The following is a 56,518-nucleotide window of genomic DNA, read 5'->3' as shown; positions in this document are numbered from 1 at the left end:
TTATCAAAATTTTATCGGCGGCAGTTGGGTCGAACCGGTTAAAGGGCAATATTTTGAAAACTTGAGTCCGGTTAACGGCAAGGTTTTCTGTCAAATTCCCCGTTCCGGCGCCGAAGATATTGAATTGGCCTTGGATGCGGCTCATGCCGCCAGCGCGGCCTGGGCAGAAACTTCGGTCACGGAGCGATCCAATATCTTGCTAAAAATAGCCGACCGCATCGAAGCGAATCTTGAAACACTGGCCGTTGCGGAAACCTGGGATAACGGCAAAGCGGTACGTGAAACGCTGGCTGCCGACATACCGTTATGCGTCGATCATTTTCGCTACTTTGCCGGATGCATTCGCGCCCAGGAAGGTTCAATCGGCGAAATCGATAAAAATACCGTTGCTTATCATTTCCACGAGCCGCTGGGCGTGGTCGGGCAGATTATTCCGTGGAATTTTCCGTTGCTGATGGCCTGCTGGAAATTAGCCCCGGCTTTGGCGGCGGGTAATTGCGTGGTCATGAAACCGGCCGAGCAAACCCCGGCGTCTATTTTAGTGTTGATGGAATTGATCGGCGATTTATTGCAGGCGGGTACGGTTAATATCGTCAACGGCTATGGCGCGGAAGCAGGGCAGGCCTTAGCGACCAGCACGCGGATTGCAAAAATAGCGTTTACCGGCTCAACGCCTGTCGGTTCGCATATTCTGAAATGCGCGGCAGAAAATATTATTCCTTCAACCGTCGAGTTGGGCGGCAAGTCTCCGAATATTTTCTTTGAAGATGTATTAAACCAAGAAGATGATTTTGTCAGCAAATGCGTAGAAGGTGCGGTGCTGGCCTTTTTCAACCAAGGCGAAGTTTGTACCTGTCCGTCGCGCTTATTGGTGCAGGAATCTATCTACGATGAATTTATCTCCAAAGTCATCGCGCGCGCGAAGCAGATTAAACGCGGCAATCCGTTGGATACCGAAACGATGGTCGGCGCGCAAGCCTCTAAACAACAATTCGACAAGATTTTGGGCTATCTGCAAATCGGTAAGGACGAGGGCGCGGAAGTATTAATCGGCGGCAAGGCTGAATCCTTAGGCGGCGGTTTCTCCGAAGGCTACTACATCGAACCGACCATCATGAAAGGCGGCAATAAAATGCGCATTTTCCAGGAAGAAATTTTCGGGCCTGTCATATCGGTTACCACGTTTAAGGACGAAGCCGAAGCGTTAGAGATTGCCAACGACACTCAGTTCGGCCTGGGAGCCGGCGTCTGGAGTCGCGACATGAACCGTGCTTACCGTATGGGACGCGGTATCCAGGCCGGCCGGGTATGGGTTAATTGCTATCATCATTATCCGGCTCATGCGGCTTTCGGCGGCTATAAAAAGTCGGGCGTAGGCCGCGAGACGCACAAGATGATGCTGGATCATTATCAGCAAACTAAAAATATGCTGGTCAGTTACGATATTAATCCGCTGGGCTTTTTCTAGGCCCGATTATCAGTTATACCGGCAACTACCGCATCGTAAGGCCATTGCGATAGTTGCCGGTTTCGGGGGCTATAAGCAGCCGGAACAAGCGCCCGGCGTCGCTTTGTAATTTCCTGTCGTTAAAAACCAGTCGCTGAGCGTGCCGTTGGACTGAATATTGGTGTGGTAGTGATAGACCGGAATGCTTGGGCTATCCGGCGTTGTTCCGGCATGGCCGCCATAAATATCCAGCGTCGGCGTACTCCCATCCTGGTCCTTGCGACCGTAAATGAAATAGCCGTCGCGTAAAACGCCAATCAGGTTGCTGTCGTTGTATGAGATTGAGTAGGGCTCGGTGTGATAGTGGTACTTTGAGCCTGCCGGATGTCCCTGGCACTGATCAAACGAATATGCCTCTTTGTAAATGTCGTCTCCCGGCGCGGCGCTGTTGTTAAATAACGAGACGCCGTTGATCGCAGCGCCTACGACGCCAAGAGGCATGCGACCGCTTTTGCCGCCCGGCGCGAGCGGAATCGTCATGCTGATGTTTTGGGCGCCGATAATGCCGGGATCCGGAAAAGAGGGCGAATAAGCCGTATAACAAGCATTGCCGGCGGTGAAGTAGTTACTTTTGTAATCCGGCTGGCTGTCAGTAGTCAGTATGACGTTGGAGCCGCTTTTGGTCAGCGTGACTCGACAAGAAAATTTGAGCCAAGCGCCGGTCAATCCTTGAGCGACCCGGCTGGCTTGGCAGGCACTGGTATCGCGGTTAATCAGCGCGCATCCGGAGGTAACTGTTGTCGTGGCTGCGGTATTGGCCGTTAGCGAGCATGAATTTAAAGTGGCTGCTGTTTTGACCGAGGCTTTTAGCACGTTATAGCGCAACGACTGATTACCAAATAATCCATTGGTATTCGTATCTACGCCAAAATACATATAGTAATCGCCTGTAGCCAGGTTTGACGTATTTAATACCTCAAAAGGATTAAGAGTAGTTAACGGGCCTTGATAGCTAACGGCTAATTTATTCTTGTCGGTTCCGACACTAATCCATCCTGTCGGATAGATCCATGAATACCAAGAGCCTGATGGGGTATTGGCTGCTATCCACCAAGTTGCGTTAGTGCCTGAAAGACTGCCGGGATCCAAGTCGACTATTACAGAAAGCGCATCGCTTGGTTTTAAAGTAACCTGGTCGGCCAAGCCGTTACCCTTAATATTAATTTTTGGGTCTGTTCCGCTGTTTACAATAGGGGAACACAGGTTCAGTAGAACAAAAGCCAAATTAACCGAGCGTCTCGCGCTTATCATTTTCGTATCTCCAATATAAAAGGGGTATTGAGTGAGCCGGCAATACTATCGCTCTTGCCGGGCTGATATTCATATTATTAGGGTAAATCTTATTAGATCCGGAAACTTGAATAATCATTTTGTGATCTCAAAATACTAACAAATACAATCGCGTTAACCTCGCGACTTGTTTTTTATAATTTTTAATTAAGACAACTTTGCTCTAATGATTACATCGGTTTTGTAATGAGGAGATTGCAATGTTAGACGAATTTAAATTTTCAATTACGTTGCTGCAATCCTATCTAAAATGGATTGTAAATATGTCGTCGGCAGGAGGAACAGCGTTGGTCCTGTTTCTTTTCTTTGTTTTGTGCGTGATTCTTGAGTCTTGCTTTCCCAGGGAAAAACCGCAGGCCGGGCAGTTGCGCCAGTCTTATCGGGCGAATATTGAATTGTTTGTTTTCAACAGTTTTGTTATATCTTTGCTGTCGATTCCATCGTTGTTGGTTCTGGCCGAACGATACTCCGGCAAGGGCTTGTTAAATTATGTTTCGGACCCGGCCTGGAAAGCGGTGCTTTCGTTCCTGGCGATGGATTTGCTGTTGTACGGCGTGCATAAAGCCAGCCACAGCTTCGATTGTTTATGGATGTTTCACAGAGTGCACCACAATGACCGTTATTTGAATGTTTCAACGGCGTTTCGGATACATTTTGTCGAGATTGTCATCATCAACCTGATGAAAGCGTTATTGATCGTTGCGTTAGGGATACAAAGCGCATTGGTGCTTGCGAATGAGACGGTTATCACGTTTTTTACGATGCTGCACCATACCAATATTTCATTCCGGGGTGAGCGGTTTTTGGGGCGGATCATTATTACGCCGTACCTGCACCGCGTTCATCATTCGGTTCAACGCAACGAGCACGATAATAATTACGGCTCGGTTTTGTCTGTATGGGATCGTTTATTCGGAACTTTGGCAGAGTTGAAACCTGCGCAAATAGGCGTCAAGGGCAGCTCGCCGCAAGACCTTGTTCATCTTATAAAGTATGGTTTTACCATGACGCCAGGTTCGCCTGTTAACCTTGATAAAATGATCGCCGAAGCCGCCTACTACAAAGCTGAAAAGCGCGGCTTTCGCCCAGGGAATGAGCTTAAAGATTGGCTGGAAGCAAAAAGAGAGATTATCGGATCGGTTTACGGCGATAAGCCGGGCAAAACAAGCTGGTAGAAACATGATTAGCTTTTGCCGGGGATAGTTTAAGAACGGGTTGGTCGGGGCATTTTTCCGGTCAACCCGTTTTTATTAACGGAGGTCTGACAGACCTCTTTTATCGAATCCGGCGTTATTGTTGGTACCTTTTCGTTAAAACAGCCACATCAAAAGACAAAGTCCAATCTGTATGCGTTTTTTTAGGTATCTTCCAGAATTAAATTATAATCAATAAAGTATTGCCGCGTTCCAGGTAAAAACACATATAGCCAATCAACACAAGGGGAAATCAATGGAAAGAAAAGAAGCGATGGACTTTATGATTAAGTTGCTCAAACTTATGCTGCATAAAGAAGGGTCCGATCTATTTATTACCGCTGGTTTTCCGCCTGCCATAAAAATCAAAGGCAAGATGACGACGGTTTCCCAGCAGCCGTTATCGGCTAACGATTCCAAGGCCCTGACGCAGTGCATCATGAATGATAAGCAGCTCAAGGAGTTTGAAGAAAGCCAGGAATGTAATTTTGCGATTGCGCCGGCCGGGCTATGCCGGTTCCGGGTCAATGCCTATGTTCAGCAAGGTTGTCAGGGCTTGGTTATCCGGGTTATCGCGTCGGAAATTCCCAACTTCGACAAACTGGGCCTGCCGCCTGTTTTAAAAGACGTGATGATGAACAAGAACGGCCTGGTCATCATGGTCGGCGGCACCGGTTCCGGTAAATCGACGTCGATGGCGGCAATGATCGACCATCGCAACGCAAACAGTTACGGTCATATTATTACGTTGGAAGATCCTATTGAATATGTGCATCCGCATAAAAACTGCATCATCATGCAACGCGAAGTCGGCGTCGATACGAAGAGCTGGGAAGCAGGGCTGCACAATACGTTACGGCAAGCCCCCGACGTTATCGTGCTCGGTGAAATCCGTAGCGAAGAAATTATGAATTACGGATTGGAATTTTCCCAAACCGGCCATTTGGCAATGGCCACCTTGCACGCGAACAATGCGAACCAGGCGATTGACCGGATTTTGGGTTTTTTTCCGATAGAGAAGCAAGCGAAGTTGATGCAGGATATTGCGGTCAATTTACGCGCGATTATTTCCCAGCGTTTGGTTAAGACCGTGGATGGCGGGCGTTGTGCGGCGATCGAGATTTTATTGAATACGCCGCTGATTTCCGACTATATCGCCAAAGGCGAGTATGCGAGCATCAAGCCGTTGATGGCCAAGTCCCGCGAGCTGGGCATGCAAACCTTTGACCAGGCCTTACTGGATCTTTATCAGGCCGGCAAAATAGATTATGAGGAAGCCTTGAGAAATGCCGACTCTCAAAATGAGTTGCGCTTGCAGATCAAATTGGCATCCGGCGAAGACCGGTCAATGGGCGGGCTTTCATTGCAATCTAAAGATGACGGCGGCGACGAAGAATAATAAAGCTATCCCGTGTAGACAGATTGATCACTCTCCATCTTACAAAAATCAGATACCGATATGACCCTGACACCTTATTTAAAATTAATGCTGGAAAAAAAAGCGGACAGCCTGTCATTGAAGGCCGGTTCCCCGGCACTCTTGGGATTAGCCGGTGAGGAATATCCCTTGGGAAAAAATGAGCTGACTTCAAATGTCATCAAAGAAATTACTTTCAGCCTGATTAACGATGCCCAGAAGCAGGAGTTAGTACAGAACAGGGCGTTAAAGTTCGATTGCTCGGCACCTGACGGCGAGAAATTCCTGGCTGACGTCAAGGTCGAAGACAACGGCTTGGTGCTGTTTATCGTTCCCGAATCGGTATTGGCAAAAAACAAAACAGCAGAGCAGCCGGCAGAAAGCTACCGGATTCTGGGTGAAGCGCCGGAAGACGATTTAAACATCCTGCCGTATTTGCACGAGATGATTAAACTGGATGCCTCGGACTTGTTCTTGACGGTCGGTTCGCCGGTGAAAGCCAAAATCTACGGTCGTGCGGTGCCGTTGGACGATTTCCTGTTGACGCCCGAGCTGACCCAATCAGGAGCTTTCGGGATTATGAATCAGCAACAAATCGACGAGTTTTTAGTTACCCGTGATTTGGATTTCGCGATCAGCTTGCCGGACGGCAGCGCGCGTTTCCGGGCCAACGCCTTCTACCAGCGCAAAACCGTCGGCTTGGTGCTGCGCTTGATTCCGTCGAAGATTCCGACCGGCCAGGAGTTGGGCACTCCGGACATTTTGATGGAACTGATCATGTCCAAGCGCGGCTTGCTGCTGATGGTCGGCGGCACCGGTTCCGGCAAATCGACGACCTTGGCGGCGATGATCAACCATCGCAACGCCAACTCAGCCGGCCATATCCTGACCATTGAAGATCCGGTCGAATTTTCGCATCCTAACCTGAAATCCATCGTCAACCAGCGCGAAGTCGGCGTCGATACCGACTCGTACGCCAGGGCGCTGAAAGCCAGCTTGCGGGAAGCGCCGGACGTGATTTTGATCGGCGAGATCCGCGACCGCGAAACCATGTCGGCCGCGCTGGAGCTGGCCAACACAGGCCACTTGTGCATTTCGACGATGCACTCGAACAACGCGAACCAGGCGATGGAGCGGGTCATCAATATGTATCCCCGGGAATATCATGCGCAACTGTTCATGGACTTGGCGGTCAACCTGAACGCGGTTATTTCCCAGCGCTTGATTCCCGACACATCGGGCAAGCGTTGCGCGGCTATCGAGGTAATGATCAACACGCCGCATATCGCGAACCTGATATTGAAAGGCGATCTGCACGAGATTAAGGACGCAATGAAATCCAGCGGCAGTAAAGGCATGAGAACGTTCGACGACGCGCTGTATCTTTTATACAAGGACGGCAGGATCAGCTTGGAAGAGGCGCTGAAGAATGCCGATTCCAGCAATGACTTGGAAGCTAGGATTAATTTTGGTTGAGATGGTTGTCCACGAAAAGCACGAAAAAGTTTTATAGCGCAATCCGTAAGGCTTTCGTTTACAGGTACTTTGTCTATCGTGTTATTCGCGGTGCCAATTATTCATTGCGTTTTTTCGTGTCTTTTGTGTTTTTCGTGGACAAATGTTTTTATCCGTGAACATCAGTCGAGCCCGTGTCATCCGAGTTCTATTTTTCTAGCCATTGCATTGGTAAGAAACCGGTATAATGCCCCGATTTTTTTCCAATTCTTGAGCAATATGAGTACACAAAGAAAAGCAGTAGCATTAATTTCCGGCGGACTGGATTCAATGCTGGCGGCTAAAACCATCATGGATCAGGGCATCCATGTCGAAGGCATCAACTTCTTCACCGGCTTTTGCGTTGAAGGCCATACCCACGCGATCAGGGCCAAAGACAAAGACAAACCGAAACGCAACAACTCATTGTGGGTCGCCGAGCAGCTGGGCATCAAGCTGCATATCGTCGACGTGATCGAAGAATATAAAGACGTGTTGATCAACCCGAAACACGGCTACGGCGCAAACATGAATCCTTGTCTCGATTGCAAGATTTTCATGGTCAACAAGGCCAAGCAATGGACCAAGGAAAACGGTTTCGACTTCATCATTACAGGCGAAGTGATCGGTCAACGGCCGATGTCGCAACGCAAAGCGACGATGCCGATCATCTCCCAGGAATCGGGCGCCGACGATTTGTTATTGCGGCCTTTATGCGCAAAAAGCTTGCCGCCGACACTGCCGGAGCGGGAAGGCTGGGTTGACCGGGAAAAGCTGCACGATTTTAGCGGACGCTCACGCAAGCCGCAGATGGAACTGGCCGAACAATACGGTTTTGTCGACTATGCGCAACCGGCCGGCGGCTGTTGTTTCCTGACCGACGCCAATTATTCGGCCAAGCTAGTCGATTTATGGAAAGCGCGCGACGGCAATAAGCAATACGATCTGGACGACGTGATGCTGTTGAAAGTCGGCAGGCACATCAGGCCGAGCCAAAACTTTAAAGTGATCGTCGCCAGGGAAGAAGGCGAAGGGCGCTTTATGCAAGGTTACAAAAAAGAGTTTATTACCCTGAATTGCGTCAGTCATGCCGGGCCGCTGGTTTTAGTGGACGGCTCGCCTTCCGCGGAAGACTTGTTCATGGCCGCAAGAATCACCGCGCGTTACGGACAAGGCCGCAATGCCGAGCAAGTCGATGTGAATATCGCCGGTAAAGACGGTTCCGAAAGAGTTATTCAGGTCAAGCCGTTCGGCGCCGACGAAATCCCGCAGGAATGGTATATATGAACAGAGAAACGTTGAATGCCCGCCGCTTGTTGTGTCCGCTGCCGGTTATCCGCACCCAGGACAAAGTCAAGCAGCTTAAAGCCGGCGACCGGTTGGAAGTGATTTGTACCGATCCGGGCGTGATGCAGGATATTCCGGCTTGGTGCCGTATCAATGGGCATACGGTGCTGGAAACTATTTCCGGCGATAATGAATACATTATTATTCTGGAAGTGGGCGGTAATGGCTGAAGTTTCAGCCGTTATTTCGTTTCCACGTAGCGCGTGGGAACGAGAAACTATACAGACAGCGGGCTAATCATGGCTGAAGTTTCGGATGCCGTAAAAATAGATAAATTAAAAGCCAGGGCCAGCTATGTCGGGGCGGCGGTTAATGTACTCCAGACGCTGATCAAAGTCGGTTTCGGCATCCTCGGTCAATCCGCGGCGTTGATCGCCGACGGTATTCATTCGCTATCGGATTTGCTCAGCGACCTGCTGGTCATTATCGCGGTTAAATTAGGCAGCCGCGAGGCCGATCATGATCATCCTTACGGTCATCGTCGCTTCGAAACCATTGCCACCGTTATTTTAGGCGGTAGCTTGATAGGCATCGGCGGCGCTATTGTCTGGTCGGTCATGGAGCGGATGGCGAACCCCGAGAGCCTGCCGGTGCCGAATCCGTTGTCGTTGAGCGTCGCCGCGCTGTCTATCCTGATTAACGAGTGGCTATACCACTATACCAAGCGCATCGCCAAAACGACCCGCTCCAAATTGCTGCTGGCCAATGCCTGGCATCAGCGTAGCGACGCGATTTCGTCGCTGGTCGTGTTGATCGGCATCGGTGCGGTGATGATGGGCTATCCGCTGGCCGACGGCATTGCGGCTGTTGTTGTCGCGTTGATGGTCGCCAAAATCGGTTTGAATTTGGTATTCGAAAGCATCAAGGAATTGGTCGATACCTCGTTGCCGCCGGCGCTGGTCGCCGAGATCAGGAATGCAATCCATGCGATAGACGGCGTCGAAGGCATCCATTTATTGCGCACCCGGCAGATGGGCGAGGACGCGCTGATCGATGCGCATATCGTCGTCGACCCGCGTATTACCGTGTCGGAAGGCCACATGATCGGCGATATTGTCAGGGACGATTTGATTAAGCGTTTCGACGATGTGATGGACGTGCTGGTGCATGTCGATCCCGAAGACGACGAAAGCCTGCAAGAGCAAATCAGGCCATTGTCTCGCGGCGACGTGAGACGGCTATTGGATCGTTATCTGCCGGATTTCAAGACCGTGATAGAGGATTTCAGGATTCATTATCTGGACGGCCAGATCGAAGTGGAAGTGATTTTACCTTTTGCGCTGAGCCAGCAGCCGCAACAGTTAGAAAAAATAACAAAACAATGCAAACGGATGCGTGTCGAGGTCAAAAAAATCGATAACGTGTTTGTGTTTTTTAAAGTTTAACAAGTGTTTTACAAATTCAGAATTCACCACGAAGACGCGAAGAAATAAAACTTCGTGCTCTCGGCAACTGCTCCTGCGTTGCTCTACCTCCTGCATCCGTGCAGTCGTTCGTGTCTTCGTGGTGAATCTTATAATCAAACAGGGCTTAATTTATGGCAGTAGGGCAGTGCAGTTTTCCAACCATGCATCCGGTAGCGGGCATTATGCTCGGCACCGCGAACGCAGGCATCAAGCAAACCGTCCGGGACGACATCCTGGTCATACAAATGGCCGAGCAGGCAACCTGCGCGGCGGTTTTTACGCAAAACGCTTTTTGCGCGGCGCCGGTGCATGTCGCCAAAGCCAATCTGGCCCGTTCGCCGCGCTGGTTGCTGATCAATTCCGGCAATGCCAATGCCGGCACCGGCGAACAAGGCATGAAGGACGCATTGGCGACCTGCGCCGATTTGGCCGCAGTCGTCGGCGGCGAAGCCCGGCAAGTGCTGCCTTTTTCGACCGGCGTCATCGGCCAGACGCTACCGGTCAATAAAATCAAAGCTTCGTTGCGTGAAGCGGTGTTCAACCTTGATGTCAATAACTGGGGCAAAGCGGCCCAGGCGATCATGACCACCGACACGTTCCCGAAAGGCGTGTCCAAAGTCATCGACATCGACGGCCAAACCATTACGATCAACGGCATTTCCAAAGGCGCGGGCATGATCCAGCCAAACATGGCGACGATGTTGGGTTTCATGGCGACCGACGCGAAAATCGACCAAGCGCTGTTGCAGGAATGTCTGGCGGCAGCTGTCGAGCAATCGTTCAATCGCATCACCGTCGACGGCGATACCTCGACCAACGACGCCTGCGTGTTGATGGCCAGCGGGTGCTCACAGGCGCCGGAAATCACGCGCGACAGCGAGCATTACCCGGCCTTTGCCGATGCGGTAATGACGGTCTGCAAATTATTGGCCGAAGCGATTGTCCGCGACGGCGAAGGCGCAACCAAGCTGATGCGCATCGTTGTCGAGCAAGCCTTGACCGATGAAGAAGCGGTGCGCGTCGGCAAAACCATCGCCCACTCGCCGCTGGTCAAAACCGCGTTCTTCGCCAGCGATCCGAACTGGGGCCGGATTCTGGCTGCGGTCGGCCGCGCCGGCGTCGAGAACATGGTGCTGGAAGATGTGGAGTTGTATTTGGACGACGTTTGCATCGTCAGGAACGGCGGCCGGGCCGACGATTACACCGAGGAAGCAGGGCAGCGGGTCATGGACCGGGAGGAAATCACCGTGGCCGTCAAGTTGGGCCGCGGCAGCGCTGTGCAGGAAGTTTTGACCTGCGATTTTTCGTATGATTACGTGAAGATCAATGCGGAGTATCGGACCTAATAACCGTAGCGTTGCAGGGCTGTAGGGGTGACTTCAGTCGCCCTTTGCCGCTTGCACTCCAACTGTTGTGTTTTAACGTTCCCACGCTTCGGCGTCTATCTTAATATGCATCCACTCCAAGTCGCCGTAGGCGTAGTCAAAAATCCCGAAGGAAAAATCCTGATCTCCTACCGGCATGCCGCGTTGCATCAAGGCGGCTTGTGGGAGTTTCCCGGTGGCAAGATCGAGCCTTCCGAAACAGCGGAAGCCGCGTTGGCGCGCGAACTGAAAGAAGAGCTGAACATTGACGTCGTCTCGGCCGTTCCGTTAATTACGATACGCCACCGCTATCCCGACCGTTTCGTGCAACTGAACGTATTCCTGGTCGAGCAATTTTCCGAAGAAGCAGAAAGCTGCGAAGGCCAACCATTCAAGTGGGTCGCGCCTTACGAACTCGATCAATACGAATTTCCGTCCGCGAACCGGCCGATTATCGCCGCCGCCAAACTGCCGCCTTATTACGCGATTCTGGATGATTCGGCCCCCGATTTGCTGTTGCCGAACCTACAAAAAATATTGAACAGAGGCATAAAATTGATCCAAGCGAGGTTGAAAAAACTATCGCCCGCCGCTGTCGCAACATTTATCGAGCAAGCCTATCCGTTATGCCAACGGCATCAGGCTGTACTGCTGATGAATTCCGCCGTTGACTGCCCGGCCGCTGTAGACGGCATCCACCTGACCAGCCGCGACTTGATGATGCTGACCGAGCGCCCCGAAAACTGCCGGTGGCTGGCCGCGTCATGTCATAATCTTGAGCAATTGCAACAGGCGCAAAACATCGGCGTGGATTTTGCCGTACTGGCCCCGGTGTTGCCGACGCAAACCCATCCGGGTGCGACAACATTGGGTTGGGAGCAATTTGCCGACCTAGTTGCTCAAGTCAACCTGCCGGTTTACGCGTTGGGCGGCATGACCGAAGCCAGTTTGGACCGCGTCAGGCTCCGAGGCGGTCAAGGCATAGCGGCGATTCGGGCGTTTTTGGATTGAGTATTTGCAAGATGTGGTGAGTGGTAGCGAACCGCATCGCATCGATTATGCAGGGTGGGCTGATTTAAGCTTAGCGTTATGCGTTTCATTTTAAGCTTCGATAGATATTTCTGAGCAACGTCTTCTCCTCTTCATTGTCAGAAATCATCCCCTTTAGTGCTATGTACGCCAATTCTTTAACCTCTTCTAAGTTTTTGTTGTTAAAGTGAATAATGTCCTTGTAATCATGCCAGCGCAAGCCTTTTTCCTTTAACACGATTTGAAACGAGTAGTTATTAGTATCGCCATATATTCGTATAGAGTGATGTTTATATTTGCAGCTAATATAGTGTTTGCCTTTATTTGTCAGACCGCTTTCCCAGTTTGAATCATGAACAAATTCACTAATATTCTTGTAGGACTTAATAAGATTGCTGCTTAAAAGTCGATCTTCTTGGGTCAGATGCCCGATGCAAGTGCTGCCGACTACCTTGTAGCCACAGTCGGGATGATAAGTGAGATAGGCATACCTTATTTCATTTCCACAGCCTTTCCTTTCACATACTCCATCCAGTCCACCCAGATCTTCAATCGAAATTAAGGTCCACCCTCTATCCGGCTCGATCAGCTTATGTGCTTTAGCATGACATCCTTTGCAAAGGGTTCGGCAGTCGCTTAGCGAGTATTCCCACGGTGGCTTTCCTCTAATGTAAAGTTCATGATGGACTTGGAGAGTCACATCAGACTCGCTTCTTCCGCACTGCAAGCATTTGTATGCGTCTCGTCGCTTTACTCTTTCAGAAAAGTCGTGCCATTTTTTATTTATATATATTTTCCTTGTTGTGCTCATAGCTGTATACAACCTTGGGCTAACTTCTACATGAATAACGATTGTAGCTTATTCAATAACGTCATAGCTATGGCGACAAGGCGCACGTCATTTAGTTTAGCCGCAAAAACTTACGCAATTACTTAAAATAGACACGGTTGCTAGGGTATGTAGCGAACAGTATCGGATGAAATCACTGCGCTATATTTATTCAAGGTGCGCACGGCGTACTCTATGAAAGCCAAGAGTATGTTAATATTAGCTTTCTGGATTTCTTATTGCTTTGACATGACTCATCCGTCTTCCCCCGCTCAACTAATCGACCGCTTCGGCAGAACCGTCGATTACCTGAGAATCTCGATCACCGACCGTTGCGATTTCCGTTGCCTGTATTGTATGGCTGAAGACATGACGTTCCTGCCGCGCGAGCAGGTTTTGTCGTTGGAGGAGATTTATACGCTGGCCTTGGCTTTCGCCGAGTTGGGCGTGAAAAAAATCAGGATTACCGGCGGCGAGCCGTTGGTCAGGAAAGGTGCGTTGGAGCTGCTGCATAATATCGGCCGTATCGAAAGCCTGAACGAGCTTGTTATAACGACCAACGGTTCCCAGCTTGAAACGATGGCGCCGTCTTTAAAAGACGCGGGCGTCAAACGCATCAATATCAGCCTGGACACGCTGGATGCCGATAAGTTCAAGGCGATAACCCGCACCGGCGATTTGCATCAAGTGCTCAGGGGGATTCAGGCTGCCAAGACGGCAGGATTTGAGCGGATAAAAATCAATGCAGTCATTCTTAAGGACAGAAACCATCTGGAAGTGAACGACTTGGTCCGTTTTGCGGTCGATAACGGCATTGATATTAGCTTTATCGAGGAAATGCCGCTCGGCGTCGTCAGTCAGCATGACCGGGCCGAGGCTTATTATTCGAGCGATTTGATCAAGGCCGATCTGGCGCGGCAGTTTACGTTAATCGCCACGCCTGAAAAAACCGGCGGGCCGTCGAATTATTTTACCGTGGCCGGGACGCAAACCCGGGTCGGTTTTATTTCTCCGCACAGTGAGAACTTTTGCAGCACCTGTAACCGCGTGCGTTTAACGGTTGAAGGCCGTTTGTTGCTATGTCTTGGCAATGAGCATTCGGTCGATTTAAAGCAAGTCATCAGGGCTAATCCGGGCAATATGACGGTGCTGAAGCAGGCTATCGTTGACGCGATGTCGATTAAGCCGGAAAAACACGAATTTAATATCAACGAGCAGCCCGTTATATTGCGGTATATGAGCATGACGGGGGGGTAAATGTTAATTTTGAGTTATTCCCCTAGGCCTTGAATGGAACACGGATGACACGGATTAGACTGATTGCCGCGGATTTTTTTACTCAGCCTAAAAGGTAGGAGCGCTACCGGCTTTGAACATCCTCAGGTGTTATGAGTACATAAAAATCTGTGTAAATCCGTTTGACTCGCGTCATCCGTGTTCCATTAGAGCAGTTACAACATAATCTTTTTATCTTTGAACTTTCCTAACGTTTTTACGACGCCGAAGCTCAATAGTTACACTTAACCAAATCGAGACCTTTCGGGCGGCGCGTCCTTAGTCTTGAACCTTTTATTCTTCACCATTTACCTGAGATTTTAAAAAAATGTCTTTCGCCCAGCTTGGTTTAACCGACGAACTCCTTAAAGCCGTAGCCGACCAAGGCTATGTCACGCCTACGCCGGTGCAACAAAAAGCCATTCCGTTGATTCTTGAAGGCAAGGATGTATTGGCCGGTGCGCAAACCGGGACCGGAAAAACAGCCAGTTTCACGTTGCCGTTATTGCAACGCTTGCTCGAGAATCACGATCCGCATCAAAAGCCGCGCCGTGTTCGCGCCCTGATCTTGGTGCCGACTCGCGAGTTGGCTATACAGGTTTTTGAGAGCGTAAAAACCTATGGCGCCCATTTGCCGTTCCATGCGGAATCGGTGATCGGCGGTGCGAGCATCGGTATACAGACGCGTCAATTGCGCCGCGGTTGCGATATTGTCGTGGCAACGCCGGGACGCTTGATCGACCATGTGCGGCAGCGCAATGTCAATCTGGCCAATGTCGAAATACTGGTGCTCGATGAAGCGGACCGTATGCTCGATATGGGCTTTCTGCCCGATATTAAGCAGGTGATGGCGCTGATCCCCAAGCAACGGCAGAGCCTGCTGTTTTCCGCCACCGTGCCTAATGCGATTAAATCGTTGGCGGCGCAGTTGTTGAATAATCCGCTTGAGGTCGAAGTCGCCAGGCAAAATGCGACGGCCGATACCGTTTCGGAGCGTATTTACGGCATTAATCGCGAATACAAGCGTGAATTGCTGTCCTACCTGATCGGCAGCAATAATTGGCAGCAGGTACTGGTATTCGTGCGCACCAAACATGGCGCCGACCGCTTGGAAAAACAGTTGATCCAGGACGGCATCCGTACCGCGGCGCTGCATGGTGACAAAACCCAGGGCGCGCGCAACAAGGCGCTTGATATGTTCAAAACCGGCAAAGTGTCGGTGCTGGTCGCTACCGATATTGCCGCGCGCGGGCTGGATATCGACGATTTGCCGCATGTGGTGAACTTCGATTTGCCGCAGGTGCCGGAAGATTATGTGCACCGGATCGGCCGTACCGGACGCGCCGGTTCAAGCGGCGAGGCTTTGTCGCTTGTGTGTCCCGAGGAAGCTTGGATGTTGGCCGAGATTGAAAAACTGTTGAAACGGCAAATTCCGCGCGTGGCCGATACCGGTTATGAACCGGTTTCATTGAAAGTGATCGATGCGCCTAAAAAGAATGCGCCGAATAAAAATACCGGTAAAAAAGATTATCGTCATACTAAAAAACCGGCAGCTCGCAGCCGCGGCGCTAAGCCGGCCGGAGGTAACAAGCGTGGTGAAACGAGAGGCGGCAGGTCGGGTTCGAGGGGAAGGGGGGTAAGGCAAGATATTGCCTGAAACGAGTCGGCTTATTCTTGCACAAGCACCCAAGGCTTGACGACGACGGCCCAAACATCGGCATCGGCCTCAAGCCAGGTAATTGCTTGTTGATCGGATACCAGTGCAACTTGATTGTTTTGCATCCATGAAGCAACTTGATCTTTATTGTCGATAGAGAACTGGTAAGCCACATCGACGAGATCCAGTTCCGGCGAGACAAATACCGCAACGCCGCCGGCAAAAAAACGTTGTAATTCTTTCCAGGCAATTTGCGATGTTTCCAGGTTCACTTTTTCTCTGGCAATATCGCAACTGTTTGATTCATTCATGACTTTCTCTATTGTTATATGTGGGTGATGTGTTATTTACACATTTGCATGGCGTGGGTGTCTGATCAACTGTTATTCTATAGTGAGCAATTATAAATTACTAAGTCAAGAGAGATAAATCATGTCGTTTTTTGAGTCAATATCAAAGAAAGCCAAGTTGAATGCCGCTATCAAGCAAACAGCCGAAGCACGTAACATTGGCGGTCATGCAGCCGATCAGTTGTTTAAAAAGGTTTACCAGGATTACGCGGAAGTCGTCGCCAATGAGCCGTTGATTGCTGAAGCTTTATATAACTGGGGATTGGCTTTATTGCATCAGGCGAGAAGCAAGTCGGGCGAGCTTGCAGCTAATATTTATCAGGATGCGATAGCTAAATTCTCCTTTTGCCTGACTATTGAGCAGGCTTATCTCGCTGCGGCATTGGATGGAGGCTTTGCTTATATGGAGTTGGCGCGCATCAAAAGAGTCAAGCCTGACGACAGCTTATACGAAATGGCGAAAAGCTATTTTGAGAAAGCTAATTCCATTCAGGCTGGCGCGGCTTCCTATAATTTGGCTTGCATCTATGCTTTAAGGAACGAGAAAGAGGCTTGCCACAATGCCTTGGAAGTCTCTAAAAATAAAGGGTATTTGCCAATAGCAGCTGATATTCTTGCTGATCCTGATCTGGAGAGTATCAGGAACCATGATTGGTTTGTCGATTTTATGGAGTCTTTAAATAAGAAGCCGGAAGCTGTTATTGAAGAAGCGGCCGTCAATGAAAATGCCGCCGATGCGCCGGTTATCGAAACAGCTGAAGTTGAAAATGTAACTGCAAACGAAGAACCGGTTAAAGACGAAGCGGATGTTACTCCGTTCAAAGCTGCCGCTGATTATACAGTTGCGGGCGATGAAGGTGCGCCGCTTAATGAAAACGCTGACGTTGCAGTTGAATCCGACGAAGCGGTCGTCAAAAATTAATCTATGGATTAACCGGATAACAGGCCGCTAATAAAGCCTGCATCTTAGCCAAGCCCAATTTCCGGGTTAATTCAATATTGTGTTGCGGGATGTTTTCAGGATCGGGGTAGTTAGCGACGGCACGCTCTATGCTGCTTTCCCGCAGCAGATGCAGCATCGGGTAGGGCGACCGGTTGGTGTAATTGCCCGCATCGTCCTCGTCGCTACCTTGGAAACAGTAGTCGGGATGAAAACTTGCCAGTTGGTAAGTGCCTTCATAGCCTTGTTCAATCAGCAGCGATTCGGCGATTTCAACAAAATCCAGATAATCGTCGAATTCTGCAAATCCTTCGGTGTAAATCAATAGCGTGGTTTCAATATCCGTTTCTTTATTTAGCCGTTCGCATTCATCTATCAGGTGTAACAGACATTGTTCAGTTTCTATGTCGCGGTTGATGCTGAAATAAATACTGCCCCGTTCCTGTTCGCGTCCGGCAAACGGACAAATGCCGTACTCAATAATGACGGATTTCAACCAAGTTTGGGTTGCGGATTTAACATCTTGGTCGGAAAGCGTTTTAAGTGTCATGGTTGGCTACCGTTAAAGCAAAAAAGCCCCGTTGTGCAGGGGCTTTTGAGACGATGCAAAACATCATTTTATTGATGACTGCTACCTGTTGCGATTCTGTTTTCTCTTGCTTCGCTTGCTTTTTCGATTTTTGAGAAAACCCGGAGTATATCGGTAGCGGATAGAATGCCAACCAGTTTGTTGTCTTTATCGACAACAGGCAACGCGCCGATTTTATTGTCGGCCATTTTTGCCGCCGCTTCGGATGCGTAAGTATCGGGGCTAACAGTTATGACTCCGCGGTGCATGATGTGCTGCACTTTTTTAGGGACAACATGGAGCTCTGTTATGCCGGTACCTGTTGCCGCTTCGATTGCGTTTGAGTTGCTTTTAGGGCCCAGAGCTTTGTATAGATCGCGGTCCGATACAATGCCGATAACTTTGCCTTTTTCAACGACAGGTAAATGACGGATTTTTTCGTAATGGATCAAGAAAAAGACACGATCGATCAAATCGTGTTGTTCGACTGTAAATACTTTCGAAGTCATTAAATCTTCAACACGCATTATTATTCTCCTGAGTAATGTAAAAACTGAACAAGAATAGGGAAATAAGCGTATTTATACAAGAGATAAAACTTGATGTGTTATAAAATAGCAAGCTGCGTTTTGTTTGGTTTTGCAGGCAGGATTAAGCTAATCCCAGCTACGCGAGCCGTTATTTTTAAAGTCTAAATCTGTCCTGGCGACACAATGGAGTTAGTTATGCGCATTATCCTGTTAGGGAGTCCCGGTTCCGGTAAAGGAACTCAAGCTCAATTTATTACTGAAAAATATGCTATTCCGCAAATTTCAACGGGCGATATGTTGAGGGCTGCCGTGAGGGAAGGCACGCCGTTGGGCATTGAAGCAAAAAAAGTGATGGATGCCGGGGGCTTGGTTTCCGATGATATTATTTTAGGGTTGATTAAGGAGCGTATTGCTGAAGCCGACTGTGCGAATGGCTTCTTGTTGGATGGTTTTCCTCGTACCATTGCACAGGCCGAGGGATTGAAAGCGATGGGCGTTACTATCGATACGGTTGTTGAAATTGTCGTCGAAGATGAGGAAATCGTAAAACGCATGGCGGGCAGAAGGGTTCATCTACAATCGGGACGTAGTTATCATGTTGAGTTTAACCCGCCTAAAGTTGAAGGTCTTGACGATCTGACCGGCGAGCCGTTGATTCAACGCGATGACGATAAAGAAGAAACCGTGCGCAAACGGCTGAGTGTTTACCATGAACAGACTAAGCCGTTGGTTGGCTATTATTCTGCGCCGGAGCAGAAGGTTAAGTTCAGTTCGATAGCCGGTGTCGGCAGCGTCGATGAAATTACCAAAAAAGTTTTTGCCGCTTTAGGGAATGCGTAAATTGGGTTGGCGGTCATTGCCGCCATACTGTTGCTAGTCCGGTATATCGGCGCGTCGAATGTTGGATTTCAAAAGGTTGAAATCCAATTTACGCAATGCCGACACTGAAAATGTTTGATGATTATTGGTGTTTAAATTTCAAAATAAAAAGGTTTTAAAGTTAATGACGAAGAAAGTTGCAGTTTTACCGGCCACGCTGTGGAACCAATCATCTATTTTAGTTGCACAGAAGGACGGATAAGATGACCAAACTATATAATGTTGCTGTGGTTGGGGCTACCGGTGCAGTAGGCGAAGCGATGCTGTCTATTTTGGAAGAACGCAATTTTCCGGTTGGCGAAGTTTATGCGTTGGCCAGCAGCAACTCGGCAGGTAAGAGAATCCCTTTTAAAGGCGGCTCTTTAGTCGTACAAGATTTGGCCACTTTTGATTTTTCAAAGACCCAGATCGGTTTGTTTTCTCCAGGCGCATCCGTTTCGGCTGAATATGCGCCTAAAGCGGCAGCAGCCGGCTGCGTAGTGATCGATAACACCTCGCAGTTCCGTTACGACGATGATATTCCTCTGGTAGTGCCTGAGGTTAATCCCGAAAAAATCGCCGATTATAAAAATCGGGGCATTATCGCTAACCCGAATTGTTCGACTATCCAAATGTTGGTCGCGCTAAAGCCGATCTACGATGCGGTGGGGATTCAGCGAATCAATGTCTGCACCTATCAGGCTGTTTCCGGTACCGGTAAAGAAGCTATCGAAGAGTTGGCTAAGCAAACGGCGAACTTGTTGAATATGCAACCTATTACTACAAACGTCTATCCTAAACAGATCGCTTTTAACGTATTGCCGCAGATTGATGTCTTCATGGACAACGGTTACACCAAGGAAGAAATGAAGATGGTTTGGGAAACCAAAAAAATCATGGGCGACGACAGTATTCTGGTTAATGCGACTGCGGTTCGGGTTCCTGTTTTTTACGGACATTCCGAAGCTGTGCATATTGAAACCCGTGAAAAAATTGACGCCGCTACAGTAAGGGCTCTGCTTGAAAAGGCCCCCGGCGTGACACTGATGGATGAGCGTAAAGATGGCGGTTATCCAACGGCAGTGACCGAGTCTTCGGGCAATGACGATGTGTTTGTCGGCCGTATTCGCGAAGATATATCGCATCCCCAAGGAATCGACCTTTGGGTGGTCGGCGATAACGTTCGTAAAGGCGCGGCGCTTAACAGCGTGCAAATAGCAGAAGTGCTGGTAAAAAATTACATCTAGTCTAAGCTTGTCTACATATTTGACTGGATGCGGTAAGGAATTGTGGTAACTATTGTGAAGAAGGGCAAGGTGCGCAACTTAACTAAAACTTTAGCAGTTGTATCATTGTTGGCACCTGCTAGTGGTCATGCTTTAGGCGTTGGTGATATTAAATTGCACTCGGCCCTGAATCAAAACCTGAATGCTGAGATTGGGTTAACATTGTCTGGCGAAAGCCTATCCGACATTAAGGTAAATCTGGCTCCGCCTGAGAAGTTTGATGAAGCGGGGGTATCCTGGACTTATTTTCTGTCGAAAATCAAATTTGAAACAGTTACTCGTCCAAATGGTACTGCAATTATCAAGTTGACTTCGAGGGAAGCTTTAAAAGAACCTTTTTTGGACTTTTTGCTCGAAGTGAGCTGGCCTAAAGGTAATTTATATCGTGAATTTACTGTGCTGGTGGATCCACCTTCAGTTTACAACCAAGCCACAGTTCCTGTTTCAACCAGTACTGAGCGGCCATCGGCTGTTACTCCTCAATATCAAGCTCAAGTTCAAGCGCATGCCAATGGGCAGAGTACCGAGGGTGAATACGGGCCTACGCTTGAGCATGATACGCTCTGGAGCGTAGCCGAACGCGCAAGAGGACAGAACGACTTCTCTGTAGAGCAAATGATGATTGCGATTTATGAAGCAAATCCTCAAGCTTTCTATAAAGGGAATGTTTATGCGCTCATGTCCGGGAAAATGTTAAAGATTCCCGAAAAAGAGGCGGTTCTAAAATTATCCCGCAATCAGGCATTGGCAGAATTCAACCGGCACAAAAAAGCCTGGAGAAATCGTTCGGCTGCAGTTCCTGCTCATGAGCAAACCGTAAAAGAGAAGTCTGCGCCGGGCAAAGCCGAAGGGCCCGGCAATAATCAGTTAACTCTGGTTGCTCCTACTAAAGCGGCGATCGACGATCATGCCGTTGTAGCATCGGTTAATGAACAGACAAGTGCAGATAAGAAAGCAGGCGGCGGATCTTCAGTAATTGCGAAGGTTGCGGGTAAAGGCAAGACCGATGGCGATGTCTCGTCTGATGATAGCGCTATACGAAGCAAAATTGCGGTGTTGGAAAAACAGTTGGCAATGATGCAGGAACTGATCGCTTTAAAAGATCAACAGCTCGCGGCTTTACAAAATAAGTCTCAGGAGAATGCTTTTGTTCAAGAGCAAACGGTATCGAGCGAGATCGCGGAAACTGACAAACCAACCGACAAAGTAGCACCGGCTCCTCAAGCAACGGGTTTAGCCTCAGGCGAAGTTACTGCAATTAAGCCCGAAGAACAAACGCAGCCCGCTACTCAACAGTCTGCCGTACCATCAGTTCAACCAGTTCAACCAGTTCAACCAGTTCAACCAGTTCAACCAGTTCAACCAGTTCAGCCAGTGCAGCCAGTGCAGCCAGTGCAGCAAGCCGCTCCGCCACAACCCGGAGTAAGCAGTTCTCTCGACTCATACTATTTGACTGTGGGAGGAGCTGGAGCCGCGATTTTGGCATTGCTTGGCGGCCTTTGGTGGCGGAAGCGTAAAGTCGACGAAGAAACGAATACGGAAAGCATGTTCGCCTCTACCAGCATATCTAAAACACCTGAAGTTGATGAAAGTCTTTCGGTGCCGGTTGTTGAAGATGGCGCGCTTCATGATGTAGGTACGGTTGGCGAAAGTTCTTTCTTAAGTGAATTTACACCGAGTGATTTTGATTCGTTCGATACCGATCAGGGGGAAATTGATCCTATATCCGAGGCTGATGTTTATCTTGCCTACGGCCGTTATCAACAGGCTGAGGAATTAATACGGCAAGCCATTCAAGATCAGCCTAATCGCGACGAATGTAAGCTGAAATTACTGGAAATTTTTTATGCTAATGAAAATAAAGAGGCGTTTGAAGACTACGCCAATGAACTGGTAGCCGCGGGTAAACAGGACGAGATCGAGTTTTGGGAAAAAGCGGCCGAGATGGGAAGAGAAATCTGCCCTGATTCGCCATTGTTCTCTTTTGGGCAAGAGCTGTTTGCTGTAGCCGACGATACGTTCATTGAAAATAGTGATGAGGGTGTTATTGCTAGCGCGAGCGGAGTCAGTTTTGCCAAGGAGAGTGCGGCGGCGGGCCAGGATTTTTCCGGACGGCCAGCAGATGCTGACTTTGTTAAGGAAGTATCTGAGTCAAAAAATAATGTAGGAGATTCCGGGCCAATTTTATCCGAGACCGACTCTTTTGCTGATGCACCGNGAAATTGATTTCGATTTAAGCTCGTTTTCAATGGATGCGGAAGAAAGCAAGGCGACTGCTGCTGCGGATAAATCTCCAGATATCGACATAGAGGAAATTGATTTCGATTTAAGCTCGTTTTCAATGGATGCGGAAGAAAGCAAGGCTGCTGCGGATAAATCCCCAAGTATCGATATAGAGGAAATTGATTTTGATTTAAGTTCGTTTTCAATGGATGCGGGTGAAACGAAAGAAAGTATTGCGGGTAAAACCCCAAGTATCGATATAGAAGAAGTGGATTTTGATCTTGGCTCATTTTCAATGAATACCAAAGTTTCAGATGCAGCCGAAAAAGACTCGGCTATTTTTGGCGCTTTATCAGAAACACAATTAACTGATAAGCAGCAGGACATTGAATCTTTTGAGTTTAATCTTAGCTCCGATGATGTTAAATCGGAAACAATCGAGGATTTCGGTTTTAATGTCTTAGAGAACAGTGAGAATGCGGATTCGCCTGCTTTTTCGTTGGATAAGGCATTAGATTTTAATGAAGATTTTGACGACGATTTTGATTTTAATTTTGATCTGGACGAGCCTCTATCCAGAAGTGGCCAGTCTAGTCAATATGATGAGTTTGGCGTTTCCGATCTCACCGATATGGACGAGTTAGAAACGAAGCTGGATCTGGCAAAAGCCTATGTCGATATGGGCGACGCAGACGCAGCTAAAGATATTGCTCAAGAAGTGCTTGAGCAGGGTAATGATGAGCAAAAAAAGGCAGCTCAAGCCCTGCTGGACGAGTTGAAATAAAATCATATCTTATAAACCATAAAAAAAGCCCATTATGGGCTTTTTTTATGGGCTCAGCATTTATCGATATTTTCCAGAATAGTTTCTTGATGACGCGTAAGGTTTAAGATGTGTTGTTGCAGTATCGGAAAGTGCCGATGTGCATTTGCATAATTATTGTTTAATAACCAGCCTTCCAGAGCATTTGCCGACTGCTGAATGTCAGTTAAGCCGCAAAAACTTACCGAACCATTCAATTTGTGCGTAATTTCTTGGGCAAGGCCATATTGCTTGTTCTCCAATGCATCTTTGATGTGGGTAATTTGCAAAGGGAGTTCCTCGAACAACTTTTCAAAAAGGGTTCGGGTAAGCCTCAGGTTGTTTTTGGTTTTAATCAGGATCATCCGAATATAGCCTAGAGCTACGGCTTTTATTTGCCAAGCATCTATAATTTCATTCAGTTGTTGTTCCGTTATCGGGCCAACCAGCCTATCATCGAAAACTATCGAATATTGTTGTTCGTACTGAGGATTGCCGTCTGACGGGGAATCGATAGCAATAATCGGCGTTTTGCTGTTCAGGCTAAGAGGATTTTTAATGCGGGGCATAAGTTTTAAATAGTCCGCATTTAGATCAAGTAATATCAGGTTGAATTGAGTCGATGCAATGAGCTGTAAAATATCCTTATATTGTTTGGCGGCAATAATATAAGGATGCGGGTAATTCAGTGACGAATGATTAACTCCAATATCACCTGCTATTAATACAATAAATTGTTCGTGCGGTTTTGTGTTCGACAACATTTCATTTACCCATGGATGAGGAATTGCACATTGTTGTTAAAAATTGTCTTTTTGTAATGTCTTGATGGCGGTTTCAGCAAAAATAGACGATTCATTTTATTGCGTGCAGTCGGATGTCGGTTTTATGGCGGCATTATTTATAAACCGCAGGCTCCCGTATTTATTTCACTATCCGAGTCTTATAATTACCATTCCGGATAGTTAATTATTAACATTTACAAGTATTCCTATCCTGTTCTTTTAAAAGGATCTTTTTTCTTGTATGATTTGGTTTTTATGATGCCGGTCAATGACGGTATGCGGCTCTTTGCCAGCCTTATTCATGGATGTCGATGTAGATGGCCTGTTGGCAAAATTTAATACTTTGTTTTATAAAAACTATTGTTCTATGGTTTATAAATTGCTTAATTACCGATTAAAACTAAAGGGTTTGTAACATGGCTGAGCGTGGACAAGAAGGCGGAGAGGCTAAAGGCTCTTCTAAAAAACTGATCATCATGATTGTCGCGGCAGTCATTCTATTAGCAGCCGGCGGCGGTGTCACCTTCTTCCTTATGAAAGGGGATTCAGCCAAAACCGAAAAAGAAGCTGAACATCATGAAGAGCCTGTTCATGCGGAAATGCTTTATTTTGATATGAGTAATAAGCCCATTGTTGTTGATTTTCCGCAAGGTGCGGCAGCTAAACATGGACGAATTACGTTGTCTGTATTGGTTGAAGGGGCTGAAACCATTGAGGTTCTGAAAAAAAATGAACCGATGATACGTAATAATCTGTTAATGCTGGTTGGGGCGCAGGATCCGGCCAGCTTGAATACTCGGGAAGGAAAGGAGATGTTAAGTAAAGCCATGCTGGACGATATTAGCGCGGTTGTAGTAAAAATGGCAGGGAAGGGGCGGGTTAAAGAGATATTTTTTACGTCATTTGTAATGCAATAACATGAGTGATTTACTCTCACAGGCAGAAATTGATGCGCTGCTAAATGGTGTCAGCGACGGGGATATTGAAACAGAGGATGAATCCGATTTTTATCCCGAAGCCGGTACGGAAGAGTTTTCTGAAAAAGGCATTGTCAGAGAGTATGACTTTGCAAGCCAGGAAAGAATTGTTCGCGGCCGTATGCCGACCCTGGAAATGGTTAATGAACGGTTTGCAAGGTTTATCCGCATCTCGCTATTCAATTTTCTACGCCGGTCGGCAGAAATTTTTATATCCGGCATCCAAGTTCAAAAATTTTCCGAATATATACAAGGCTTGCTGGTTCCGACCAATCTAACAATCGTTCGGTTTAACCCTTTACGCGGCAAGGCATTGATAGTTATTGACCCGCGGCTTGTTTTCACCGTGGTGGATAATTTTTTCGGCGGCGCGGGGCAATTCTATAACCAGACCGAAGGAAGGGAGTTTACGCCAACTGAAATGAGGGTAGTCCGGATTATCATCGATATGATTTTCAAGGACTTGAAGGAAGCTTGGAAGCCGGTTATGGAGCTCGATTTTGAATATGTAGGCGCGGAAATTAATCCACGGTTTGCGAACATTATCGGGCCTGGAGAGATTATCGTGATCTCTACCATTCACGTTGAGCTCGAAGGCGGGGGCGGAGACGTCAATATTGCGATGCCCTATGCGATGCTTGAACCTATCCGGGAACTGCTGGATGCGATCAGTAGCGATAGCGGTGAGGTTGACGGTGGCTGGCAGGATGCTTTGCGAGCGGAAGTGTTGAGAGCGGAAGTGAGTATAAACAGCCTTCTGGTGGAAAAAAGCATGACCATAAGAGACGTTATGCGTTTAAAAAAAGGTGATGTAATACCTATTGATATGCCGGAAACGGTGATTATTAAAGCCGAGGGAATTCCGGTTTTCGAGGGGAAAGTCGGCATATCGGACGGCAATTACGCAGTACAGATTATTGATAAGGTAAAGATTTGAATCAACCTGACGGGTTGGTCATAACACTATTAGATTGAGAGATAAGATGAGCGAATATCCGGATATACCTGAGGATGGCGAAGCAATGGACGACTTTGAGGCTGCCGCATTCCAGGAGTTTAATAATCAGTTTGATGATAAAAAATCGTCTGCCGCAAGTGATGAAATTAATCTTGATGTTATTCTGGATGTTCCCGTTACCATTTCCATGGAGATTGGCCGGACACAGATTAATATCAGGAATCTTTTACAATTAAATCAGGGCTCGGTTGTAGAGTTGGAGCGGTTCGCAGGGGAGCCGCTTGATGTCTTGGTCAACGGTACACTGATTGCGCATGGTGAAGTAGTGGTGATCAATGATAAATTCGGTATTCGCTTAACCGATGTTATCAGCCCGTCGGAACGGGTTAAAAGATTAGCCTGATGCCCGTGAAAATAATTATCGCGTGGCTGGCGCTCTGTTGGATGCCTGCCTGTTTTGCTGTGCAGGATGCCGACGCGCCAAAACAGACAGTCAGGACGATTTCTTCCGGAGACATGCTTCATTGGGCCGCCGGTCTATTGGTAGTTTTGGCTGTGTTTTTTTTCTGTGTATGGGGAATGCGCAAGTTAAGCGGAATTTCCACCCATGGCTCAGAAAAAATGCGCGTGGTTGGCGCTTTATCGCTAGGAGTGCGGGAAAAAGTTATTTTGCTTCAGGTTGGAAGAAAGCAGCTTGTGTTGGGCGTGACACCGGGACGTATAGACGCTTTGCATGTGTTGGAAGGTGAAGATTGTTTAAATAATAACGACTGCATGGATGCAGGAGCGGCTGCCGGTCAAGATAGCAAATTCAGTGCAATTGTGAAGCAAGTGATGAAGGGGCAAGCCAATGGTTAAAAGTCTTTTACCCCGCGTGCTGATTATCTGCATTGCGTTTTTGCTGATTCAAACACCCGCTTATGCGGCAGCAGGGATTGAAGCGGTCACCGTCGCTACAGGCAAACAAGGTGCGCAGACTTATACGGTGACGATCCAGATTCTGGCGTTAATGACCTTGTTAACGCTGTTGCCGTCGTTGTTGTTGACGATGACTTCGTTTGTCCGGATCATGATTGTGCTAAGCTTGCTCCGAACGGCTCTAGGGACCGGGCAAGCGCCAAGTAATCAGGTGCTGTTGGGCTTGTCGCTGTTCTTAACTATTTTCATCATGATGCCGGTTTTTGAGAAGGTGAATGCCGAAGCCGTCCAGCCTTATATGGAAAATAAAATCGATGTGGATGTCGCAATCGAGAAAGCTTCCGAACCGTTCAGGCAATTTATGCTAAAACAGACCCGGGAAGCCGATTTGGAATTATTTATCAGGATTTCCGGCAAGGCAGAATTGGAGTCGGCTGAAAACGTGCCGTTTTCTTTATTGTTGCCGGCTTTTGTAACCAGTGAGCTAAAAACGGCATTTCAAATAGGCTTCCTGATTTTCCTGCCTTTTTTAATCATCGACTTAGTAGTTGCCAGCGTGCTGATGTCCATGGGTATGATGATGTTGTCGCCGATGATTATCTCCCTCCCGTTTAAAATAATGTTGTTCGTTCTCGCTGATGGCTGGTCTTTGATCATGGAAATGTTGGCAGCAAGTTTTTATATTGGCTGATATAACTTCGCAAGGTAAGTTATGGTACCGGAAACAGTTTTCATGGTTGGGCAGGAGGCGATGATTGTTGCCGTCAAGTTGACGGCGCCGGTATTACTGCCGTCTTTGATCGTAGGTCTAATTATTGCGATGTTCCAGGCGGCGACGCAAATTAATGAGGCGACATTGACGTTTGTGCCCAAGTTAGTCGTCATAGGGATTGTGTTGATGATTATGGGGCCGGCGATGCTGCAAATGTTCCTTGATTATTTTCAGGGCTTGATTCGCGATATTCCGCATTTAATCGGTTGAGTTTTGGATTTTACTGAAGCGCAAATTCTCAGTCAGGCGGCTTTATTTATATGGCCGTTGATGCGTATCGGGGCGATGTTTGTATCGGTGCCGTTGTTCAGCATTAAAGACGTACCGGCCCGGGTCAGGCTGATCGTTTCGGTGGCAATAACGCTGGTCATTATGCCCTTGCTGCCGCCTTTGCCGAATATCGAAATGTTCAGCCATGAGGGATTTATGATGGCCGTTGCGCAGGTTATGATCGGTTTGACGAGTGGGTTTATTTTACAGTTGGTTTTTGCGGCTGTCGTTTTTGCAGGGCAAAGCGTCGCGTTAAGCATGGGCTTGGGTTTTTCGACAATGGTCGATCCGCAAAGCGGCCAGCAGGTGCCGGTCGTTGCACAGCTTTATACGATTATTACCACGTTGATTTTTATCAGCCTCGACGGGCACTTATTGTTGATACAAATGTTGCTGGATAGTTTTAAAACCTTGCCCATTGGCGTCGATGCGATCGGCGCGAACGGCATTTGGTCAATCCTTATGTGGAGCAGCAGGATGTTCGCGGGCGGCTTATTGCTGGCCATGCCTGTCGTTGCCAGCTTGTTGTTGGTTAATATTATTTTTGGGGTCGCGGCCAGGGCGGCTCCGCAATTACAAATCTTCTCTGTCGGTTTTCCGGTAACGTTGATGCTGGGACTGCTGTTGGTCTGGAAAACATTACCCGATGTGATGGAGCAGTTTTCCGGAATGTTGACGGACGGTTACGACCTGATCGGGCAATTGCTGCGCTTGTAGAATAAGTCATGGCAGATAACGAAGATAAAACCGAAGACCCCACCAGTAAGCGCTTAGCCGACGCCAGGAAGAAAGGGCAAATTGCCCGCTCCCGAGAGCTTAATACGTTTGCGATGATGATAGTCAGCGCGGCATTCTTGCTGATGCAGGGAGGAAAAATCGGTAAGGGGCTGTTGGATATGATGAAGACTGAGTTTCAGCCAAGCCGTGCCACTATTTTTGATCCAACCAGCCTGATATTGCATTTTAAGCAAGCTGTTATCGACGGCGTTATGTTGATCGCGCCGTTTTTAGCGTTGATGGTCCTTGTTGCGATTATCACGCCCATATCAATAGGCGGCTGGGTATTCAGTTGGGAGGCCGTGGCTTTTAAACCGTCAAAAATGAATCCTATTACAGGGATTGCCCGGATTTTTGCGGTAAGAGGCTTGGTTGAGCTGTTTAAGGCATTGTTGAAAGTTTTATTGGTTTTTGGCGTTGCAGTTGTTTTATATCAAGACTTTATCGATGAATTGCTGGGATTGGGCGCCGAGACACTAGATCAGTCAATCGGCCATGCATTGAATATTATCGGTATGTGTTTTTTACTGCTCAGCGCCTCATTGGTGTTGATAGCTATGATTGACGTGCCTTATCAATTGTGGGATTTCAGTAAAAATATGAAAATGTCCAAGCAGGAAATCAGGGACGAACATAAAGAATCCGAAGGTAGTCCTGAGATAAAAGGAAGGCAGCGCAGGCTGCAAATGGAGATGGCGCAAAATCGCATGATGGCTGAGGTGCCGAAAGCGGACGTTATTGTTACCAATCCCAGTCATTACGCAGTGGCTTTAAAATATGACCAAAATTCGAATAGCGCGCCAAAGCTGGTTGCCAAGGGAGTTGACTTGATAGCCGCACAGATCCGTAACGCAGCGATAGGCGCCGATGTGCCGCTGGTGGCATCTCCGCCATTAGCCAGGGCATTGTATTATTCGACCGAGTTGGATGCGGAAATACCTCAGGGACTTTACTTGGCCGTGGCTCAAATACTTGCCTATGTGTATCAGTTAAAAGCAGCAAATAAAAACGATTGGCGCGTACCGTTACCGCCGGAGAATATTAGCGTGCCTGACGAATTTAGACGGGATTAACGGGTATGGATTATTTAGCTAAATTAAAATCGGCGTTAGCGGTGCTGGGCAAGGCCGAGCTGGGAGCGCCGTTAGTTATCGTCATGGTCTTGTCGATGTTGATATTGCCGTTGCCGGCATTCGTACTGGACCTGTTTTTTACCTTTAACATCGCTTTCTCGTTAATCATTCTGCTGGTCGTCGTTTATACGCTTAAGCCGCTGGAGTTTGCGTCGTTTCCGACCGTCATCCTGCTTGCAACGATATTGCGTTTGGCGCTGAATGTGGCTTCGACGCGAATTGTGCTGATGGAAGGGCATAAGGGCGGCGATGCGGCCGGCAAGGTGATTGAAGCTTTCGGCGCCTTCGTTATCGGCGGTAACTTTGCCGTGGGCTTGGTGGTTTTTGCGATATTAATCGTCATCAATTTCATGGTCGTCACCAAAGGCGCCGGGCGGATTGCCGAGGTCGGAGCGAGGTTTACGCTGGATGCGATGCCGGGCAAGCAAATGGCCATTGATGCGGATTTGAATGCCGGTCTGTTGACACAGGATGAAGCGCGCGCACGGCGCGCCGAAGTAGCTACCGAAGCCGACTTTTACGGTTCAATGGACGGTGCGAGCAAGTTTGTCCGAGGCGATGCGATCGCCGGGATTATTATTTTATTCGTCAACATGATTGGCGGTTTGGCTATTGGCGTTATTCAGCACGATTTGAGTTTTGCCGAGGCAGGGAAGATTTACGTATTACTGTCTATCGGCGATGGTTTAGTCGCGCAAATTCCTTCCTTGTTATTGTCGATAGCATCGGCGCTGGTTGTTACCAAGGTCGGTAGCAGCAGCGAAAATATTGGCCAGCAAGTCTCGGCCCAGTTATTTGCAAATCCTAAAGCATTGACAGTGACAGCAGCGGTAGTTGGAGCGTTGGGTATTATTCCGGGCATGCCGAACCTGGTGTTTATTTTACTGGCGTCGGCTTTAGGCGGTGCCGCGTATTATATTGAGAAACAGCATAAAGAAGCGGCATTGGTTGCTATCGATTACCCGCAAGAACAACTGCCGCATACGGTTGCTCCCGAGACCAAAGAGTTGGGATGGGACGATGTGATGCCGGTTGACGTGGTCGGTTTGGAGGTCGGTTATCGCCTGATTCCGTTGGTGGATAAGAACCAGGGTGGGCAGCTGATGGTTCGTATTAAAGGCGTAAGAAGAAAGCTTTCCCAAGAGTTGGGTTTTTTAATTCCATCGGTGCATATCCGGGATAATCTCGATTTAAGCCCGACGGCCTACAGAATTTCGTTGATGGGGGTGACGGTAGGCGAGGCTGAAATCATGCCGGAAATGGAGATGGCGATTAATCCGGGGCGAGTTTTCGGCGTATTAAAGGGTAATGCCTGTAAAGATCCGGCTTTCGGTCTGGACGCCGTATGGATAGAGCCGCATCAAAAAGATCATGCTCAAACTCTGGGCTATACTGTAGTTGATCCCGGTACTGTCGTGGCGACTCATTTAAGCCATCTTCTGCAGGCCCATGCGCATGAGCTGTTCGGATATGAAGAGGCGAACAAGATACTCGACAATCTGGCTAAATCCGCTCCTAAGTTGGTTGAAGACTTGGTGCCGAAGACGTTGCCGTTGGGCGTCGTGGTCAAGGTATTGCAGAATCTGTTGCAAGAGCGCGTGCCTATCCGCGACATGCGTACCATCGTCGAAACTTTGGCGGAGTACGGGATGAGAAGTCAAGATCCCGACATCCTGACGTCGGCAGTGCGGGCCTCGTTGGGACGGTTAATTATCCATGAAATCAGTGGCATGCAGGATGAATTGCCGGTTATTACACTGGATCATGAGTTGGAACAGTTGTTGCATAAATCTTTGCAAACAGCAGGTGAAAGCGGTGTCGGAATCGAGCCAGGGTTGGCAGAACAAATGCACACATCACTTCAGGAAAGTATGCAAAAAATGGAAATGGAAGGACAAACGGCGGTGTTGTTGGTTTCTTCTTATATTCGTCCGTGGTTATCCCGGTTCGTTCGCCATTCCATACCCGGATTACATGTCCTGGCATACAATGAAATACCAGCCGACCGCCAGATTAGAGTGGTTTCAAGTGTCGGACGAAGAACATAGTACATGAGGCTTTAGTTATGAAAATTAAACGTTTTTTTGCAGAGGATATACGCCAAGCCATGCGAATGGTTAAAGAGGAGCTGGGCGCAGATGCAGTCATCATGTCAAATAAATCGGTTGACGGTGGGGTAGAAATCGTCGCCGCACGCGATTTTGATGAGCAATTGATCCAGAGCAAATTGCAAAAACAGGCGGAAGAGCAACAACAATCCTCTGCTCAAGAAACCAGAAAATTCGAACTACCTGATTTTGAAGCGGAAAAGAATCGTTTACATGTTTTAAGCAGCCAAAGAAAACAAAGCAGCGACGGTTTTTTGCCTGAGCGCGCTCCGGCACGGGCGAACCGTTTTTCTAGCGACAGCAACGCTTCCTCTACCTACGGCAACCGTACGCAACGCTTCTCTAGCGAGAGCAGTTCTACGATTCCAGGCGGCCAGCCGAACCGCTTCTCTACCAATTCCGGCAACGTTGCCGGCCGTCGGAATATTGACGAATACGTCGGCTATGCGGAAAAAGTGCACCTGCGTGGAAACTTGGAAACAGTAACGGCCAAGACTGCTAAGCCATTGGGAGCTTCTGCGGCTCAAAGACCCAAGCCGGTGGAAAGACCTATGCAAATAGCGATGCCGGCCGAAAAACAAAGCAGTGCGTCAGATAGCTTGCTGATGGAAATGAGCAGAGAGCTTAAATCATTAAGGTCTGCGATGGATTCCAAACTATCCGGCGTTAGCGCTTTGGCGCAAATTAATCCGGTTCGGGCTGATTTGCTGCAACGCTTGGCCGGTATGAGCATTTCAAGAAAACTGAGCGTTAAAATTGCGAACCGTTTTCCCAATCATACCGACCCTGAACTTGTTTTTGCTCAAGCCCAAGAGTTGTTGGCTAAAGTATTGCCGGTAGCTAACGATGATTTACTCCAACATGGCGGCATTGCTGCTTTAGTAGGTCCCACCGGCGTAGGAAAAACAACAACGATTGCCAAGTTGGCCGCTAAATTCATTTTAAAGCACGGTCCAAGACAAGTCGCTTTAATTACTACCGATAATTACCGTATCGGTGCTCATGAGCAACTGAATACTTACGGACGGATTCTTGACGTTCCGGTTCGGGTCGCATCCAGCGCAGCAGAATTGCATAACCTGATCAATGGCTTTTCAGACAAACGGCTTATCCTGATCGATACCGCCGGTATGAGCCAACGCGATATGAAACTGGTTGAGCAAATCAATACCTTACAACAAAGCGGACAAGCAATTAAATCCTATTTGGTTATGTCGGCTGCTACTGAATACAAAGCAATGAATGAAATTATCAAAGCCTTCGATGTTTTTGAACCGCAAGCCAGTATTTTGACTAAACTTGACGAAGCGGCAACGATTGGCTCGGCCGTATCTTCAATCATAGAAAATAACTTGCCGCTGTCTTTTATTGCCGACGGACAGCAAGTACCTGAAGATATGCATAGTCCTTGCGCTCGGACTTTAATCGCACAATGTGTGGCCGAGCTGGATGAGGAAAGTGATTACAACGATATGAATAACGAAGCTTGGGCGGCGCAAGGCTATGCATAAACAACCTGATCAAGCAGCTGGGATAAGAAAAATGAATACAGTCAAACCCATTCGGGTTATTGCCGTCACCAGCGGCAAGGGTGGTGTAGGAAAAACGAACTTATCGGTTAACGTGGGCATAGCGCTATCGCAAATTGGACAGCGGGTGGTACTACTGGATGCCGATATGGGATTGGCTAATGTTGACATTTTGTTGGGCGTATATCCCAAATTCAACCTTTCTCATGTGCTGGCGGGGGAAAAAACATTAGATGAAATCATGATGGAAGGTCCGGCCGGCTTAAGGATCATCCCCGGCGCATCCGGTATTCAAAAGATGTCTGAACTGACTTCGGTTGAACAAGCCTCAGTAATCCATGCTTTTAGCGAAATCGACCAGGATATCGACGTGTTGATTGTTGATACCGCGGCCGGAATATCGGCGAGTGTGGTTAATTTTGCCCGCGCTTGTCAGGAAATTATCGTAGTGGTTTGCGATGAACCGACATCGTTAACAGATGCTTATGCGTTTATTAAATTGCTAAACAGGGATTATGGCTTGTCCAAGTTTCATGTAATAACCAATATGGTTCAATCTGTGCAGCAAGGCCATGCATTATTTCAGAAGTTAAGCAAAGTAACGGACCGCTATCTGGATGTTAACTTGTTGTTCGCCGGCGCAGTACCTTATGACGAGTATTTGCGCAAAGCTGTTCAAAAACAAACCCCTGTTGTTATGGGATTTCCTCGAAGCAAGGCTTCTCTCGCGCTGAAGGCAATAGCCTCAAGAATTAATACTTGGCCGTTAAAGACTCAGGCGGGTGGTTATATTGAGTTCTTTATTGAAAGAATGATTCAATACGGATCCCAAAAGGATGTCGCATGAACGGCGTGGCAATGTACACTTCGGTCCAGGCTGGAGGCACCGATCAGCGTGTCATGCAGCATGCGCCATTAGTTAAACGCATTGCCTATCATTTGTTGAGTAAATTGCCCGATTCCGTTCAAATCGACGATTTGATACAAGCAGGAATGCTCGGTTTACTCGAAGCCATCAAGAATTACGATGCTTCGCAAGGAGCCAGCTTTGATACCTATGCCGGTATTCGTATCCGCGGCTCTATGTTGGATGAAGTCAGGCGTAGCGATTGGACCCCTCGTTCGGTGCATAAAAAAGCGCGGATGGTCAGCGACGCGATCCGGGCAATTGAGAATAAAACCGGGCGCGAAGCGAAAGACGTCGACGTGGCTAAGTATTTAGGCATATCCATTGACGAATATAATCATATTCTGCAAGACTCAAGCAGCTGTCGCGTATTCAGTGTCGAAGAATTGGCGCAGGATGGGGATCGTTACCTGGATGAAGCGTTGGATTACCAAGAAGAGCCCGTGGACGGCTTAAGCCGCGAAGGTTTTCAGCAAGCCTTGGCGGATGCGATCATGGCCTTACCCGAGCGCGAACGTCTGGTTATATCGCTTTATTATGATGAAGAACTTAACTTGCGCGAAATAGGCGAAATTTTAAATATTAGTGAGTCCCGAGTCAGCCAAATCAGTACTCAGGCCGTGTTGAGATTGCGTTCAAGATTGTCTGAATGGACCGATTGATAGTTTTTAGTTAGCAGTCTGAAAACTAAAAATGGATATTCTAAGTATTGCGGGTGTTTTTGTCGGCATCGGTGCGATTCTATTGGGAGTCACGCTGGACGGTGGCGATATCAGTTCGCTAGTCAATGTGCCTGCGCTTGTCATTGTTTTCGGAGGGACGGTTGGCGCAACACTACTGCAATTTCCACCGGCCATTTTTATCAGAAGCCTCAAAATGCTTCCGTGGGTATTAAGACCGCAGAAAATGAATTTTTCCGGGCAAATTGAGCAGATAATTCATTGGAGCTATCTGGCGAGAAAGGAAGGTTTGTTAGGTCTTGAAGATACCTTGCCGAATGAAGAAGACCCCTTTGTAAGAAAGAGCTTGCAGTTGTTGATTGACGGGATTGATTCTGCCGTGATTCGCGAAATATTGGATTTAGATATTTCTTCTAAAGAAAGCATGGGACTGCAAGCGGCAGGATTGTACGAGGCAATGGGCGGTTATTCGCCCACAATCGGAATTCTTGGCGCGGTAATGGGCTTGATCCATGTCATGCAGAATTTGACTAACCCGGAATTGTTAGGCCAGGGCATTGCAACCGCTTTTGTTGCGACTATCTATGGCGTCGGTTCCGCCAATCTGATTTTCTTGCCGGTTGCCAATAAATTAAAAGCGCATGTGCTTGAATCGACTCTGCTGAAGGAAATGTTGGCTGAAGGCATTATCTCTATATCGGATGGCGAAAACCCAAGAAATATTAAGCTGAAATTGAGCGGTTATCTGCATGATTCCTATAAAGATTAGATCATGACGGCGAGGCGCAGGAAAAGACCGCTAGCGCATACTAATAATCGTGATCGATGGATGGTCTCTTACGCGGATTTTATAACCCTGCTGTTTGCTTTCTTTGTGGTCATGTACGCCATATCTTCGGTCAATGAAGGAAAATATAAGTCCTTGGCGGATTCATTAGGTGAAGCATTTTCGAATGAACAGCAAGGCAACAGGATTAATCCCATTCAGATAGGCTCATTGCCGACAACTATTCAACCGATTGTGTTAGATAATCCAATGACAACGGTAGCAGGTGAAGAAGAGCGTCAACTGAGCGAGGAAATATTAGAGGAAAGAGAACAGTTGGGCCGGGCGTCAGAGCAATTCGAACAGGTTCTTGCGCCTTTTATCGATGAGGATCTGATCGCTGTTAAAAAAAGCGACTATTGGGTAGAGCTGGAGATGAACAGCGAAATGCTGTTCTTGAGCGGTGAATCGGAATTATCGAAAAAATCACTACCGGTGTTGAAAAAAATTGCCGAAGTGATTAAGGCGTTGCCAAATATGATTAATATTGAAGGATATACCGATAATGTTCCGATCGAGAATATCAAATTCAGGTCGAACTGGGATTTGTCATCCGCCCGCGCAACCAGCGTTGTGCATGAGTTGGTTAAGGACGGCATTAATCCTGCCCGTTTGTCGGCAATTGGTTATGGAGAATTTCATCCTATTGACGATAACAAGACAGAGCTGGGCCGGTTTAAGAACAGGCGAGTGGTTCTGGTATTGATGTCCCAGGCTTTTGCCCGCTATGGCGCTAGCGATGAAGAGCGCGCCAAATTATTAAATCTGGCGCCGTCTGCTGCTGTCAGTAAACCATGATGCCGATTTCATGGATAACTGCTAATATTAACAAAATCGCTCCAATATCAGTTTTAGGAGGTTGGTATGTTAGAAATATATCCCGTATTACCCTCTTTACCGGTTATAAAACCTAAGAAAATTGAGCGGGATGAGCATCATCCCGAGAAACGACAGCGCAGGAAAAAGCAAGAACCAAGAGAGCAACGTGCTGAACCTATTCGACATATTGATGAAATTGTTTGATGAATAATCCTTTGATAATAGCTCTTGTTGTTGAGAGTGTGATTGTTGTTGTTATGTTCGCGGTGCTGTGCTGGTTGGTGCGGGGCCAACTAAAACTTAAAAACGATTATCAGGCTCTTAACGATATTGTTCAAGGTAACAGCAACGATATTGCCGGCTTGTGTTCCGCAGCGTTGACGGTCGATAGCCGAATAGCTGCCGTGGATAGCCAAATAACCGCTACTTATGAGCAGATTGACGATTTGGCGGCAAAGCTTGCCGAAGTCGAACAGATTGATCAATCTTCTCACCCGTATAGTGGGGATATTCGAAAAGTAAGAAGCGGTGCGAGTGTTAATGAATTAATGCAAAACTCAGGCCTGAGTCATGATGAAGCCGCTTTATTGATTCGCTTGCATGGTTCTAAAACCCAACCGTAAAAAACGGCCCATAAAAAAGCCCGGCTATCGTTGGACGGTAGCCGGGCTTTTTTTAGCCGAAATCTTAATCTTCGCCGCTAAATACGCCTAACAGTTGCAACAAGCTCAGGAACAGGTTGTAGATAGAGACATATAACGAAATAGTCGCCAAAATGTAGTTAGTCTCGCCGCCGTGAATTATTTCACTGGTTTGAAATAAAATCATACCTGACATCAGCAAAATGAACATGGCCGATACCGCTAGCGATAAAGCCGGCATAGTGAAAAATATAGACGCAAGGCCCGCCAGAAACGCCACCAGTACGCCAACCATCAAAAAGCCGCCCATAAAGCTGAAGTCTTTACGCGTCGTTAATGCGTAACCTGAAAGCCCCAGGAATATAACGCCTGTACCGCCCAATGCTGTCATGATCAATTCGTGACCATTGCTGAAAGCTTTAACGTACATAGTTAAAACAGGGCCGAGAGTTAAGCCCATAAAGCCTGTTAATGCAAAAACAAAAACCAGGCCCAAACCGCTGTTGCTGAATTTAGTGGTCAAGAACAACAGGCCGAAATAGCCTACCAAAGTAATGATAGGGCTAAAATGCGGCAGATTGAAAAGCATCGCTGCGCCTGCCGTCATAGCGCTGAATATTAGCGTCATCGACAATAATAAATAGGTATTTCTCAGAACCTTGTTGGTCGACAGTATGTCGGCTTCCGGACGTGAAATCGCAGTATTTAATCTCATTTTATTTAGACTCCTTGGAAATAAAGGGTTTGAAAAGATAGACCGTTAAATCTTACAAGAGTTTGACCGTCTTGGTAAGAATATTTAGTAGAATATCGGTTTATTATACCCAGAAGGCATAAGTAGGGTTTGAGCGGACAGGCTGCTCAACTCAGCTTTATACCCAGAGGGCATAAGTTTCGTTTGAGCAGGCAAGCTGCTCAACTCAGCTTTAAACAATGATTTTTTTTGCAGTGCCGGATTATGACAGAAAACACACAAATAACGCCTTATGAGCTGATAGGCAAAGAAACGGCGATACGCAGTTTGGTTGAGCGGTTTTATTTTTTTATGGACACTTTGCCGGAGGCGTCCGGAATTAGGGCGATGCACGCAGCGGATTTGTCGGATGCGCATGACAAACTGTTCAAATTTTTGTCCGGCTGGCTCGGCGGCCCCAATTTGTTTATTCAGGAATACGGGCATCCAAGGTTACGGCAACGGCATTTTCCTTTTGCGATAGACGCCAGCGCCAGGGATCAATGGATGTTGTGCATGAATAAAGCCTTAAATGAAATACCTATGAATGCAAGTTTTAGGGAAAATTTAACCCAGGCATTGCAGCAATTGGCAACGCATATGATTAATCAGGATGAATAGAGACGTAGGGCGCGCCGCGCTCCTACGCTATAGCATGTATTTTTACCTTAGTCAGATAGAGAACCGTCATTTCCAATTTAGCATTTTCCTACCAGATCCGGCGCAGCGCGCGGGCCACGCAGATGCGCATCGTCGTAACGCTCGGTAAAGTCGAAGTTGTCGCCCCACCCAAGGTTTCCGAACATAGAATCAGTCAGTTTGTTCAGGTCAAACAACAGTGGATAGTCCAAACGCTGGCTAAAATTGAAGCCAATAGCCTGCATCATAAAAAATTGGCTCCGGCTGTTTATAGTCATGGCGCTGAGGTTCCTTACCGGGGAGCTCGCTATAAATTGGCAGTAAGGCCCACAAAATTAAAAAGAATAAAAATAGAATTCAACCAGGAGTTTATTGCCCATGTGCCCGACGCATTGATCATGAAAGATCACAGTGCGGAAATAAAAGAAGCGCTAACTCGTTGGATGAAAAAAGAATCGAAAACCCAGGTAGAGCATTTTGTAAAACAACATGCGGAAAGAAAGCAACTATTTCCGCAGACGATTAAAATCAAAACCCAAAAAAGCCGATGGGGCAGTTGCGGCATTCATAACGACATCAACATCAATTGGCTGTTAATCATAGCTCCGCCTGAAGTCCTTGAATACGTGGTGGTGCATGAGCTTTGCCATATCAAAATCAGGAACCACTCCGCCCATTTCTGGGCATTGGTGGCTGAGCATTTGCCGGATTATCAAAGCCGAAGGCATTGGTTGAAAAAGCATGGCGGCAGTTTGATGATGGGCTTGTGATCTGTGCTAGAGATTTACGGTTAAATGCAACTACGGTAGTAAACCAGTTGCCGGATACCGCAATTAGTCAAAATCATTCTGGTATTTTTGCCAGCATCAATGTTCATAGCCCACTAAAGAAACAGTGTCTTATGAATGAGTACTTTATAAGTGTCCTTACATATTGTGAATTCAGTCTTGAATACGTATTGTTGAACTATGGGCGGAGTGATGGATAAGCGATTTTTGACCTGATAATGCATGAATGTTGTTGGCCAATTGTCGACTTGCATATCATTACACCCAGTCAAGCCTCCCTTTGAGGAAACGAAATATAACTAAATCAACTACGAGGATTTTAATATGGCTGAAGAAGTAGAAAAAGACTACACATGGTGGATTGCCGGCGCTGCTATTGTTGCTATTATTGTTTTAGTTGTGCTGCTGAAAAAGGACGAAACTAAGCATTTGCAAAGCGGCGCGGTTGAACAGTTGCAAACTGAAACCTTCAAGAATATAGAAAAGAGAAAAACCAGCAATACTGCTACTGGTGAGGTAAATAAATAAAACAACACCCCCGTTATTTTCATAACGGGGGTGTTACTACTTCATAATATTGATTCCGTTACCGTTATAGGTAAGTACCCGGCGACAACTTCGTTTGTGTTGTTATCGCTCCCAAGCTGGTATGACGGTGAGAGTTTTAGCCAGGGAATAGGGATGTGTTTATTGGCTAAAGTGCATGACTTCACCTTCCTGCATCGTATTGCCGTTCGCGGGGTTGGGATTGGGGTAAGATTCGCCGCCTCCCAGCTGTTCATTGATTTGCCGCGCTACATCGATTCCCAAACTTTTCGATACTTCCGATACTACCTTGCCGCGGCTCGGTACAACGCGGCTTCCTCCGGTTACAACGCGAACATCCTGTCCTTCGCCGGTAGCGCTGAAAGCGGCTTTTACTTCGTAAGTGCGGGTATTGATTAGGCTGAACTCCGCCACCAAACTCAGGCTAAAGGTGTTGGATAGCGTATCGGTACCGATAATCGGATTAACCTCGTCACGAAAATCAAGCTCGCTGACAGTACCGAATAATACATAATCGGCTCCGGGATAAGCGCCTTTCTTGATACGGCTGATAATGTCGTAGATCTTTTCGCTGCCTTTGGCCGTATAAGGTTTGGCTTGGGTTAGCTGAAAGCCGCCGTTTTTCAGTATTTCGCCTTTAATGTCGCCGACAAATTTGCGCAATTCGCCGTACTCGATATAACTGTAACTGCTTTCGACTTCGGTATAGTCGGTTTGTGATCTGCCGCTGTATGAGGAACGGCTGGATGCCGAAGAGCTTTCGAAACTGTCCCGTTCGCGTTCGCTGTGGCTGGCTCGTTCCGATGATTTGTTATGGTAATCGACAAAGTGAAAATAACCGCTGACCCGTTCCGCATAAGCCAGATCGGTTACGGCAATCTTGGCTGCTTGGACGTCGTAGGCGGCAAACAGCGGCAACAGCAGTAATAACGAACGTAAGAGTTTCATGGGCCGCCTCATTAGAACATCGATTTATTGGAAGTTTTCCGAATCTCTTTTTCATCCGCCCATTCCATCACGCCGGATTCATTATCGATTAACTGCAAACTGAATTTGTAATACACGTCCTTGACGTCGCCGGCGCGCTTAACGATGGAGGTAATCGTGCCCTCTATGCGAAAATCGGCGCCTTCCATGTTACCCATTTTTTTAGATTTGCTTTTCTTGTATAGACCGGTTTGATTTTGCCGGGTTAATTCGTCGACTTGAGTTTGCATTGCGCTGGTGTCTACCGCAAAGCGCACCATGCCGCTTTTTAGTATCTTGGCGCGTATTGAATCGGTGATTGATTTGGTGTCTATGTATTCGCTGGTCCGGTTTTTTACTTCCGCAACGGTTACCAAGGGGCGCGATTTTGCGGCCAGGACAGGGGCTTGCAATAGCGAACTGGCCATCGACTCGGCTATCGTTTGCAAGTCGGTCGAGCCGAATTCGTTGGTTAAGGTTTCAACCGCCTTGCTGTCGCCGTATTCGACGTTGCCGGAACTGAGCGTTGGCGACTGTGTCGCGCAACCGCTCAGCAATAGCGCTATTGCGGCAGTTTTGAAAACGGTTGAATACGCGATATTTGATTTATACATAGGATTATCTCTCTTTACATTAAGTTAATGGGCTATTTCAAGCCGTCTTTCCATATTTTAGTTTGGAGTACAAACTTCGCTTGCGCTTGCAGGCACAGCCTGCACTCCAGCTTAGTAATCGCTAAAATATAACCTTTTATTAAAATATCTAAGGCATCGAGCCGGTGTTATCAGGACTTTGCACGACCATCCTGAAATCCGTAACCTGGGGCGAGGGCGCAACGGCGGTGACGGTTTGCTTTTGGTGAGCGTAAACAAGGACGGGTTTCCAGGCTTCTTCTCCGCCGACCGCAAAACCATTCGCATCGAACCACTTAAAACGATAGTAAAGTTGCTGATTATCCGAGTCAGGATTGCTGATCTCCGCCTGTACAGTCAAAAGATGATTGCGTTTCACGGCGCGAAGGTCGGTCACTTGTAAATAGGACATTTCACTCAATTGTTCGACCTTCGCGTTGATGCTGCCCGGACGTGGCGCCGGCTTTTGACTGGCGCAGGCAGTGAGCAGCGACAAGACGATTGCTAACGGTATCTTCTTAAACGGATGCATGGCTTATCCTTTTGTTTATTTAACGGTTTTTTTGGATTTTTTCTTTTTGGATTTTGTTGGCGCTTTCTGTTCCGGTTCTACTGCATTGACAGGCTCAATAACGGCAGGCGCGGTATAAACCGGCATTTGCGGCCCATAAACAGGTTGCGACCAGTAAGCTTGATTGCCTAGTAAGCGCGTCACGACGACGGCATGCGATCCTTTAATATCGATGGATTGTTTGCTGCTGCCAACAGTAATGTCATGCTTGCCTGAAGGCAGGGTCGCCCGAGCAATGCTGATGGTGGCAGGCAAGGTGCGCCAAGTGCGTTCATCCGCGGATTCGGTAATAACATTGGCGACATTCAATGCAATACCGGCAATAGACGCATAGCCGCCTTGGTCCATCAGGGCTTTTTGCGACATTGTTTTTGCGGCGGCGCGAAGAATGCCGCGAACAATGATTCCGGGCATGTCGTCTCTTAATGCGCGCTTGGACATCGCGTCCAGACTGGTGATAGCGGACAAGGGCAGGGTGTCTTTGCCGTCAATGCCGAGCGTGCTGGGTTGCAACGTATGGCTTGGGTCCGAATGCAATACCGGGAACGAGATAGGAATAACGCCCAAATTGCTGACAATGACCGGAACAGGGATGGTGATTGAGCTCAATGCCGGCGCGGCGCCGGATTCAACGACAAATAACACGTCGGTTTCCGAAGGTTTACGGAGAGCCGGGCGCGTATCCAGGGTTGATAAGCCGTCTTCCAGGGTTTTTATATTGGGCCGCAGTTCGATCGCTTGCCGGTAGCCGGGCGAGGCAAGTCCGGGTTCGTTCAACGCTTCGTAAACAAAACCGGCCAGGTAATGGCTGAAAGCGCTCTGGTAACCGTTCTTTAACGCTGTGACTTCGGCCGAGTTAAGTGTTTCGACCGGGTAACCGTTCAGGTCCTTAAACGTTGTAGTAATGCTTTTTTCTTTGCTTTCCTGCTCCAGCGCCGCGGCATCTTTTGCGTTAATTTCCGCGATAACGGCTTCCCGTTCGTGGGTTTTTTTGATCTCCGTCCTGGCCGAGTTCCAGTCGCCGTTCAATAAATGGTCCAAGGCAAGCTGTGTAGACAACATGACTTTTTCATAATCATGGCCGTCATAGCGGCGCGTTTTATCGTTTAAGACGATCGCGCCGGCATTTTCCAAAATAGCGCCGGCGCGGATTTTTGCTTCATTCTCCCATTCGTTGACTTTCCGGTCGGCCTGTAACCATGCCGTAGCGCTATCTTTGTACTGACTCTTTAAGCGTAATAATTCGCCCTTTTCCAGATAGTAGAGCAGGTCGGGATCGTTGCCGGAATTATTGGCTTCATGTTGCGTTAAAGCCTGATCAAGCTGGCCTTGTCCAACCAGATCAATAGTCTGTTTAAGTTCATCATCGTAGCTGCGCATGACGGAGCAGCCGGATAAGGTTACGGTCAATAAAAAAGGCAAGGCAAGGCTGGTTGGACGAATAAATGTAGACATGGGAAGCCCTTGTTTTATTATTTTTTGGGTATGGTTCGCATCCGGCAGCTTCGTCATTGTCCGTAATCAAAGCGCCAACGCGGGAAAAAGTATAAATGTTTTTTTTAATAACCCAATTGTTTTTAGGTCAATTGGCTTGTTATTTTTGGGGATGAGCTTAGTGAAACCGGCTGAAAGATCGTAACAGTATGTCGGGTATAAAAATATCAGCGAACAAATAGATATTACGAGCTTGATTTTTTGCTTTTGAATCGCGATATACCGAACGCAGTAATTACATCGAACACAAGATTTCCTTTTTTAATCCCTGCAAAGCCGATAAAATTAGTCGGTTTTTATTTATAAGGTGAACCATCATGAGTGTTGTTGAAAGAATTAAAGACCAGATTGAAAATAATCAGGTTGTTTTGTATATGAAAGGGTCGCCGGATTTTCCTCAATGCGGCTTTTCCGGAAAGACGGTGCAAATATTAGAGGCTTGCCAGGCTAAATATACGTACGTCAATATTCTTGAGGATCCTGAGCTGCGTGAAGCTCTTAAAGAATATTCAAATTGGCCGACCTATCCTCAGCTTTATATTGGCGGCGAGTTGGTCGGCGGTTGCGATATCGTTACTGATTTGTACCAGAAAGGCGAGTTAGTAAAGATGTTGACTGCGGTTGACGCTGTAGTGGAATAATTGATGACGCACGGATGAGGTTCCTGTCATTCGTGCGTTGATTTTGTTACTTAATTATCAAGCGATTCTAACTGCTTCCAGCGGTTGACTATCCTACAAAACAGTTCGGCCGTCTTTTCGGCATCGTAGAGCGCTGAATGCGCTTTCTCATTATCCCATTCTAAGCCGGCGGCCTGAGCCATTTTTGCCAACACGGTCTGCTGATAAACTAATCCTCCTAAGGTTGCTGTATCGAAAGTGCTGAACGGATGAAATGGGCTGCGTTTTATTTGCGTTCTCTGAATAGCCGCATTTAAAAAGCTAATGTCAAAAGCCGGGTTATGGCCGACCAAAATTGCCCTGGTGCAATTATTGCGCTTGACCGCTTCTTTAATCGGCTTAAACAGCATATGCAACGCGTCTTTCTCTTCAATGGCCATCCGGAACGGGTGGTGCGGATCGATTTTATTAAACTTCAGCGCTGCCTCGTCCAATTCGGAGTTCTTAAAAGGTATTACATGGGTTGTATAACGTTCGGTAATTTCGAGCTCACTGTTACTGTTAAGTTCGACAATCACGGCGGCAATTTCCAGCAATGCATTTTTTTTGGGATTAAATCCGGCTGTTTCAATATCGATAATAACCGGGAGAAAGCCTCGGAAACGTTTGTCTAGGGGAATTACTGGTGTGTCCATTATTGTTAAGTTATGCCAAAGATGTAGAGAAATGATGAAGAAAAAACGCGGCAAGTTGTGCTATGTTACGCGAAAATCGGTCCATTATAAAAGTAATAGCACTGAGGAGTAGATGTGATGCAACATAAATTGATAACTCAACTCGGATGTCTTGTTTTATTAGTTATATTGGAAGGATGCGCAACAACCGCAAAAGACCCTCAAGATCCATGGGAAGACTGGAATAGAGGCGTGCAAACATTTAATGACAAGCTTGACGATTATGCGATGAAACCTATCGCCAAAGGTTACCAGTGGATAACCCCGGACTTTGTTGATCAAGGCGTCAGTAATTTTTTCAGCAATATTAATGATATTGGCGTAACGGCCAATGATCTGCTGCAGTTTAAGTTAGCGCAGACCGGCATGGACGGAGCGCGTTTTGTCGTTAATACGATTGCCGGCGTTGGCGGATTCGTCGATGTGGCGGCGATGATCGATTTGCCCAAGCATCATGAGGATTTTGACCAGACCATGGGCGTTTGGGGAATACCGACCGGTCCTTATTTGGTGCTGCCGTTTTTCGGGCCGAGTTCTCCCCGCGGAGTCGGCGGGTTGGTCGGCGATGCGGCCATGAACCCCATTAGCTATCTTGATAGCGGGGTTATCAGCAGCGGATTGTTTGGGCTGAATGCGGTCGACTTGCGTGCGGATAATCTGGCTAATGAAAAGATTGCAACCGAAGCAGCGGTAGATCGCTATGCTTTTTTTAAAAGCGCTTATTTTCAAAATCGTGAATACCTGATTCATGACGGCAATCTGCCGGAAGAGCAGCAGGATTTGTTGGATTTTGAGGAAGATTTTAATAAGGATAATTTGGCACCGGTTAAGCCTTATTAGCCAAGCTATGTAAAATAGAACACGGATGGTACGGATAAGTCCGTGTTCTTCTATTACCGGCACTTCATTTTAGTTGCCAACACAACTCTTCATTTGCCTTCAGCGGTGTAATCGATAAACCGTTTTCACCATAGACCGGCGGCACTGTCCATGTAGTTTTCTCCAGCGTGACCGTACCTGTATTTCTGGGTAGGCGATAAAAATCGGCACCGTAAAAGCTGGCGAACCCTTCCAGTTTATCTAACGCATCCGCTCGCTCGAATGCTTCCGAGTAAAGTTCCAAGGCGGCATGGGCGCTGTAACAACCGGCGCAACCGCAGGCGTTTTCTTTTAATGAAGTCAAATGAGGTGCGCTGTCCGTACCCAAAAAGAATTTTGGATTGCCGCTGGTCGCGGCTTTAACTAACGCCAGGCGATGAGACTCGCGCTTGATAATCGGCAGACAGTAATGATGCGGCCTGATGCCGCCAGCCAGGATCGCATTGCGATTGAACAGCAAGTGCTGAGGGGTGATGGTCGCGGCAATATTAGCGCCGGCGTCTTGCACGAATTGCACGGCCTCAATCGTGGTGACGTGTTCGACCACAACGCGCAAGCCGGGAAAATCGCGAGTAATGTCAGTCAGGTAAGTGTCAACAAACGCCCGTTCCCTATCGAAAATATCGCAAGCTTCATCGGTGACTTCGCCATGAACCAATAGCGGGATGTCATGCCTCTCCATTGCCGCCAATAACGGATAAATAGCCTTGATGTCGGCAACGCCCGAGTCGGAGTTGGTTGTTGCTCCGGCCGGATATAGCTTAAACGCATGAATATGTTCGGATCCTACGGCTTTCTTGATTTCTTCCACTGTTGTCGAACCGGTCAAATACAGCGTCATCAGTGGCGTAAAATCCAGGTCGCCAGGAACCGCTTGCAGAATTTCTTCCCGGTAAGACAGGGCTTGCGCTACTGACGTAACCGGCGGTTTGAGATTGGGCATGATGATCGCACGGGCGAATTGTCTGGCAGTGTGCGGCATGACAGTTTGTAAAATTGCACCGGTTCTGACGTGTAAATGCCAGTCATCAGGCTTTGTGATGGTTAATGTTTTCATTATTAGAGGTAAATTCGGTAAAATAGGCGGCTATTTTATAGTAAGTGCCTTGAAAAATTAAACGCAGCACTTATCGTGGTTATTATTTTTGTTATCGGAGCGATAAATGCCAATATACGAGTACCAATGTCAATCATGCGGCCATGAGCATGAAGCCTTACAAAAACTCAGCGCTGAGCCTTTAGTGACCTGTCCGGCCTGTAACAAGCCGGAGCTAATGAAAAAGATTTCCGCAGCAGGATTCAGGTTAAAAGGCAGCGGCTGGTACGAAACTGATTTCAAAAGCGGCGCCAAAAAAAATGTAGCGGGTGAGGCGAGCTGTTCGAGTTCCTCATCGTCTTCCGGTAGCTGTCCAGGCGGCGGCTGTACTAAAGCTCACTGATAAAGCAGGCAAAAGGCGCGAAGTACAGATTTGATTACGCGCCTTTTTGCTTCGGCTCTCAACTTTAACAATCTTTTAAATCAACAGGAAAATTTATGCGTACTCACAAGTGCGGAGAATTAAACACACAACAGCTAGGCGAAACGGTTTCAATCTGCGGTTGGGTTCATAGACGCAGAGACCACGGCGGCGTTATTTTTATCGATCTGAGAGACCGTGCCGGCTTAGTTCAAGTCGTTGTCGATCCCGATGTAGCCGAAACTTTTGCTATTGCTGAAAGCGTCCGCAGTGAATATGTATTGCAAATTACCGGCCTGGTTCGCGACCGTCCGGCAGGCACGATTAACGCCAATATGCATTCCGGCGAGATCGAGATACTGGCTAAAGACATCGTTGTGCTGAACGAGTCCGAAACCCCGCCGTTCCCGGTTGAAAGCGAAATCGAAGTGAACGAAGAGCTGCGCCTGCGCTACCGTTATATCGATTTGCGCCGTACCGACATGCAGGAAAAGATGAGAGTGCGCCGCGATGTGACGCGGGTGTTAAGAAACTTCCTGGATGACCACGAATTCTTTGAGATCGAAACGCCGTACTTAACCAAAGCGACTCCTGAAGGCGCGCGCGATTACATCGTGCCGAGCCGTACCCACGAAAATTCGTTTTTCGCGTTGCCGCAATCGCCGCAACTGTATAAACAAATCTTGATGGTCGCGGGCATGGATCGCTATTATCAAGTCGTGCGTTGCTTCCGCGACGAAGATTTGCGCGCCGACCGGCAGCCTGAATTCACCCAGCTCGATATCGAAACCTCGTTCATGGATGAAAACGAAATCATGCATGTGATGGAGGAAATGATCCGCCAGTTGTTCATCAAAGTGGTCGGCGTGAACTTGGGCGATAAATTCCCGCGGATGACTCATAAAGAAGCTATATCCCGTTACGGTATCGACCGTCCCGATTTGCGGATTCCGCTGGAATTGGTCGATATCGCCGAAGACATGAAAAATGTCGATTTCCAAGTTTTCTCGGCACCGGCCAACGATCCGAAAGGCCGCGTCGTTGCGATGCGCGTACCGAACGGCGGCGAACTGAGCCGTAAAGACATCGAGGCATTGACCAAGTACGTCAGCATTTACGGCGCTCGAGGGTTGGCTTATATCAAGGTCAACGACTTGGCTGCCGGTGTCGACGGTTTGCAATCGCCTATCGTTAAATTTGCTCCCGCCGAGGTTTGGGACAGCGTGCTGGCTAAAACCGGCGCACAAAACGGCGATTTGATCTTCTTCGGCGCCGATAAAGCCAGCGTTGTTAATGAAGCAATGGGCGCGTTGCGCGTCAAATTGGGCCATGACCTTAATCTGTTGGATGGGGAATGGAAGCCGGTTTGGGTTGTCGACTTCCCGATGTTTGAGTGGGATGAGAAAACCAACCGTTACAACGCCATTCACCACCCGTTCACCGCGCCGAGCTGTTCGGTTGAAGAGCTGGTCGCCAATCCGGGCGCGGCATTATCGCGCGCTTACGATTTGGTGTTGAACGGTACCGAAGTCGGCGGCGGTTCGATTCGTATCAACCGTCCGGCAATGCAACAAACCGTATTTGAGATATTAGGCATCGGCGAAGACGAAGCGAAAGAAAAATTCGGCTTCCTGTTGGATGCATTGAAATACGGTGCGCCTCCGCATGGCGGTCTTGCGTTCGGTTTGGATCGTCTGGTCATGTTGATGACCGGATCACATTCTATCCGTGACGTAATCGCTTTCCCTAAAACGCAATCTGCGGCTTGTCCGTTGGTTAGCGCACCGGCGGTTGTTACCGATGAGCAGTTGAAAGAGCTTGGTATTCGCTTGATTAAGCCTGCGGGCAAAGAGAAAGTTAAGGACTAAAACCGAGTAGGGTACGCATTGCGTACCTTTTCCAAAGCTGGACGGGGTTTAGTGCCACGCTTGTCCGGAACGTTGCGAATTAGACCTTCCAGGTTTTAAAAACCTGGAAGGTCTGCGTATATAGACTGCCATTTATAGAGAAAACAAATATGGCTAAATGCCCAGTATGTGATTCAAGAAAAGGAAAAAGACAATGTGTCGTCGCTAATGGATTAGTGTGCAGCTTGTGTTGCGGAACCATCCGCAAAGAAGAGTCCTGTTTAAATTGCTCGTACTATCAAAAACCGAAACGAAAATATAACGAAGTGCCGTCTTTTACCACCAATCAAATACACGAAAGCGCTGAATTGATGGGATATAGCGATGCTATTGAAGGCGCTTTTTATGCTTACGACATTGAAAACAACAAGATATTAAAGGACGCTGATGCGAGCAAAATCCTTGAACTGCTGATTGATAAATATCATTTTAAAGACGCTGAAATTAATTGCGACAGCCCATTTTTACTGGCAGGATTCAATTTTGTCGATGCGGTGATAGGCAAGGAACTAGCCGGTATTGATGAGCTGGTCTTAGTGAAAGTCTTGAGTATTCTTAACGTTGTTGTAAAAAAGCTATCCAAAACCGGTAAGGAATACATGAATGTTATCCATAAATATCTAGGTGAAAAGCTTGCTTCCGATACGTCAACTTAAGTCAACTCTAGCCGTCTAAGCCCTTTTTCGACTTTTCCCCGGTCCGGCGTTATGCTGTTCAGGTATCGTAAAAATGTTAGGAGTGGGGAGCAACTCCGTTCCGCCTGTAAATAAAACTTCGAACTCTTCTTACCTTCGTGGCGATAGCTTTTAGTCGACTTTTAAAAACCTCCCAAAATTTTCTCCCTAGAGGAGTATTTTTATGACCAATACCCCATTTCCCATTCAAGATTACGCCTTGCTCAGCGATGAGGAATGCGATACCCGGATTGTCGCCGCCAAAGCCAAACTTGGCAGCCGTTGCGTCGTGCTCGGCCATCATTATCAGCGCGATGAAGTATTCAAACATGCCGATTTCACCGGCGACTCGTTAAAACTGTCCAGGAATGCCGCCCAGTCCGATGCCGAATATATCGTCTTTTGCGGCGTGCATTTCATGGCCGAAGTTGCGGATATATTGTCCCGTCCCGAGCAAATCTCTATCCTGCCGGACATGGCGGCCGGTTGTTCAATGGCCGATATGGCTAATTTGATCAAAGTGCAAAAATGCTGGGATGAACTGGCGCAAGTGATCGATGTCGAAGCCGAAGTAACGCCGGTGACGTACATCAACTCGGCTGCCGATCTTAAATCCTTTTGCGGCCGGCATGACGGCATCGTTTGCACTTCGTCGAATGCGCAAAAGATATTGGAATGGAGTTTTGCGAAAAAATCGAAAGTGCTGTTTTTCCCCGACCAACATCTGGGACGCAATACCGGTTACCGGATGGGCATTCCGTTGGAGCAAATGGTGACCTGGGACTTTACCAAGCCGATGGGCGGCTTGACCGAGGAGCAAATCCGCAACGCCAAAATCATCCTCTGGAACGGCTATTGTTCCGTGCATCAAGTATTCAAGCCTGAGTATATCGACGATTTCCTGAAACGTTTCCCGGAAACCAAAGTCATTTCGCACCCGGAAGCGTCGTTTGAAGTCTGCCAAAAATCCGAATACATCGGCTCTACCGAGTACATTTTAAAAACCGTCCGTGAAGCCGAACCGAACACCCGCTGGCTAGTCGCGACCGAATTGAATTTGGTCAATCGTCTTCATGAAGAGTGTAAAGGGCAGGGCAAAAACGTGCATTTCATGTCGCCGACATTGTGCATGTGCTCGACGATGTTCAGGACCGATCCGCAGCATTTGCTTTGGGTATTGGAAAACCTAGTTGAAGGGCATGTGGTTAACCGGATTTCCGTGCCAGAAGATATCGCCAAGTTCGCGAAAAAAGCGTTGGATAACATGCTGGGAGTAATGTAATGACTGTCGATTTTAATCGCCTTAAACATTTTTCGATGACTTATGTATTCATGGACGGCGAGGATGTGGTCTACGAATATGAGCAAACAGAGCAAGAACCCGTCGTTGCGCCCGATGGCAACAGTATCGGTTTTGCCTTGAGAAATATCGATCAAAGCGAGGACAAGGATATTTATTCGGTCGTTCTGGTCAAAAACGACGATGACGAATTTGATATAAAGTCCGACTATTTCGGCGATGCCGACGAGCCTTATCCGCTCGATGTCGAGATTTTCGAGGAGGACGTAAAATTCACGTTGGAAGGCGAGGATGAGGTGATGTATTTGTATGGGTTTTTTGAGTGAAACCGTGATTAACGTTGTTTCATTCAGAGTTTAGCGGAGGTTTTGCTTATGAATACCCCGGATATTCGCTGGCAGCAACGCTTTGCTAACTTTAAAAAAGCCTTGGTTCATCTTAAAAATGCGGTAGAGCTGAGCAAGCAGCGCCCATTGTCTCTACTGGAGAAACAAGGAGTTATCCAGGCTTTTGAGTTTACTCATGAATTGGCCTGGAATATCCTGAAAGACTACCTGGAAGATCAAGGCAACCAATCTATCAAGGGTTCCAAAGATGCTACCCGGGAAGCTTTTAAGGTTGCATTGATCGCCGACGGCGAACAGTGGATGGCAATGATCCAGAGCCGGAATATATCTTCGCATACCTACGATGAGCAAATCGCCGAACAACTAGTTGTGGCGATAATAAACGATTATTTTCCGCTGTTTGAACGCTTGCAATCGGACATGCAAAAATACCTGCCATGAACGCAGCTACAGCAGCCAGACTGGGTTTGCCGCAAGCTACGTTGGATAAACTGAACAGCGTTTTCCGGCAACATAAAGGCATTAGTTTAGTGTTGGTTTATGGCTCTCGCGCGAAAGGCAACTATCGTCCGGGCTCCGACATTGACTTGACCATCAAAGGCGACGTGCTTGAATTCGCCGAGTTAATGCAAATAGAAGACCAGATCGATGATTTGTTTTTGCCTTACACGGTGGATTTGTCGCAATATTCTCAGCTCAATAATAGCGATTTGATTGACCATATTGATCGCGTGGGCATGGTGATTTATGACAGAGATACCGAAGAGAGTCTTCTCTCGTAGCTCGTAGCCGGTCACTGCCATTAAGTTAAGAGATACGCGCTGGTTCCCAAGCTCCTGCTTGGGAACCCAGTGAGCAAAGCTCAGCTTTGCGAGACGGGAAGCTGGAGCTTCCTAAACTGAATTCCCAAGCAGGAGCTTGGGAACTAGCGCGAATAAGATACTTCTTCTAAAGGCAAATAATGCAAAATAGAAAACAGGCGTTCGATAATATCAGCTATCAGCTTAGCGTTATCAGGCATGACATAGAGCAGCATCAGGCGATACAGGATTACTCTCTGAATAACCATGCGGAAAATTTTTTTAGGGATATATTTAATTGTGTTTACGGCTGTCATTTTGAGAACGCCAATTTTCAAAGCGCCAATGCACCTTGTTTAGACTTGCTGGATATGCAACAAAAACTGGCCTATCAAATCACCAGCACGACAAGCAAAGAAAAAATCACCAACACCCTTAAAGTGCTGGCAAAGCCTGAATATCAAGGTTATAAAATCAGGATGTATTATCTGCTGGACAAGCCCAATTTATCGGCTAAAAGCAAACAAGAGATACGCGCCGCTTTTGCTCTAGACATTGACGAACACTTGTTTGATTACAGCGACTTAATTAAAGTCATCAACGATCTTGAGACCGACAAGCTCATTGCTTTGAACTGCAAGTATTTTAATGAAACCCATCATCACCATTATGCTGAAAAAGCCGATATACCACCCGAAGTTGATGTTTTTCACCTCCCCGAACCCACCACCACCTTAATCGGTCGCAAAACCGAATTAAACCAGCTCACCGAAGCCTTCCAAAATCCCAACAAACGCTTAGCGATTATTGTCGCGGCGGGCGGAATCGGTAAATCCGCTTTAACCGATGAATGGTTAAAGCAAATCGCAACGCAGAATTATTACGGCAAAACCCGCGTATTCGGCTGGTCGTTTTATTCGCAAGGCTCGCACAACACCTTTACCAACTCCCAGGCGTTTTTTAGTGCGGTGTTGCCGTTTTTAGGAATAACAGAAATCCCCAAAGATGAGATTGAAAAAGCGCGGGTGTTAGCGCGGTGTTTGCAGCAACAGCCGTGTTTACTGATTCTCGACGGCTTGGAGCCGTTGCAATATGCGCAAAACTTATCGGCGATGAATGGCGAAGTGCAAGACAGCGCGTTAAAAGAGTTTATCGCCTGTTTTCGGCGCCCGGCGAGTAACAGTTTTGTGTTGCTTTCGTCCCGCCAACCGTTGGTGGAATTGAAAAAATGGCCGGCGGAACATTATTTGTCGCTGAATTTGGAAATCTTGCCGCCTGGAGACGGCGCGGATTTGTTGCAAGCGTTAGGCGTGACGGGCAAGGCGGCAGAACGGCAAGCAATTAGCAAAGATCTAAACGGTCACGCCTTGAGTTTGGTGTTAATGGGGCATTTGTTACGCGAACATCATCAAGGCGATTGCCGCTATGCGAAAGAATTGCCGCCCTTGACCTCGGCGCACGGCGATAGCGATGCCGAAAAAGACAGTCGTCATGCGTTGCGGGTGTTGGATTATTACGATAGTTTGCTGGATAAAGCCTCACGCTGTTTTTTGCAGTTGTTGGGTTTGTTTGACCGTCCGATGAATGGGGCAGAAAAAGCGGTTTTGATTGCGAATGCGCAACATGCTGAAACGTTGCGCGCTTTAACGGCAAAGCAATGGCAAGCGGTAGAGCAGCAGTTAGAAAAAAGCGGTTTGTTGTTGGGTAAAAAAGGCAGTTTTGAGCGTTTGGAATGGGATACGCATCCGATTATTCGCGCTTATTTTGGACAGAAGTTTAGCGATAATTGTCCTGAGGCTTTTAAACAAGCACATTGGACATTAGCTCGTTATTACTACGATTTACCTGAAAAAGAGTTGCCCGATACTTTAGAAGAAATGGTGCCACTTTATCGAGCTGTGGTGCATGGGTGTTTAGCTGAAGAATATGAATCGGCGTTAGCTGAAGTTTATTATCCCCGTATTGCGAGAAATAAAGAGGGATATAGCCTGCATCAACTTGGCGCGTATTCCCAAGACCTAACAGCTTTGTCTGCATTTTTTCCATTCGGTTGGGAATATTACTTGCAAACAAATTTAACTGAAATTGTTCAAGCATCGGTATTAGGAAACATTGCATTTTGCTTAATGTCTTTGGGACGTTTGCAAGACGCAGTTGAACCAAAAATGGTAAATTTAAAGTTATGTGAAAAATTAGAAAATTGGGTAGAAACTGCCAGAGCGGCTCAAAATTTAGTTGATTTATACTTGCTTTTAGGTCAGCTTGAATTAGCTTATAACACCGTTATACAAGAACAGATAAAGTATGCACAACTTAGTAAGCATCCTTTTAGCCAAATAAAAAGCCAATGTTATTTAGCGATAGTTTTATATCGTAGTGGCAACCTTAGTGAAGCAATTAAACATTTTCAACAAGCGGAAGTTTTACAACAACAGGATGGTTTTCAGTATTTATCTTCAGTGATTGGTTTTGAGTATTGCCGTTTATTAATAGATGCAGCTCACGACAAAAACACTTTGCAAACGGTAACGGCAACAGTGAAACATAATGTTAACATTGGTGGTGGGTTGTTAGATGAGGCGTTAATAAATCTTACATGTGCGCGAATTTATGTTTTTTTAAATAAACTTTCCGAGGCAAAAAAAATTTTTCAACAAGCAGTATCGTGCATACAAAAATCAAACGTAGCAACATTTACTCCACCATTCTACCTATACCGCGCCGACTTCTACCTTACCCAAAACCATCTCGACCAAGCCCAAGCCGACTTAAACAGCGCATTGGAAATCATTGAACGCTGCGGTATGAAACTGTATGCAGTGGATTACTTATTAATACATGGACGTTACTGCCTTGCCACCAAAGATCACTACGCCGCTTTAGACCATTACATTGAGGCCAAACAACTCATCCAAGAAACCGGCTATCACCTGCGCGATGCCGAATTGGACTTATTTGCCGCGAAGCTCAGACAATTAGACCTGCCAGAGCATCAACGTACAAACCCAGATTTGTACTCCAAAAATGCCGATTATTACCTGCAAAAAGCCAAAAACCGCATTGCAGAAATTGGACAATGGGGATTAATGCGCATAATTGAGCGGGATTTTCCTGAACACAGTAAGAGCGTATAAGGTACTGCAAAAACTAGCAAATTCACGCTACGGCCAAAACCTAAGGAGAAAGCCATGCAAGCCATCAAACAATACACCGAAGTGATTAACGGCAGCATTCACGTTAACCTGCCGGAAAGCTTCACCGCCAAACGGGTGGAGTTGATTATTCTAGCCGCAGACGACAACAATACGGAAACCGGCAATTTTCAGCGTTTTTTACTGGATAGCCCGGAAATGACCGATGAGGAATATCAAGCCATTGCGGAAAAAAGAGAGCATCTTAACCAATGGAAATAATTTGCTTGGACACCAATATACTGATTGCCCATAAACGGGCGAAAAAAGCCGACAAAGATAAAACCTCGCTTTACCGGCTCAGTACACAAGCCTATCGTTTCGCGGTTTCAAGTATCACTGTTTACGAACTGCTACGCGGCGATAATCAAGACGAAGACCATTACTGGAAAACAATGTTTGCCAATATGGAAATATTGCCTTTTGATGCTGCTTGCGCGGAACAAGCGGCTATTATTTACAAAGATTTGAAAGAAAAAGGCCAATTAATTGAGGCGGAAGATTTGTTTATCGGCGCAACCGCCCAGTATCATCGATTAAAGCTGGCAACCGGCAATCAACGCCATTTTGAACGGATTATCGGCTTGGAATTGATACCCGTCAATCCGCGCTGAACGAGGGTTGCAATCTCGTCATTAACGTTTCTACGGGGTCTGAGAGGTCATATTCAATCATCGAAAAACGGGTAGATACCGTCTTAAAAGTCAACGCTGAGGCACATAATCAGGTTGATAAGGCTGACGCGTTTTCAAAACGCCAAAGCACAAGTGAACCA

Annotated in this window: 60 protein-coding genes and 1 pseudogene (1 of these 61 cut by a window edge); 48 read left to right on the top strand and 13 right to left on the bottom strand. The window is 47.4% G+C overall.

Annotated features, from left to right (window positions below):
• Positions 1–1,468, top strand: the 3' portion of a protein-coding gene (exaC, locus tag EKO24_RS05855; protein ID WP_127027203.1) for an acetaldehyde dehydrogenase ExaC. It extends 53 nt beyond the left edge of the window; only the last 1,468 of its 1,521 coding nucleotides appear in the window; its start codon lies off the left edge, out of view; the stop codon is at positions 1,466–1,468.
• Positions 1,469–1,537: 69 nt separating this feature from the next.
• On the opposite strand, the gene EKO24_RS05850 is transcribed toward exaC, so the two are convergent.
• Positions 1,538–2,758, bottom strand: coding sequence for a YHYH protein (locus tag EKO24_RS05850; protein ID WP_127027204.1), 1,221 nt, complete (start codon positions 2,756–2,758; stop codon positions 1,538–1,540).
• A gap of 239 nt (positions 2,759–2,997) precedes the next feature.
• Between EKO24_RS05850 and EKO24_RS05845 the strand changes: the two genes are divergently transcribed.
• From EKO24_RS05845 to EKO24_RS05810, 8 genes are all read left to right on the top strand, one after another.
• Positions 2,998–3,972 carry a sterol desaturase family protein gene (locus EKO24_RS05845; protein ID WP_127027205.1) on the top strand — a complete coding sequence of 325 codons (975 nt, stop codon included), beginning with the start codon at positions 2,998–3,000 and terminating at the stop codon, positions 3,970–3,972.
• 274 nt (positions 3,973–4,246) lie between these two features.
• A complete protein-coding gene (locus EKO24_RS05840) occupies positions 4,247–5,389 on the top strand; it encodes a PilT/PilU family type 4a pilus ATPase (RefSeq protein WP_127027206.1) in 1,143 nt (380 codons plus the stop codon).
• Positions 5,390–5,449: 60 nt separating this feature from the next.
• Positions 5,450–6,883 (top strand): PilT/PilU family type 4a pilus ATPase, encoded by a 1,434-nt coding sequence (locus tag EKO24_RS05835; RefSeq protein WP_127027207.1) that lies wholly within the window; start codon positions 5,450–5,452, stop codon positions 6,881–6,883.
• Positions 6,884–7,141: 258 nt separating this feature from the next.
• Positions 7,142–8,188 (top strand): tRNA (5-methylaminomethyl-2-thiouridylate)-methyltransferase, encoded by a 1,047-nt coding sequence (locus EKO24_RS05830; RefSeq protein WP_127027208.1) that lies wholly within the window; start codon positions 7,142–7,144, stop codon positions 8,186–8,188.
• Positions 8,185–8,418: a sulfurtransferase TusA family protein gene (locus tag EKO24_RS05825; protein WP_127027209.1), complete on the top strand. Its 234-nt coding sequence runs from the start codon at positions 8,185–8,187 to the stop codon at positions 8,416–8,418. The genes EKO24_RS05830 and EKO24_RS05825 overlap by 4 nt, the downstream gene beginning before the upstream one ends.
• Positions 8,419–8,487: 69 nt before the next feature.
• The gene (locus tag EKO24_RS05820) at positions 8,488–9,633 is read left to right on the top strand and encodes a cation diffusion facilitator family transporter (RefSeq protein ID WP_127027210.1); all 1,146 of its coding nucleotides are present in this window, start codon (positions 8,488–8,490) and stop codon (positions 9,631–9,633) included.
• Positions 9,634–9,785: 152 nt separating this feature from the next.
• Positions 9,786–11,000, top strand: coding sequence for a bifunctional glutamate N-acetyltransferase/amino-acid acetyltransferase ArgJ (gene argJ / locus EKO24_RS05815; RefSeq protein WP_127027211.1), 1,215 nt, complete (start codon positions 9,786–9,788; stop codon positions 10,998–11,000).
• 105 nt (positions 11,001–11,105) lie between these two features.
• Positions 11,106–12,029 (top strand): Nudix family hydrolase, encoded by a 924-nt coding sequence (locus EKO24_RS05810; protein WP_127027212.1) that lies wholly within the window; start codon positions 11,106–11,108, stop codon positions 12,027–12,029.
• Positions 12,030–12,114: 85 nt separating this feature from the next.
• Here the strand turns inward: EKO24_RS05810 and EKO24_RS05805 are convergent, their stop codons facing one another.
• A complete protein-coding gene (locus tag EKO24_RS05805; protein WP_143733182.1) occupies positions 12,115–12,747 on the bottom strand; it encodes a hypothetical protein in 633 nt (210 codons plus the stop codon).
• A gap of 378 nt (positions 12,748–13,125) precedes the next feature.
• Between EKO24_RS05805 and moaA the strand changes: the two genes are divergently transcribed.
• Positions 13,126–14,133 (top strand): GTP 3',8-cyclase MoaA, encoded by a 1,008-nt coding sequence (gene moaA / locus EKO24_RS05800; RefSeq protein ID WP_127027269.1) that lies wholly within the window; start codon positions 13,126–13,128, stop codon positions 14,131–14,133.
• A gap of 346 nt (positions 14,134–14,479) precedes the next feature.
• Positions 14,480–15,808: a DEAD/DEAH box helicase gene (locus EKO24_RS05795; RefSeq protein WP_127027214.1), complete on the top strand. Its 1,329-nt coding sequence runs from the start codon at positions 14,480–14,482 to the stop codon at positions 15,806–15,808.
• Positions 15,809–15,819: 11 nt separating this feature from the next.
• Here EKO24_RS05795 and EKO24_RS05790 read toward each other — a convergent pair whose 3' ends face one another.
• A complete protein-coding gene (locus EKO24_RS05790; RefSeq protein WP_127027215.1) occupies positions 15,820–16,119 on the bottom strand; it encodes a DUF2288 domain-containing protein in 300 nt (99 codons plus the stop codon).
• Positions 16,120–16,390: 271 nt separating this feature from the next.
• On the opposite strand from EKO24_RS05790, the gene EKO24_RS05785 reads away from it, so the two are divergent.
• Positions 16,391–17,080, top strand: a complete 690-nt coding sequence (locus EKO24_RS05785; RefSeq protein WP_241674409.1) for a TPR end-of-group domain-containing protein — start codon at positions 16,391–16,393, stop codon at positions 17,078–17,080.
• Between the two features lies 1 nt (position 17,081).
• Here the strand turns inward: EKO24_RS05785 and EKO24_RS05780 are convergent, their stop codons facing one another.
• Together EKO24_RS05780 and EKO24_RS05775 are read right to left on the bottom strand one after the other, a co-directional pair.
• Entirely contained in the window at positions 17,082–17,648 is a 567-nt protein-coding gene (locus EKO24_RS05780; protein WP_127027217.1) for a DUF1415 domain-containing protein, read from the bottom strand.
• A 68-nt stretch (positions 17,649–17,716) separates the two neighbouring features.
• Positions 17,717–18,193: a CBS domain-containing protein gene (locus EKO24_RS05775; RefSeq protein ID WP_127027218.1), complete on the bottom strand. Its 477-nt coding sequence runs from the start codon at positions 18,191–18,193 to the stop codon at positions 17,717–17,719.
• 198 nt (positions 18,194–18,391) lie between these two features.
• Here EKO24_RS05775 and adk point away from each other — a divergent pair, with 198 nt between their 5' ends.
• From adk to EKO24_RS23095, 4 genes are all read left to right on the top strand, one after another.
• Complete coding sequence (gene adk, locus EKO24_RS05770; RefSeq protein ID WP_127027219.1) at positions 18,392–19,036, top strand: adenylate kinase; 645 nt, start codon at positions 18,392–18,394, stop codon at positions 19,034–19,036.
• Between the two features lie 242 nt (positions 19,037–19,278).
• Positions 19,279–20,301, top strand: a complete 1,023-nt coding sequence (locus EKO24_RS05765) for an aspartate-semialdehyde dehydrogenase (protein WP_127027220.1) — start codon at positions 19,279–19,281, stop codon at positions 20,299–20,301.
• Between the two features lie 42 nt (positions 20,302–20,343).
• Complete coding sequence (locus EKO24_RS05760) at positions 20,344–22,566, top strand: type IV pilus assembly protein FimV (RefSeq protein ID WP_241674408.1); 2,223 nt, start codon at positions 20,344–20,346, stop codon at positions 22,564–22,566.
• A gap of 22 nt (positions 22,567–22,588) precedes the next feature.
• Positions 22,589–23,347, top strand: a complete 759-nt coding sequence (locus EKO24_RS23095; protein ID WP_241674407.1) for a FimV C-terminal domain-containing protein — start codon at positions 22,589–22,591, stop codon at positions 23,345–23,347.
• Positions 23,348–23,400: 53 nt separating this feature from the next.
• Here EKO24_RS23095 and EKO24_RS23090 read toward each other — a convergent pair whose 3' ends face one another.
• A complete protein-coding gene (locus tag EKO24_RS23090; protein WP_241674406.1) occupies positions 23,401–24,129 on the bottom strand; it encodes an Hpt domain-containing protein in 729 nt (242 codons plus the stop codon).
• A 437-nt stretch (positions 24,130–24,566) separates the two neighbouring features.
• Here EKO24_RS23090 and EKO24_RS05750 point away from each other — a divergent pair, with 437 nt between their 5' ends.
• The 16 genes from EKO24_RS05750 to EKO24_RS05680 all read left to right on the top strand — a co-directional run bounded on the left by EKO24_RS05750 (position 24,567) and on the right by EKO24_RS05680 (position 37,447).
• Positions 24,567–25,067, top strand: a complete 501-nt coding sequence (locus EKO24_RS05750) for a flagellar basal body-associated FliL family protein (RefSeq protein ID WP_127027222.1) — start codon at positions 24,567–24,569, stop codon at positions 25,065–25,067.
• A 1-nt stretch (position 25,068) separates the two neighbouring features.
• Entirely contained in the window at positions 25,069–26,064 is a 996-nt protein-coding gene (gene fliM / locus EKO24_RS05745; RefSeq protein WP_127027223.1) for a flagellar motor switch protein FliM, read from the top strand.
• A 46-nt stretch (positions 26,065–26,110) separates the two neighbouring features.
• A complete protein-coding gene (gene fliN, locus EKO24_RS05740) occupies positions 26,111–26,488 on the top strand; it encodes a flagellar motor switch protein FliN (RefSeq protein ID WP_127027224.1) in 378 nt (125 codons plus the stop codon).
• The gene (gene fliO, locus EKO24_RS05735) at positions 26,488–26,943 is read left to right on the top strand and encodes a flagellar biosynthetic protein FliO (protein ID WP_127027225.1); all 456 of its coding nucleotides are present in this window, start codon (positions 26,488–26,490) and stop codon (positions 26,941–26,943) included. The genes fliN and fliO overlap by 1 nt, the downstream gene beginning before the upstream one ends.
• Positions 26,936–27,694 (top strand): flagellar type III secretion system pore protein FliP, encoded by a 759-nt coding sequence (gene fliP, locus EKO24_RS05730; protein WP_127027226.1) that lies wholly within the window; start codon positions 26,936–26,938, stop codon positions 27,692–27,694. Before fliO ends, fliP begins: the two co-directional genes overlap by 8 nt.
• A gap of 21 nt (positions 27,695–27,715) precedes the next feature.
• Complete coding sequence (fliQ, locus tag EKO24_RS05725; protein ID WP_127027227.1) at positions 27,716–27,985, top strand: flagellar biosynthesis protein FliQ; 270 nt, start codon at positions 27,716–27,718, stop codon at positions 27,983–27,985.
• A 3-nt stretch (positions 27,986–27,988) separates the two neighbouring features.
• Positions 27,989–28,762, top strand: coding sequence for a flagellar biosynthetic protein FliR (gene fliR / locus EKO24_RS05720; protein ID WP_143733181.1), 774 nt, complete (start codon positions 27,989–27,991; stop codon positions 28,760–28,762).
• Between the two features lie 8 nt (positions 28,763–28,770).
• The gene (flhB, locus tag EKO24_RS05715) at positions 28,771–29,895 is read left to right on the top strand and encodes a flagellar biosynthesis protein FlhB (protein WP_127027229.1); all 1,125 of its coding nucleotides are present in this window, start codon (positions 28,771–28,773) and stop codon (positions 29,893–29,895) included.
• 5 nt (positions 29,896–29,900) lie between these two features.
• On the top strand, positions 29,901–32,003 hold the full coding sequence (gene flhA, locus EKO24_RS05710) for a flagellar biosynthesis protein FlhA (protein WP_127027230.1): 2,103 nt from the start codon (positions 29,901–29,903) through the stop codon (positions 32,001–32,003).
• A 17-nt stretch (positions 32,004–32,020) separates the two neighbouring features.
• Positions 32,021–33,574, top strand: coding sequence for a flagellar biosynthesis GTPase FlhF (gene flhF / locus EKO24_RS05705; protein WP_127027231.1), 1,554 nt, complete (start codon positions 32,021–32,023; stop codon positions 33,572–33,574).
• 31 nt (positions 33,575–33,605) lie between these two features.
• Positions 33,606–34,439, top strand: coding sequence for a MinD/ParA family protein (locus tag EKO24_RS05700; protein WP_127027232.1), 834 nt, complete (start codon positions 33,606–33,608; stop codon positions 34,437–34,439).
• The gene (locus tag EKO24_RS05695) at positions 34,436–35,161 is read left to right on the top strand and encodes an RNA polymerase sigma factor FliA (protein ID WP_127027233.1); all 726 of its coding nucleotides are present in this window, start codon (positions 34,436–34,438) and stop codon (positions 35,159–35,161) included. Before EKO24_RS05700 ends, EKO24_RS05695 begins: the two co-directional genes overlap by 4 nt.
• Before the next feature lie 31 nt (positions 35,162–35,192).
• Positions 35,193–35,948 (top strand): flagellar motor protein, encoded by a 756-nt coding sequence (locus EKO24_RS05690; protein WP_127027234.1) that lies wholly within the window; start codon positions 35,193–35,195, stop codon positions 35,946–35,948.
• A 3-nt stretch (positions 35,949–35,951) separates the two neighbouring features.
• Positions 35,952–36,803 carry a flagellar motor protein MotD gene (gene motD, locus EKO24_RS05685; protein ID WP_127027235.1) on the top strand — a complete coding sequence of 284 codons (852 nt, stop codon included), beginning with the start codon at positions 35,952–35,954 and terminating at the stop codon, positions 36,801–36,803.
• A 66-nt stretch (positions 36,804–36,869) separates the two neighbouring features.
• Complete coding sequence (locus tag EKO24_RS22620) at positions 36,870–37,028, top strand: hypothetical protein (RefSeq protein WP_162853329.1); 159 nt, start codon at positions 36,870–36,872, stop codon at positions 37,026–37,028.
• Positions 37,028–37,447, top strand: a complete 420-nt coding sequence (locus tag EKO24_RS05680) for a DUF2802 domain-containing protein (protein WP_127027236.1) — start codon at positions 37,028–37,030, stop codon at positions 37,445–37,447. Before EKO24_RS22620 ends, EKO24_RS05680 begins: the two co-directional genes overlap by 1 nt.
• Before the next feature lie 64 nt (positions 37,448–37,511).
• On the opposite strand, the gene EKO24_RS05675 is transcribed toward EKO24_RS05680, so the two are convergent.
• Complete coding sequence (locus tag EKO24_RS05675) at positions 37,512–38,180, bottom strand: Bax inhibitor-1/YccA family protein (protein ID WP_127027237.1); 669 nt, start codon at positions 38,178–38,180, stop codon at positions 37,512–37,514.
• 243 nt (positions 38,181–38,423) lie between these two features.
• Between EKO24_RS05675 and EKO24_RS05670 the strand changes: the two genes are divergently transcribed.
• From EKO24_RS05670 to EKO24_RS05660, 3 genes are all read left to right on the top strand, one after another.
• The gene (locus EKO24_RS05670) at positions 38,424–38,819 is read left to right on the top strand and encodes a group II truncated hemoglobin (protein WP_127027238.1); all 396 of its coding nucleotides are present in this window, start codon (positions 38,424–38,426) and stop codon (positions 38,817–38,819) included.
• Between the two features lie 122 nt (positions 38,820–38,941).
• On the top strand, positions 38,942–39,607 hold the full coding sequence (locus tag EKO24_RS05665; RefSeq protein WP_127027239.1) for a M48 family metallopeptidase: 666 nt from the start codon (positions 38,942–38,944) through the stop codon (positions 39,605–39,607).
• 342 nt (positions 39,608–39,949) lie between these two features.
• Positions 39,950–40,153 carry a hypothetical protein gene (locus EKO24_RS05660; protein WP_127027240.1) on the top strand — a complete coding sequence of 68 codons (204 nt, stop codon included), beginning with the start codon at positions 39,950–39,952 and terminating at the stop codon, positions 40,151–40,153.
• A 159-nt stretch (positions 40,154–40,312) separates the two neighbouring features.
• On the opposite strand, the gene EKO24_RS05655 is transcribed toward EKO24_RS05660, so the two are convergent.
• The 4 genes from EKO24_RS05655 to EKO24_RS05640 form a co-directional block, all read right to left on the bottom strand.
• Positions 40,313–41,119: a penicillin-binding protein activator LpoB gene (locus EKO24_RS05655; RefSeq protein WP_127027241.1), complete on the bottom strand. Its 807-nt coding sequence runs from the start codon at positions 41,117–41,119 to the stop codon at positions 40,313–40,315.
• A gap of 11 nt (positions 41,120–41,130) precedes the next feature.
• Positions 41,131–41,751: a penicillin-binding protein activator LpoB gene (lpoB, locus tag EKO24_RS05650; protein WP_127027242.1), complete on the bottom strand. Its 621-nt coding sequence runs from the start codon at positions 41,749–41,751 to the stop codon at positions 41,131–41,133.
• 148 nt (positions 41,752–41,899) lie between these two features.
• Complete coding sequence (locus EKO24_RS05645; RefSeq protein WP_127027243.1) at positions 41,900–42,301, bottom strand: YcfL family putative periplasmic lipoprotein; 402 nt, start codon at positions 42,299–42,301, stop codon at positions 41,900–41,902.
• A gap of 15 nt (positions 42,302–42,316) precedes the next feature.
• The gene (locus EKO24_RS05640) at positions 42,317–43,795 is read right to left on the bottom strand and encodes a COG3014 family protein (protein ID WP_127027244.1); all 1,479 of its coding nucleotides are present in this window, start codon (positions 43,793–43,795) and stop codon (positions 42,317–42,319) included.
• Positions 43,796–44,151: 356 nt separating this feature from the next.
• Between EKO24_RS05640 and grxD the strand changes: the two genes are divergently transcribed.
• Positions 44,152–44,475 (top strand): Grx4 family monothiol glutaredoxin, encoded by a 324-nt coding sequence (grxD, locus tag EKO24_RS05635; protein WP_127027245.1) that lies wholly within the window; start codon positions 44,152–44,154, stop codon positions 44,473–44,475.
• A 50-nt stretch (positions 44,476–44,525) separates the two neighbouring features.
• On the opposite strand, the gene rnt is transcribed toward grxD, so the two are convergent.
• Positions 44,526–45,149, bottom strand: a complete 624-nt coding sequence (gene rnt, locus EKO24_RS05630) for a ribonuclease T (RefSeq protein ID WP_127027246.1) — start codon at positions 45,147–45,149, stop codon at positions 44,526–44,528.
• A 117-nt stretch (positions 45,150–45,266) separates the two neighbouring features.
• On the opposite strand from rnt, the gene EKO24_RS05625 reads away from it, so the two are divergent.
• Positions 45,267–46,028 (top strand): MlaA family lipoprotein, encoded by a 762-nt coding sequence (locus EKO24_RS05625; RefSeq protein ID WP_127027247.1) that lies wholly within the window; start codon positions 45,267–45,269, stop codon positions 46,026–46,028.
• A 64-nt stretch (positions 46,029–46,092) separates the two neighbouring features.
• On the opposite strand, the gene pyrC is transcribed toward EKO24_RS05625, so the two are convergent.
• Positions 46,093–47,124 carry a dihydroorotase gene (gene pyrC, locus EKO24_RS05620; protein ID WP_127027248.1) on the bottom strand — a complete coding sequence of 344 codons (1,032 nt, stop codon included), beginning with the start codon at positions 47,122–47,124 and terminating at the stop codon, positions 46,093–46,095.
• Positions 47,125–47,230: 106 nt separating this feature from the next.
• Between pyrC and EKO24_RS05615 the strand changes: the two genes are divergently transcribed.
• The 11 genes and pseudogenes from EKO24_RS05615 (at position 47,231) to EKO24_RS05570 (ending at position 56,357) form a co-directional block, all read left to right on the top strand.
• A complete protein-coding gene (locus EKO24_RS05615) occupies positions 47,231–47,506 on the top strand; it encodes an FmdB family zinc ribbon protein (protein WP_127027249.1) in 276 nt (91 codons plus the stop codon).
• A 95-nt stretch (positions 47,507–47,601) separates the two neighbouring features.
• Complete coding sequence (gene aspS, locus EKO24_RS05610; protein ID WP_127027250.1) at positions 47,602–49,392, top strand: aspartate--tRNA ligase; 1,791 nt, start codon at positions 47,602–47,604, stop codon at positions 49,390–49,392.
• Positions 49,393–49,541: 149 nt separating this feature from the next.
• Entirely contained in the window at positions 49,542–50,087 is a 546-nt protein-coding gene (locus tag EKO24_RS05605) for a hypothetical protein (RefSeq protein WP_127027251.1), read from the top strand.
• A gap of 202 nt (positions 50,088–50,289) precedes the next feature.
• Positions 50,290–51,387, top strand: coding sequence for a quinolinate synthase NadA (nadA, locus tag EKO24_RS05600; protein WP_127027252.1), 1,098 nt, complete (start codon positions 50,290–50,292; stop codon positions 51,385–51,387).
• Complete coding sequence (locus EKO24_RS05595; protein ID WP_127027253.1) at positions 51,387–51,731, top strand: hypothetical protein; 345 nt, start codon at positions 51,387–51,389, stop codon at positions 51,729–51,731. Before nadA ends, EKO24_RS05595 begins: the two co-directional genes overlap by 1 nt.
• Before the next feature lie 48 nt (positions 51,732–51,779).
• The gene (locus tag EKO24_RS05590; protein ID WP_127027254.1) at positions 51,780–52,193 is read left to right on the top strand and encodes a nucleotidyltransferase substrate binding protein; all 414 of its coding nucleotides are present in this window, start codon (positions 51,780–51,782) and stop codon (positions 52,191–52,193) included.
• Positions 52,190–52,534 (top strand): nucleotidyltransferase domain-containing protein, encoded by a 345-nt coding sequence (locus tag EKO24_RS05585; RefSeq protein ID WP_127027255.1) that lies wholly within the window; start codon positions 52,190–52,192, stop codon positions 52,532–52,534. The genes EKO24_RS05590 and EKO24_RS05585 overlap by 4 nt, the downstream gene beginning before the upstream one ends.
• 179 nt (positions 52,535–52,713) lie before the next feature.
• Positions 52,714–53,094 (top strand): annotated as a pseudogene (locus EKO24_RS23565) (SMEK domain-containing protein); the annotation flags it as partial.
• Between the two features lie 426 nt (positions 53,095–53,520).
• Positions 53,521–55,686 carry a tetratricopeptide repeat protein gene (locus EKO24_RS05580; RefSeq protein WP_127027257.1) on the top strand — a complete coding sequence of 722 codons (2,166 nt, stop codon included), beginning with the start codon at positions 53,521–53,523 and terminating at the stop codon, positions 55,684–55,686.
• A 54-nt stretch (positions 55,687–55,740) separates the two neighbouring features.
• Entirely contained in the window at positions 55,741–55,965 is a 225-nt protein-coding gene (locus EKO24_RS05575) for a hypothetical protein (RefSeq protein WP_127027258.1), read from the top strand.
• Complete coding sequence (locus EKO24_RS05570) at positions 55,956–56,357, top strand: type II toxin-antitoxin system VapC family toxin (protein WP_206667216.1); 402 nt, start codon at positions 55,956–55,958, stop codon at positions 56,355–56,357. Before EKO24_RS05575 ends, EKO24_RS05570 begins: the two co-directional genes overlap by 10 nt.
• Positions 56,358–56,518 lie beyond the last annotated feature (161 nt).

Source organism: Candidatus Methylobacter oryzae (assembly GCF_003994235.2).
GTDB classification, from domain to species: domain Bacteria; phylum Pseudomonadota; class Gammaproteobacteria; order Methylococcales; family Methylomonadaceae; genus Methylobacter_A; species Methylobacter_A oryzae.
This window is presented reverse-complemented; position numbering and strand designations above follow the sequence as displayed.

Bases quoted from the DNA above. Each gene is read 5' to 3' on its own strand.
- EKO24_RS05850 (WP_127027204.1), bottom strand. From the start codon at position 2,758: ATGATAAGCGCGAGACGCTCGGTTAATTTGGCTTTTGTTCTACTGAAC.
- EKO24_RS05845 (WP_127027205.1), top strand. From the start codon at position 2,998: ATGTTAGACGAATTTAAATTTTCAATTACGTTGCTGCAATCCTATCTA.
- EKO24_RS05840 (WP_127027206.1), top strand. From the start codon at position 4,247: ATGGAAAGAAAAGAAGCGATGGACTTTATGATTAAGTTGCTCAAACTT.
- EKO24_RS05835 (WP_127027207.1), top strand. From the start codon at position 5,450: ATGACCCTGACACCTTATTTAAAATTAATGCTGGAAAAAAAAGCGGAC.
- EKO24_RS05830 (WP_127027208.1), top strand. From the start codon at position 7,142: ATGAGTACACAAAGAAAAGCAGTAGCATTAATTTCCGGCGGACTGGAT.
- EKO24_RS05825 (WP_127027209.1), top strand. From the start codon at position 8,185: ATGAACAGAGAAACGTTGAATGCCCGCCGCTTGTTGTGTCCGCTGCCG.
- EKO24_RS05820 (WP_127027210.1), top strand. From the start codon at position 8,488: ATGGCTGAAGTTTCGGATGCCGTAAAAATAGATAAATTAAAAGCCAGG.
- argJ (WP_127027211.1), top strand. From the start codon at position 9,786: ATGGCAGTAGGGCAGTGCAGTTTTCCAACCATGCATCCGGTAGCGGGC.
- EKO24_RS05810 (WP_127027212.1), top strand. From the start codon at position 11,106: ATGCATCCACTCCAAGTCGCCGTAGGCGTAGTCAAAAATCCCGAAGGA.
- moaA (WP_127027269.1), top strand. From the start codon at position 13,126: ATGACTCATCCGTCTTCCCCCGCTCAACTAATCGACCGCTTCGGCAGA.
- EKO24_RS05795 (WP_127027214.1), top strand. From the start codon at position 14,480: ATGTCTTTCGCCCAGCTTGGTTTAACCGACGAACTCCTTAAAGCCGTA.
- EKO24_RS05790 (WP_127027215.1), bottom strand. From the start codon at position 16,119: ATGAATGAATCAAACAGTTGCGATATTGCCAGAGAAAAAGTGAACCTG.
- EKO24_RS05780 (WP_127027217.1), bottom strand. From the start codon at position 17,648: ATGACACTTAAAACGCTTTCCGACCAAGATGTTAAATCCGCAACCCAA.
- EKO24_RS05775 (WP_127027218.1), bottom strand. From the start codon at position 18,193: ATGCGTGTTGAAGATTTAATGACTTCGAAAGTATTTACAGTCGAACAA.
- adk (WP_127027219.1), top strand. From the start codon at position 18,392: ATGCGCATTATCCTGTTAGGGAGTCCCGGTTCCGGTAAAGGAACTCAA.
- EKO24_RS05765 (WP_127027220.1), top strand. From the start codon at position 19,279: ATGACCAAACTATATAATGTTGCTGTGGTTGGGGCTACCGGTGCAGTA.
- EKO24_RS23095 (WP_241674407.1), top strand. From the start codon at position 22,589: ATGGATGCGGAAGAAAGCAAGGCGACTGCTGCTGCGGATAAATCTCCA.
- EKO24_RS23090 (WP_241674406.1), bottom strand. From the start codon at position 24,129: ATGTTGTCGAACACAAAACCGCACGAACAATTTATTGTATTAATAGCA.
- EKO24_RS05750 (WP_127027222.1), top strand. From the start codon at position 24,567: ATGGCTGAGCGTGGACAAGAAGGCGGAGAGGCTAAAGGCTCTTCTAAA.
- fliM (WP_127027223.1), top strand. From the start codon at position 25,069: ATGAGTGATTTACTCTCACAGGCAGAAATTGATGCGCTGCTAAATGGT.
- fliN (WP_127027224.1), top strand. From the start codon at position 26,111: ATGAGCGAATATCCGGATATACCTGAGGATGGCGAAGCAATGGACGAC.
- fliO (WP_127027225.1), top strand. From the start codon at position 26,488: ATGCCCGTGAAAATAATTATCGCGTGGCTGGCGCTCTGTTGGATGCCT.
- fliP (WP_127027226.1), top strand. From the start codon at position 26,936: ATGGTTAAAAGTCTTTTACCCCGCGTGCTGATTATCTGCATTGCGTTT.
- fliQ (WP_127027227.1), top strand. From the start codon at position 27,716: ATGGTACCGGAAACAGTTTTCATGGTTGGGCAGGAGGCGATGATTGTT.
- flhB (WP_127027229.1), top strand. From the start codon at position 28,771: ATGGCAGATAACGAAGATAAAACCGAAGACCCCACCAGTAAGCGCTTA.
- flhA (WP_127027230.1), top strand. From the start codon at position 29,901: ATGGATTATTTAGCTAAATTAAAATCGGCGTTAGCGGTGCTGGGCAAG.
- flhF (WP_127027231.1), top strand. From the start codon at position 32,021: ATGAAAATTAAACGTTTTTTTGCAGAGGATATACGCCAAGCCATGCGA.
- EKO24_RS05700 (WP_127027232.1), top strand. From the start codon at position 33,606: ATGAATACAGTCAAACCCATTCGGGTTATTGCCGTCACCAGCGGCAAG.
- EKO24_RS05695 (WP_127027233.1), top strand. From the start codon at position 34,436: ATGAACGGCGTGGCAATGTACACTTCGGTCCAGGCTGGAGGCACCGAT.
- EKO24_RS05690 (WP_127027234.1), top strand. From the start codon at position 35,193: ATGGATATTCTAAGTATTGCGGGTGTTTTTGTCGGCATCGGTGCGATT.
- motD (WP_127027235.1), top strand. From the start codon at position 35,952: ATGACGGCGAGGCGCAGGAAAAGACCGCTAGCGCATACTAATAATCGT.
- EKO24_RS22620 (WP_162853329.1), top strand. From the start codon at position 36,870: ATGTTAGAAATATATCCCGTATTACCCTCTTTACCGGTTATAAAACCT.
- EKO24_RS05680 (WP_127027236.1), top strand. From the start codon at position 37,028: ATGAATAATCCTTTGATAATAGCTCTTGTTGTTGAGAGTGTGATTGTT.
- EKO24_RS05675 (WP_127027237.1), bottom strand. From the start codon at position 38,180: ATGAGATTAAATACTGCGATTTCACGTCCGGAAGCCGACATACTGTCG.
- EKO24_RS05670 (WP_127027238.1), top strand. From the start codon at position 38,424: ATGACAGAAAACACACAAATAACGCCTTATGAGCTGATAGGCAAAGAA.
- EKO24_RS05665 (WP_127027239.1), top strand. From the start codon at position 38,942: ATGCGCATCGTCGTAACGCTCGGTAAAGTCGAAGTTGTCGCCCCACCC.
- EKO24_RS05660 (WP_127027240.1), top strand. From the start codon at position 39,950: ATGGCTGAAGAAGTAGAAAAAGACTACACATGGTGGATTGCCGGCGCT.
- EKO24_RS05655 (WP_127027241.1), bottom strand. From the start codon at position 41,119: ATGAAACTCTTACGTTCGTTATTACTGCTGTTGCCGCTGTTTGCCGCC.
- lpoB (WP_127027242.1), bottom strand. From the start codon at position 41,751: ATGTATAAATCAAATATCGCGTATTCAACCGTTTTCAAAACTGCCGCA.
- EKO24_RS05645 (WP_127027243.1), bottom strand. From the start codon at position 42,301: ATGCATCCGTTTAAGAAGATACCGTTAGCAATCGTCTTGTCGCTGCTC.
- EKO24_RS05640 (WP_127027244.1), bottom strand. From the start codon at position 43,795: ATGTCTACATTTATTCGTCCAACCAGCCTTGCCTTGCCTTTTTTATTG.
- grxD (WP_127027245.1), top strand. From the start codon at position 44,152: ATGAGTGTTGTTGAAAGAATTAAAGACCAGATTGAAAATAATCAGGTT.
- rnt (WP_127027246.1), bottom strand. From the start codon at position 45,149: ATGGACACACCAGTAATTCCCCTAGACAAACGTTTCCGAGGCTTTCTC.
- EKO24_RS05625 (WP_127027247.1), top strand. From the start codon at position 45,267: ATGCAACATAAATTGATAACTCAACTCGGATGTCTTGTTTTATTAGTT.
- pyrC (WP_127027248.1), bottom strand. From the start codon at position 47,124: ATGAAAACATTAACCATCACAAAGCCTGATGACTGGCATTTACACGTC.
- EKO24_RS05615 (WP_127027249.1), top strand. From the start codon at position 47,231: ATGCCAATATACGAGTACCAATGTCAATCATGCGGCCATGAGCATGAA.
- aspS (WP_127027250.1), top strand. From the start codon at position 47,602: ATGCGTACTCACAAGTGCGGAGAATTAAACACACAACAGCTAGGCGAA.
- EKO24_RS05605 (WP_127027251.1), top strand. From the start codon at position 49,542: ATGGCTAAATGCCCAGTATGTGATTCAAGAAAAGGAAAAAGACAATGT.
- nadA (WP_127027252.1), top strand. From the start codon at position 50,290: ATGACCAATACCCCATTTCCCATTCAAGATTACGCCTTGCTCAGCGAT.
- EKO24_RS05595 (WP_127027253.1), top strand. From the start codon at position 51,387: ATGACTGTCGATTTTAATCGCCTTAAACATTTTTCGATGACTTATGTA.
- EKO24_RS05590 (WP_127027254.1), top strand. From the start codon at position 51,780: ATGAATACCCCGGATATTCGCTGGCAGCAACGCTTTGCTAACTTTAAA.
- EKO24_RS05585 (WP_127027255.1), top strand. From the start codon at position 52,190: ATGAACGCAGCTACAGCAGCCAGACTGGGTTTGCCGCAAGCTACGTTG.
- EKO24_RS05575 (WP_127027258.1), top strand. From the start codon at position 55,741: ATGCAAGCCATCAAACAATACACCGAAGTGATTAACGGCAGCATTCAC.
- EKO24_RS05570 (WP_206667216.1), top strand. From the start codon at position 55,956: ATGGAAATAATTTGCTTGGACACCAATATACTGATTGCCCATAAACGG.